Consider the following 54,517-nt stretch of genomic DNA (forward strand, 5'->3'; position numbering starts at 1 on the left):
ACGGCGCCAGCGATCACGCGCCGGCGTGGGTGGTGTTGAGGTGACGCGCCGGCATCCCGCCTCGTGACAATCAGCATGATGGCGGTCCCGACGTGGACCGGATGATGCCGCACACACCGCCGTCGTCCCGGCGCAGGCCGGGACCCATAACCACAGGATTGACTTGGTAAGGAAAGCTGTGGCCCCAGCGTCGTGCAACAATCACCTTCGGTGGCTATGGGTCCCGGCCTGCGCCGGGACGACATCGAGTTTGTTGCGCAAGCTGCGGGGGCTTGCGCGGTCGGGCAACTCAGAGGTATGGGGCGATCACACCTCACCGGAGCGCGCAGGTGGGCTTTCTCTTCGTCCTCATCGTCGGCCTGGTCGCCGGCACCATTTCCGGCATCGTCGGCACCGGCTCGTCGATCATGCTGATGCCGGTGCTGGTCTATCAGTACGGGTCGAAGCAGGCGGTGCCGATCATGGCCGTCGCCGCCGTGATGGCCAATCTGTCGCGCATCCTCGCCTGGTGGCGCGAGGTCGACTGGCGTGCATGCATCGCCTATTCGATCACGGGCATTCCGGCCGCCGCACTCGGCGCGCGCACCTTGCTCGCCCTGCCCTCGCATGCGGTCGATATCGCGATCGGCGTATTCCTGATCGCGATGGTGCCGGTGCGACACTGGCTGGCTCGGCACAGGCTGAAGGCCAATCTCTGGCATCTTGCAATCGGCGGCGCTCTCATCGGCTATCTCACCGGCATCGTGGCCTCGACCGGTCCGCTCAGCGTGCCGCTGTTCCTGTTCTACGGTCTCAGCAAGGGCGCGTTCCTCGCCACCGAAGCCGCAAGCTCGCTCGGGCTCTATGTCAGCAAGTCGGTGACGTTCGAGCGCTTCGGCGCGCTGACGCCGGACATCGCGCTGAAGGGCCTGATCGCCGGCGCCTCGCTGATGGCCGGCGCCTTCATCGCCAAGCGCTTCGTGCTGCAGCTGAAGCCGGAGTCATTCCGCCTGATCATGGACGGCATCATGCTGGCGGCGGGCACGGCGTTGCTGTGGTCTGCAATGACGCAGTAGAATTCCGACATCGACTGCGTCAGACCAGGCCTTGGGCAAACGGATTTCACCGTGACGAACACCGACATCCTCCCGATGACGACGTAATTCTACGGGGCTTTGCGCATCGGGTGGCGTGTACCCCGAAAGAGTTTTGTTGAGCGCTCACCTTCCGTTGTTATCCGGATTGCCACCATCCGGCCACTGCGTTTATGACAATCTCATTACTTGCACTTGATCGTTTGCGGAAAAGAACTTTGCTCCAGCAGGCATCACAGGGTTGATCGACGACCCGGATGCGAGTCCCGAGAGTTCAGGCGACACGAGTTCAGCGACACATGGCGTGCAGATCGGGCGCAGAGCCCGGCGCCTGATGTCGCCGATGTCGGCCTGACGAATTCGAGATCGCAAGTCGAAGCATTGGGAGTCGCGGGTTGTCAAAGCCCACGACAGGCGGGAAAGGCAGGCGCGCGATGCGCAAGATGATGATCACGACTGCAGCGATTGTGACGTTGGCGGTTGCCGGCTCGGCGTTCTGGCCGACGGCAAAGCCCGATGTCGCGCAGTTCGGCGACAGCGTTTACGAGACGATCTGGGTCTGGCGCATTCCGGCCTACGCCAACAATCCGTCCTGGCGGGTTCGCTGGAGCTGGAGCGATCCGTTGCGCGCGCAGGCGAGATGCTGCCGGGCTCTGCCGACGAGTTTGACGCCGCGCGAGAATCCGCCGCTGCTGCTGTCGAGGCGGGACCTCCACGTTTGACCGCGCGTGCAAGCGAGAGCGGTTCCCTTGCGCGAAAGCGCATTTGATTCAAATTCTCGCTGTAGTTGAACTTACTTTTTATCCTTAACCAGAAACCTGATCTTTGATTTACATCTGCAAGATGCGGTTTACCCTGTCTCCGCAAGCACAGCGGATTCAGGGACAACAACAAGATGCGCCAGCCAAGCCTCACCCTGTGGTTGACCGTGTTTCTGGCGGCACAAGGTTTGAGCGTCGCGGCAGACGATACAAGACCGGGACAACCGGGTGCCGTTGCCGCCGCTGACCGCGTCGCATGTTCCCTGCAGCCGAAAAGCGAGGAACCGTCCGATCCGTCGTCGACCTCGGCAATTCCCCACGCCGAAAAATTCGTCGCGCGGGAACATTTCAAGGAGGACATCGCCTCGAGCGCGCCGGTCAGGATTTCCTGGTTGGGCGCGACCTTCGCGCAGCGCTTCACGAACAAGGTCGAGGACGATAGCGCCGGCGCATCGTTGCAGACCTTCATCCTCAGCGCAGCCTCGAGCGACAAGGAGATCCTCGCCAAACTGGGTCAGAGCCACGAGAGCAGGCTGGCCGACGTCTGGTGCGCGTTGAGGCGACAGCCCAGCGGCAGCACCGGCCCGCTGGAAGTCAGCGCCAAGCCGAACGTGTTTTACGTCCGCGACAGCGCCGGAGAGCTTGGTGCCGTCGACGTGCTGTGGGGCGGCGTCGGCTGGGAAATCGGCGCAAGCCCGATCGGAGACAAGCCGCGCTGGCCGGGCGGAACGCGGGTGTTCTCGCGCTGAGCCGGCCCCGCCATCTGGCGCTTCGTCTTCTTCGATGGATCGTGCGCGGCGGCCGAACCGTGTTATGCATCGTGCTCGATAGCGCGACTCACCTGCTCCATGGCCAAATCCACCCTTTCCTTCGTCTGCCAGAACTGCGGCGCGGCGTATAATCGCTGGCAGGGCAAGTGCGATTCCTGCGGCGAGTGGAACACGCTGGCCGAGGAAGACACCACAGGCTCGGTGCCGGTCTCGATCCGCAGCAAGCGCAAGGGGCGGACGTTTGCGCTGGAATCGCTGTCCGGCAAGACCCAGGACGCGCCGCGGCTGTCCTCCGGGATGGCCGAGCTCGACCGCGTCACCGGCGGCGGCTTCGTCCGCGGCTCGGTGCTGCTGGTCGGCGGCGATCCCGGCATCGGAAAATCGACGCTGCTGACCCAGGCGACCAGCATGATGGCGCGCGCCGGCCACCGCGCGGTCTATATCTCCGGCGAAGAGGCGGTCGCCCAGGTGCGGCTGCGCGCCGAACGGCTCGGCCTCGCGGACGCGCCGGTGCAGCTGGCTTCGGAAACGTCGGTCGAGGACATCGTCGCCACGCTGTCGGAAGGCGCGGTGCCGCGCCTGATCGTGATCGACTCGATCCAGACCATGTGGACCGACACGGTGGAATCCGCGCCCGGCACGGTGACCCAGGTCCGCGCCTCGGCGCAGGCCCTCATTCGCTTTGCCAAGAAGACCGGTGCCGCGATCATCCTGGTCGGCCATGTGACAAAGGACGGCCAAATCGCCGGCCCCCGCGTGGTCGAGCACATGGTCGATGCGGTGCTGTCGTTCGAGGGCGAAGGCTCGCAGCAGTTCCGCATCCTGCGCTCGGTGAAGAACCGCTTTGGCGCGACCGACGAGATCGGCGTGTTCGAGATGACCGGCCTCGGCCTGCGCGAGGTCACCAATCCCTCCGAATTGTTCCTCTCCGAGCGCGAGCTCGGCAGCCCGGGCACGGCGGTGTTCGCCGGCATCGAGGGCACCCGTCCGGTGCTGGTCGAGTTGCAGGCGCTGGTGGCACCGACCTCGCTCGGCACGCCGCGCCGCGCCGTGGTCGGCTGGGACCCGAGCCGGCTGTCGATGGTGCTCGCGGTGCTCGAAGCGCATTGCGGCGTCAAATTGTCCGGACATGACGTCTATCTCAATGTCGCCGGCGGCCTGCGCATCCAGGAACCGGCCGCGGACCTTGCCGCAGCGGCCGCGCTGGTCTCCTCGCTGGTGAATGCGCCGCTGCCGACGGATGCGGTCTATTTCGGCGAGATTTCGCTGTCGGGCGCGATCCGCCCGGTGGCGCAGACCCCGGCCCGGCTCAAGGAGGCCCTCAAGCTCGGCTTCGCCCGCGCCATCCTGCCCGAATCGGCCCGCGGCGAGAGCGGTGGCGATTCAGGGCTCACCCTCAACAGCGTCGGCAATCTCACCACGCTGGTCGCAGAAATTGCGGCACGCGGAACGCCAAGAGGCGACCGGGGAACACCGCGAGGCGACCGCCGCGACCCGGGCGGCTCCGGAGACCCTGATGTGGCTGAGAAAAATGCCACACCGGCCCGATTCCGTCGCGAGACCAGCTAAAGCGGGCGTGACGTATCAGCCCCCCGCCGCTATACATCCGCCGCGCGGGACAGGTGGCGCTCTGGCCTTGCCGGATGCCCCCAATGCGCCTCAGTTAGGACGGCACCGACTTCGCCGATTCGCGAGAGCCCTTAGCAGCGTAAGCCCTTAACAACGTAAGCCCTTAACAGCGTACCGAAACGTACCAGCGGACCTGACCAGCCGATGCCCATAACGATACTTGATCTCGTCCTGCTCGGCGTGATGCTGATTTCGGGCCTGCTCGCGATGGTGCGTGGCTTCATGCGCGAGATCCTGTCGATCGCGGCCTGGGGCGCCGCAGCTTTGGTCACGCTGTATGCGTTTTCGAAGCTTCTGCCGACCGCCAAGACCTATTTCAACAACGACACGGTCGCCGCCGTGGTCGTGGTGGCCGGCGTGTTCATCGGCACGCTGATCGTGGTCTCGATCGTCACGGTGCGGATCTCGGACATGATCCTGGATTCCCGGATCGGCGCGCTCGACCGCACCCTCGGCTTCCTGTTCGGGCTCGCCCGCGGCCTCCTGATCGTGGTCGTGGCGTTCATGTTCTTCACCTGGCTGGTTCCGGACAAGCAGCGGCCCGATTGGGTGACCGGGGCGAAGTCCCGCGTGGTGCTGCAGGGAACCGGGGATTGGCTGATGTCGCTCTTGCCTGACGACCCCGAGAACACCATCTTAAAGAAGTTCAAGAAGAATAAGCCAGACGACGATTCTGCGGCCGATACCAATGATCAGGCGACGCCGGCGTCGGGCGATGGCTATAGCAAACCTGCGCGTGACAGCTTGAAGAAGCTGATCGAGAAACCCGCGGGCCGATAAACTATTTGGGCCCTTACGAGAGGCGATGAACGAGATGCAGACCCCTTCGGATCATACCGACCAAATGGATCTCGACCTCGGCCCGATCGAACTGCAAGACCCTCTCAGATACCACCCCGACCTCGACGGCGACACGCTCCGCGAGGAATGCGGCGTGTTCGGCATCTTCGGCCATCCCGAGGCCGCCGCGATCACCGCACTCGGCCTGCACGCCCTGCAACACCGCGGCCAGGAAGCCGCCGGCATCGTTTCCTTCGACGGCAGCCGCTTCCACAGTGAACGCCGCCTCGGCCTGGTCGGCGACGCCTTCTCCCGCCGCGAGGTGATCGAGCGCCTGCCCGGCAACGCCGCGGTCGGCCATGTCCGCTACTCCACCACCGGCGGCACCATCCTGCGCAACGTGCAGCCGCTGTTCGCCGAGCTCAGCGCCGGCGGATTTGCGGTCGGCCACAACGGCAACCTCACCAATGGCCTGACCCTGCGCCGCGAGCTGGTCAAGGGCGGCGCCATGATGCAGTCGACCACCGACACCGAGGTGATCCTGCATCTCGTGGCGCAGTCCAAGCGCACCCGCTTCATCGACCGCTTCATCGAGGCGCTGCGCACCATCGAGGGCGCCTATGCGCTGGTCGCGCTGACCAACAAGAAGCTGGTCGGCGCGCGCGACCCGCTCGGCATCCGCCCGCTGGTGCTCGGCGATCTCGACGGCTGTCCGATCCTGACCTCGGAGACCTGCGCGCTCGACATGATCGGCGCCAAATACGTCCGCGACATCGAGCCCGGCGAGATCATCGTGTTCGACGAGCGAGGGGCGCACAGCCACAAGCCGTTCCCGCCGAAGCCGGCCCGGCCCTGCATCTTCGAATACATCTATTTCGCGCGGCCGGATTCGATCGTCGGCGGCCGTTCGGTCTACGACGTGCGCAAGGCATTTGGCGCCCAGCTGGCGCGCGAGAGCCATCCCGAGGTCGACGTCGTGGTGCCGGTGCCCGATTCCGGCGTGCCCGCCGCGGTCGGCTACAGCCAGTATTCCGGCGTGCCGTTCGAGCTCGGCATCATCCGCAACCACTATGTCGGCCGCACGTTCATCCAGCCGACCCAGAGCGTGCGCGAGCTCGGCGTGCGCATGAAGCATTCGGCCAACCGCGCCGCAATCGAAGGCAAGCGCATCATCCTGATCGACGACAGTCTGGTCCGCGGCACCACCTCGAAGAAGATCGTGCGCATGATGCGCGACGCCGGCGCCCGCGAGGTACATTTCCGCCTCGCCTCGCCGCCGATCCTCTATCCCGACTATTACGGCATCGACCTGCCGGACCGCGGCGGCCTGCTCGCCGCGACCCATTCGCTCGAGGAGATGCGCGACATCATCGGCGCCGACTCGCTCGCCTTCCTGTCGATCGACGGCATGTACCGCGCGATGGGCCATGAGGGGCGCGACCCGGCAAATCCGAGATTCGCCGACCATTGCTTCACGGGCGCCTACCCGACACACCTCACCGACCAGAGCGAAACCGAGGCCCCGCCGCGCCAGCTCTCGCTGCTGGCGGAGGCGAGCTGAGGCGAAGCGTCATCCCGGGGCGATGCGCAGCATCGAACCCGGGATCTCGAAGTTGTCTTGCGTTCTTGCCTCAAATTTCGAGATTCCCCGATGCGCGATTGCGCATCTGAGGTCTGGTCCTTCGGACCATCCCGGAATGACCATGTCTTTTAGCCATGGCCGGGCTTGTCCCGGCCATTTCCGTCTGTAATACCCCGGGCAAACACGCGGACAGACAGACATGATAAAACCCCTCGCCTCCCGTATCGCCCTCGTGACCGGCGCCTCGCGCGGCATCGGCTATGCGACCGCGGTCGCACTGGCCAAGGCCGGCGCGCATGTCGTGGCGGTGGCGCGCACGCAAGGCGGGCTGGAAGAGCTCGACGACGAGATCCGCAAGGCCGGCGGCAGCGCCACCCTGGTGCCGCTCTCGCTCACCGATTACGACGGCATCGCGCGGCTCGGCCTTGCGCTGCATGAGCGCCACGGCAAGCTCGATATCCTGGTCGGCAATGCCGGCACCGCAGGGCCGTCGTCGCCGCTCGGCCATATCGAGCTGAAGCCATGGAACGACGTATTCGCGATCAACGTCACCGCCAACTTCCAGCTGATCCGCTGCATGGACCCGCTGCTGCGCCAGTCCGACGCCGGCCGCGCGGTGTTCGTGACGTCGGGCGTGGCCCACAAGGCCAACGCCTATCTCGGCCCCTATGCGGCCTCGAAGGCCGCGCTGGAGGCACTGGTGCGCTCCTGGGCCAACGAGACCGCCAACACAAAGCTCCGCGTCAACCTGTTCAGCCCCGGCCCGATCCGCACCCGGATGCGCGCGCAGGTGTTTCCCGGCGAAGACCCGATGACGCTGGATACGCCCGACATGGCCGCCGAATTCATCGTGCCGATGTGTTCGCCTGATTGGACCGAGACCGGCAAGCTCTACGACTACAAGGCGCGCACGTTGCGCAGTTTCCAGCCGCCGGCGTGAGCGCGGCTCTCTCTCCCGTAGCCCGGATGGAGCGAAGCGCAATCCGGGATAGTCTCTACGCGGAGAAACCGGCCCCGGATTTCGCTTCGCTCCATCCGGGCTACGCACCTCCTTGCGATTGACTCGCTCGCGTCCCCACGATTGACTGCGCTTCCCAGCGGGACGCCCGCCAAGAAAAATTTCGGGAGGCAACATGACGCCGACGTTCAATCGCGCGCGCTCCATTCTGTCCGGATTGTTTCTCTCCGCCTGCATCGCATCATCAGCCCTCTTCGCTACACCAACCCCCGCGAAAGCCGGCGACATCCCGACCTTCTCCGTGGATGCATCATGGCCGAAGCCGCTGCCGAACAACTGGATCCTCGGCCAGGTCGGCGGCATCACGGTGGATTGGCAGGGCCACATCTGGATGATCCACCGGCCGCGCTCGCTGACCGACGACGAAAAGGGCGCGAGCCTCAATCCGCCGCGCTCGAAATGCTGCGTCTCGGCGCCGCCGGTGCTCGAATTCGACGCTGACGGCAATCTGCTGCGGTCCTGGGGCGGTCCGGGTGACGGCTATGAGTGGGTTGGCCGCGAGCATGGCATCGAGGTCGACGAGCGCGGCTTCGTCTGGATCGGCGGCAACGCCGACAATGACAATGCGATCCTCAAGTTCACCCTCGACGGCAAGTTCGTCTCGCAGATCGGCTCGATCGCACCGAGCAAGGGCAGCAACGACACTACCCAGCTCGGCAAGCCCGCCGAGACCGCGATCGACAAGGAGGCCAACGAGATCTACGTCGCCGACGGTTACGGCAACCGGCGCGTCATCGTGTTCGATGCCACCACCGGCGCCTACAAGCGGCACTGGGGCGCCTATGGCAACAAGCCCGACGACGCCAAGCAGCCGCCCTACGATCCGAAGGCGCAGGTCGCGCAGCAGTTCGGCAATCCCGTGCACTGCGTGAAGATCGCCAATGACGGACTGGTCTATGTCTGCGACCGCATCAACAACCGCATCCAGGTGTTCAGGAAGGACGGCAGCTTCGTGAAGGAGTTCTTCTTCGAGAAGAGCACGCTCGGCAACGGCGCGGTGTGGGACATCGCGCTGTGGCCCGATCCCAAGCAGACCTACCTGCTCTCCGCCGACGGCGAGAACAACGAGATCCGCATCATCAGGCGTGACGACGGCGCGGTGGTCGGCAGCTTCGGCCGCAACGGCCGCAATGCCGGGCAGTTCCACTGGGTGCACGCGCTCGCGGTCGACGCCAGGGGCAACGTCTATACCGCCGAGGTCGACACCGGAAAGCGGATCCAGAAATTCAAGCTGACCTCCGACGCGCTCAGGTAAGGATTTCACCGGATGACGCTTCGACGCAGGCCCACCCGGCTTTAGGCGGATTGCCGCCTCCCCCGGGAAAGGGTAAGCGGGAACTTGAGCGACCGGCAAAAAGGCTCCGCAAGAGGGCTGTCCGGGCTTTAGACAGTGGAGGGAATTTCATGACAACGACGTTTGCGCGGCGCTGCGCCGCGCTTCTTGCTTGCGCCGCACTCGGCCTTTCAACTTCTGCGTTCGCGCAGGACAAGACCGTCAAGATCGGCGTGCTGAACGATATGTCGAGCCTCTATGCCGACATCGGCGGCCCGAACTCGGTGGTCGCGATCAAGATGGCTGTGGAGGATTCCGGCCTGCTCAAGAAGGGCTGGAAGATCGACGTCCTGAGTGGCGACCACCAGAACAAGCCCGACGTCGGCGTCAACATCGCTCGGCAATGGGTCGACAACGAGAAGGTCGATGCGATCGCCGATACGCCGAACTCCGGCGTGGCGCTTGCGGTCAACAATCTCGTCAAGGAAAAGAACATCGTCCTGCTGAATTCGGGCGCGGCGACCGCCGACCTCACCGGCAAGGCCTGCACGCCGAACACGATTTCATATACCTACGACACCTACATGCTGGCCAACGGCACCGGCAAGGCACTGACGAAGGCCGGCGGCGACACCTGGTTCTTCCTGACGGCCGACTACGCATTCGGCCACGCGCTTGAGCGCGACACCACCGCGGTCGTCAACGCCAATGGCGGCAAGGTGCTCGGAAGCGTCAAGCATCCGATCAACACCGCCGATTTCTCGTCGTTCCTGCTGCAGGCACAATCGTCCAAGGCCAAGGTGGTCGGCCTCGCCAACGCCGGCGGCGACACCACCAACGCGATCAAGCAGGCGGCTGAATTCGGCATCGTTTCCGGCGGCCAAAAACTCGCGGCGCTGCTACTGTTCATCAACGACGTGCATTCGCTCGGGTTGAAGACCGCGCAAGGCCTGACGTTCACGGAATCCTTCTATTGGGACATGAACGACCAGACCCGCGCCTGGTCGAAGCGGTTCTCCGCTTTGGCCAGCAAGAACGCGATGCCGTCAATGACCCAGGCCGGCAACTACGCGATGGTGCTGCACTATCTCAAGGCGATGGAAGCGCTCGGCGGCAATCCGCATGACGGCGCCAAGGTCGTCGCCAAGATGAAGGAATTGCCGACCGACGATCCGCTGTTCGGCAAGGGCCCGCTGCGCGCCGACGGCCGGCGCCTGATTCCGGCCTATCTGTTCGAGGTGAAGAAGCCCGAAGAGTCCAAATATCCCTGGGACTATTACAAGCTGATCGCCACGATCGCACCGGAAGACGCCGCGAAGCCGCTTGAGGCCAGCGACTGTCCGCTGCTGAAGAAGTAACCGCGTAGCGGTCATTCCGGGGCGCGCAACGCGCGAACCTCAGATGCGCAATTGCGCATCGGGGAAATCTCGAGATTCCGGGGTCGATGCTGCGCATCGCCCCGGAATGACTTTTTGCACCTTCTTACTTCGCCGCTGACTTCGCCTTGACGGACGGCGGCAGCGACGCCCATTCCCTGTCGGCGCGCGGGCCGCCGACATCGCCGGTCAGGCCGACGAGCTGGCCCGGCTGCACGTCCAGCGTCTGCGTCCAGGTCTGGGTCTGGCACAGCAGCTTGAGCAGGCATCCCTTGAGCTTCAGCCGGTCGGACTTGTCGCGCCACAGCGAGACCGCATAGGACTTGCCGTCCTCGGCGTTGTAGATGTCGCCGTCGAACCTGCCCTCCGGCGTCAGCTTCAATCCGAGGATCAGCTGATGGCCGAGCAGCGCACGCGTCCGCTGGTCGGGGTCGGGATTGAAGCTGTCGCGAAGCGGCTGGCCGTGTGAATCGAGCGGATCCTTCATCCACACGATGAAGCCGCAGATGCGGTCACGCGCGGGGCCGCAGCGCTCGAGGCGGATGCGTGCCCGGCCGTCTTCGGTCAGCCAGGTGCCGCTGGGATCGACTGGGGCCATCGTCTCGGCGCGGCCGGTCGAGCTCATCAGCAAGGCAGCGACGAGGCTGCGCAGGAACATGCGAACCAGAAAGTTCATGGTAAAGGACCTTTCAGTGTCGGGATGGTTTGCGGACGCGCGCGGCGCGCCTCACTTCAATTGCGCCATGAACGTATCGGCACCCTTGTCGATGCCGGCGGTGGCCGCGGCGAGATCGCCGACGCTGGCCTTGATGTCGTAGGCGTTGGGATATTGCTTGCTGACATAGGCGCCGAGCAGCCGCGAGGTCGAGCTGTCGAACATCTCGACGGCATAGATGACGGAGCCCGTCATCGTGCCCTCGCCGTCGCGCGCGGCCTGCACGCCGTTGTAGACCGCGCCCGCCAGATCGAAACGCGACAGCGTGCCGAGCACCGGCGTGTTGGCGACCGCGCCGGTCAGCGTCAGCCGCAGGCGGAACGTGTTCGGCCCGCGCATGTTCACCAGCGTGAACCGGCCGCGCAGCTTGTCGGCGAAGCGGGTCTGCATGTAGGCGGCGAGCGTCTGCTTGTCCTTCTCGGACATGTCGCCGAACTGATGATCCGCGCCGCGATAGATCACGACCGGATCGATCATCACCTTGTTGTAGCTCCGCCAGTCGACCGGCGGCGCATAGCGATACGGCACACGCCCCGAAGAATCGGACGTGTCCGGCGTCATGTAGGCCGACGATGCCACATCCGAATAGGCCACCGGCGTGACGGCGGCACATCCTCCGGCGAGGACGCAAAGCGCCATCGCTCCCAGACCGCGCGCGGCGATCGAGCTCTCCATTCCAATCTCCTCATCCGACCTGGGCGGAAAAGCAGCTCGGCCGCAGCCGCGTCCGGGGCTGAAAGTACGGCTGCGGCCGTCACTGCCGGTCTGACTCGCGGTCGCGGCGCCGCCAGACCTTGCCTCAGTGCGATCAAAAACCGACCAGTTGGTTTGTAAAGTTGCAATCGCAGGAAACGCGTCGGAAAAATGCGGCGGTCGAAATGTCGTGTTAGCTGGCGAGGCCGCTTCGCGAATGGCGGCCGCGTGTTGTCACAAACCCGCGACATCTCGTGTGGTACGGCAGAAATCGCCGGGGGATTTCAGGGGCCCGGTGCCGATCCAACGCCGCCAAGCGATCCATATTCCGCTTGGGCGGCGTTGCGCTTTCGGCAGCGCCGGAAATTCAGCCGCGCTTGCGCGCCGATGCGGGCTTTGCCGCGCGCGCGCCGGCCGGAGGCGAAGATGCCGTACGTGCCGCCGTCGTCTTGGCTGGCTTTACTACCTGCGTCGCGTCCTGCTCCAGCGCGGTCCACTTGCTGTCGTCGAGCAAGCGCTCGAACAGGCGATCGCGCTCCGCCTCGGTCAGCGACAACATGCCGAACAACGAACTGAGCAGCAGCCCCCGCGCCGCCGCCCAGCGCAGCAGCGCGAGATCGGGATCGCTCGCCTCGGCCTTCATCAGCGCGACCTTCTTGATGTCGACATCGCGCGGCATCGCCATCAATTCGGGGTTCTCGTTCATCGCCGCCAGCAGTGCGAACGCCCCTGCCCGCGGCGTTGAGATCGCCTCCCGGAGCGTCGCGATCTGCGCCGACAGTTCGGGCTGGTCCGTGGTCCCGCGTACCTTTTCGATGTAGCGGTTCGAGAATTCCTCGAAATGCGCCATCTGCTGCTCGAGCAAGGCGCGCAGCACCGCTTCCTTGGTGCGGAACTGATGCATCACGCCGCCCTTGCTGAGACCGCTCTCGCGCGCGATCGCGTCCAGCGTCAGGCGCCCCGGACCGTCGCGCGTCACGATGGTGATCGCGGCGTCGAGTGCGGCGTTGCGGGAGCGTTCCGAGCGGGAAGGATTATCCATGGTGTACTCAGGAAGGAGTCGCTTGAGATCACAGTATCTCAGCGGCTTCGGTCAATCTCAAGCGCTGCATCTGATCCGCGAGGCAGCGCGAACGGCGTCCCCGGAATGGCGGTGTCGCCCTCGGAAGACGCGTCAATCTCGGGAATCGGTCTTCGACCTATCCGATCGCTCACGCGCACAAGCGAACCTTTTGCAGCAGGCCATGAAGGAAACCGTAGGCCATTCGGCCGACGACCCGTTCCCCTCGACCGCGTGCGCGTGCGACGGCCTGCGCGTCGGCATAACTCGCCGCGACGATCGTCCCGTGCCTGCCGCCATCGAGTTTCAGGTCGGTCAGGTAGACAAGGCCGCGCGACGTCAGCAGCGCCGCCTGCGCGGCGCTGAAGCGGGTCAATTCATCGCAGATATCAACGGCCTCGTCGGTCACCATGCTGCTCCTGGCAGCGCGCCCCGGAGCGAGGCGCGTCTTCATCCGGTATCAGCCTTATACAAACCAACCGGATGGTTTTTAAATGGACAATATGACGCAATCCGGCAGGTGCGGCCGGACGCGTGTCGGATCGGCGCGCTCGCATTCGTCCTCGAAGCATCAGCCAGCACTCGGAGCACGCGAGCGATGACACAGCAGAAACAGACGGCGGAAACCGAAATCAGGACGCTCATCGACGCCTGGACGGACGCCGTCCGCAGACGCGACTATCCCGGCATTTTCGCCCATCACGATCCGGACATCGTGATGTTCGACGTTCCGCCGCCATTGCAGTCACGCGGATTGGATGAATACCGGAAGACGTGGGATCTGTTCTTCAGGTATCACCGCCCCTCCTATGCCTTCGATATCGAGGAGATCGCGATCACGGCCGGCAGTGATGTGGCCTTCGCGGTCGCGGTGATGCGGTGCGGCCCGCCTGATGCCGCGTTCCAGTTCAGGCTGACGATCGGGCTGCGCAAGATCGACGGCGAGTGGCGGATCACCCACGAGCACCATTCGGTGCCGGCGACGGAATAGAGCGTCTCGTGGTGGATCCTAGGCTTGCTTCGCCGCCGTCGCGCGCCAGGCGATGGCGAGCGCGAGCAGCAGCAGCGCGCCGGCCAGATAGAACGGCGCGCCGGGCATCTTCACCGGCACGGTGTCGCCGATGAAATACGCGAAGGTCAGCGTGAACAGGAACGGGCCGATCAATTCCGACATGCTCTGCACGCTTGATGTCGCGCCCTGCAACTGTCCCTGCTGGTCGGCGGCGACGAGTTGCGTCGTCAGCGCCTGCGTCGCAGCGCCCGAGAGGCCCCACAGCGCCATCACGGGAATGCCGATCCAGAACAGCTGGCCGGTCGGCGCGGCGCCGAAGATCACGAAGCCCAGGGCGCCGCAGACGAGGCCGAGGAACAGCGCGTTGCGCTCGCCGAGGCGTTGCACGATCGGTCCGATCGCCGCGCCCTGCACGATCATGCCGCAGAGCCCGACCAGCGCCAGCGTCGCGCCGACGGTGCCGGTGTCCCAGCCATAGCGATAGGTGGCGTAGAGCACGAACACCGAGGGCAGCACGACATGCGCGAGCTGGCCGAAGAACGTCGCCAGCGACAGGCCGGCGAGCGTCCGGTTCGAGCGCAGGAACTGCAGCGCGCCGATCGGATTGGCGCTCTTCCATTTGAACGGCGCGCGCCGCTCCACGGGCAGCGATTCCGGCAGGATGAACAGGCCATAGAGCCCGTTGACGAAGCTCAAGCCCGCCGCCGCCCAGAACGGCAGCCGCGGATCGATCTCGCCGAGCAGGCCGCCCAGCGCCGGTCCGAGGATGAAGCCGGCGCCGAAGGCGACGCCAATCTTGCCGAACATCGCGGCGCGCTGCTCCGGCGCGGTGACGTCGGCGATATAGGCGAACACGGTCGAGATGCTCGACGAGGTGACGCCCGAGATCGCCCGCCCGATGAACAGCCAGATCAGGTTCGGCGCCAGCGCCATCAGCACATAGTCCGCGGCAAGGCCGAAATTCGACAGCAGCACCACCGGCCGGCGGCCGAAGCGATCGGACAGCGCGCCGAGGATCGGCGAGCAGACGAACTGCATCAAGGCCCAGATCGAGCCGAACACGCCGAAGATGCGCGCCGCATTTGCGGTGTCGTTGTTGACGAAGCCTTCGATCAGCTTGGGCAGGATCGGGATGATGATCCCGAGCGCGAGCATGTCGAGCAGCAACGTGATGAAGATGAAGATCACCGCGCCGCTGCGCGGTTGCGCTACAGCAACCGTGCCACCCTCCGACCTTTCGCTCACGACGGGCGTTTGCGCTTGTGGGCGAACGGATTGGCCTTCTCGCGCAGCGTGATCCGGATCGGCGTGCCCGGCAGATCGAAGGTCTCGCGCAGCGAGTTGATGAGGTAGCGCAGATAGGATCGCGGGATCGCGTCGGCGCGCGAGCAGAACAGCACGAAGCTCGGCGGGCGCGCCTTCACTTGCGTGATGTAGTTCAGCTTCAGCCTGCGGCCCGAAACCGCCGGCGGCGGGTTGGCCTGGATCGCCTGCTCGAACCAGCGATTGAGCGCCGAGGTCGGCAAGCGCCGGTTCCAGACCGCATAAGCCTCCTGGATCGCCGTCATCAGGCGGTCGATGCCTTCGCCCATCAAGCCGGAGACGGCGACGATCGGCGCGCCCTTGACCTGCGGCAGCCAGTGGTCGGCATCGGTGCGCAGCTGCGAGATCTGGTTCGGCTTGCGCTCGACCAGGTCCCATTTGTTGACCGCGAGCACGATGGCGCGGCCTTCGCGCTCGATCAGGTCGGCAATGCGCAGGTCCTGCTCCTCGAACTTGTTCTGCGCGTCCATCATCATCACGACGACTTCGGCAAAGCGCACCGCGCGCAACGCGTCGGCGACCGAGAGCTTCTCCAGTTTCTCCTCGATCCGCGAGCGGCGGCGCAGGCCGGCGGTGTCGAACACCCGGAACTGGCGGCCCTGCCAGGTGATCTCGACCGCGATGGAATCGCGCGTGGTGCCGGCCTCGGGGCTGGTCAGCAGCCGCTCCTCGCCGAGCAGATGGTTGATCAGCGTCGACTTGCCGGCATTCGGCCGGCCGACGATGGCGACGCGGATCGGGCGCTGCGCGGCCTCCTCCTCCGAGATGTCCTCATCGTCCTCAAGCTCGTCGTCTTCCTCCGGTGTCTCCGGCACCAGCGCGCTCAGCGCCTCGTGGAGGTCGCCCATGCCCTCGCCATGCTCGGCCGAGATCTGGACGGGATCGCCGAGCCCGAGCGCGTAGGATTCCATCGCGCCGATCTCGCCATGCTTGCCCTCGGCCTTGTTGGCGACCAGCACCACCGGCTTGTTGGCCTTTCGCGCGAAGTCGGCGAAGGCACGGTCGGTCGGCGTCAGGCCGACGCGGGCGTCGATCACGAACATCAGGGCATCGGCAAGCTCGATCGCGGTTTCGGTCTGCTCCTGCATCCGCGCCGTCAGCGAACCCTTGGCGCCTTCGTCGAGGCCCGCGGTGTCGATGATGGTGAAGTCGAGGTCGTAGAGCCTGGCCTGGCCCTCGCGACGGTCACGCGTCACGCCGGGCTCGTCGTCGACCAGTGCGAGCTTCTGGCCGACCAGCCGGTTGAACAGCGTCGACTTTCCGACATTGGGCCGGCCGATAATGGCGATGGTAAAAGACATGGATCACCAGGCGCCGCGTTGCGGCGCGCGTCAATGAATTGAAGCAGGAGCCTAAAGCGCGATGAGATCGGATTGAATCGTCATCGCGCCTTAGATTCTTGTTTTAGCATGATCTTTCCGGAAAACCGCTTCGCACTTTTCCGGATCATGCTAGCGGCTAAATCCGCCGCTCGGTAGCGGTGCGGGGAAGGCGCCGCCGGATTGTTGCGTGGTCTGGGTCTGCTGGGCCGGCGCTGCAGGCTGAGCCTGCTGATCGTCGGCGGGTGGCGCAGTGGTGCGGCGGCGGACGATCTTCTTCGGCTTCGGCTCCGGCGGCAGCGCGGCGGGCGCGCCCTCCTCGGCTGCGGCATCGGGAGCAGCCGCCTGATCCGCGGCCGGCGCTGCGCTGCCCTTGGCGTGCTTCTTGGCGCCCTTCGGCGGCTCCGGCGGCGGGGCCGGTTGGGCAGCGGCGGCTGCCGCGGCGTTCTGCTGATCGAGCTGTTCCTGCTGCGAGCCCTTGTACAATTCCTTCGGCACGCCCTGCTCCAGGCCGGGCACGCCTTCGGGGAAGACCGGCTTGCGGTCGCCCTGCAGCTTCTTCTTGGAATCGAGGAAGTCGAGCAGGTCGCTCGGATCGAAATTGGACATGCCGCCACCGCCGCACCCCGCCAGCACGCTGCAAAGCGCTGTCAGAACTGCGGCTGCGATCAGGCGTTGCGAGCGGCGCATGGTCGATCTCTCACTCAAACTCGGGTTTCGCGCCAAGTCAGCTTTTCGCGACCGGCGGCAACAAGGCCTGCAGCGCTTCGGCACGCGAGCGCAGGCTCGGCGGCGTCTCGCCGTCATTGGCTATCTGGTCGAGCCACTGCCGCGCGGCGGTGGCATCGTTGGCGCGCCAGGCCGACAGCGCCAGCAGCTCGCGGGCGGAGTGACGGAACGTCGAGTCCTTCGCCGTTGCCGTGGCCTCGAGCCGTTGCAGCATGTTCGGATAGGTGGTGGTCTCCATCGCGAGCTGCGCGGCGCGGATCCGCGCCAAATCCTGCTCGGGACCGCCGACGCTGCGGTCGGCTGCGATCTCGTCATAGAGCTTCGCGGCAGCCGGCTGGTCGCGAGTCGCGACCTCGGCGGCCAAGCGCAACCGCGCCAGGTTGCGGTAGCCGGACGGTGCCTTGGTGATGAGAGCGGCGAACGCAGCCTCGGCCTCGGCGTGCTTGCTCTGATCGGACAATTCGACGGCACGGTCGAACGCCGCACCGGCCTCGGCGGCCTTCTTGGCCTCAAGATACTGGTAGCCGCGCCAGCCACCGACGCCCGCAACGATCAGGATCGCCAGGGCGATGATAAAGAGCGAGTACTTGTCCCACAGCTTCTTGAGCTGATCGCGACGGACTTCCTCGTCGACTTCGTCAAATAATTCAGACACTTAAGGCTATCCCATCCCCTCGGGACCGCTGCTATCGGTGGGGCCCAGCCCTACCCGATCCCCACATCGCGGCGGCGTTACCCTAATGGTGTGGCGGAGGCAAGGCAAAGCGAGGCGGATCAAAGCGTTAACGGGGGACGTTTGCAGCGGGCCGCAACGGGCCCCCAGCCCGCGCTGCACGTGCCGACCCAAGAGCGAGCTTCGCTCGTCTCGACCCCCGCAAGCGGGAGAGGTCGACCGAATTCGCGGATGGTACGTCCACGCCTCGCTACGCGCCTACAGCGGACAGGCTCTCCCTGATCTGGCGCTTGATCACCTTGCCATTGGCGTTGCGCGGCAGCGGCTCTGCTGTCAGCGCCATGGTCTCCGGCACCTTGTAGTCCGAGAGCCGCTCGGCGCACCATGCGCGCAGGCTCTCCGCATTCACGTCCGTGCGGGTCACGATCACGGCGTGCACGCGCTCGCCGAGCACCGGGCACGGCTTGGCGATGATCGCGCTCTCGACCACGGCGGGATGGCCGGCCAGGACAGACTCGACCTCGGCCGAATAGATCTTCAGGCCGCCGCGGTTGATCATGTCCTTCTGGCGATCGAACACGCGGACGAAGTTTGCCGCGTCGATCGAGCCGAGATCGCCGGAATGCCAGAAGCCGGCGGTGAAACTCTCCACGGTCGCCTTCGGATTGTTCCAGTAGCCCTTGATGACCGAGGCGCTGCGGATCCAGAGCTCGCCGATCTCGCCGCGCGGCAGTTCGCGGCCGTCAGCGCCCATCACGATGATCTCGGCACCGGGGCACGGCAGGCCGACGCTGTCGATATGGGCGGCGGTCAGTTCGCCCGGCATCAGCGTCGAGGGCGACGTGGTCTCGGTCGCGCCGTAGCAATTCGCAAGCTTCAGCCCGGGAATCTTGGCGTCGAGTTTTTCGATGGTTGCGACCGGCATCGGCGCGCCGCCGAAGCCGCCGATCCGCCAGCTCGACAGATCGTAGCTGTCGAAATCCGGCTGCATCAGGCAGAGATTGTACATCGCCGGCACCATCACCGTGTAGCTGACGCGCTCGCGCGCCGCGACCTTCAGATATTCCGATGCCTTGAACTCCGGCATGATGATCAGCGCGCCGGCGCAGCGTGCCATGGTGGTGATGTTGGCGACCGCGCCGGTGACATGCGCGAGCGGCACCGCGGCGATCGAGCGATCGGCCTTGGTCAGCTTCAGGCACGACACGAACACCATCGAGGAGTGGATGATGTTGCAATGGGCGAGCATGGCGCCCTTCGGCCGGCCCGTGGTGCCCGAGGTGTAGAGGATCATCGCGGTGTCCTCTTCCCTCACCTCCGCCGGCGCCTGGGCCGCAGCGTTGTCGGCGAGACCAGCGAATTGCGACGCGCCGTCGTCGCTGACCGAAACCCGATGCTTGAGGCCGGGAACGCCGGCCGCATCAGGGATGCGGTCGGCAAGCGTGGCCTCATGGACCAGAAGCGTCGCACCGCAATCGTTCAGCACATAGGCGATCTCGGGCTTTTGCTGGCGCGTCGAGAGCAGCACCGTGACCAGCCCGGCATGCGCGGCGGCGAACATCGTCAGCACGAATTCGATGCGGTTGCCGAGCAGGATCGCGACGCGGTCGCCGGGCGCGAGGCCAAGTCTTGCAAAGCCCGCCGCGACCTTGGCCGATTTCTCCGCGACCTCGCGCCAGCTCAGGCGCGTCGCGCCGCAGACCAGCGCCTCGCCCTCGCCGTTCTGCGCAACGGCGTCCGCGATCATCCCCCACAGGCTGCCCGGCCGCTCCGGGAAAGCCGGCACGACGCGGTCGCCGAACCGCGGCTCAAGCCGCATCGGTGGAATTGCGTGCTGCGACCAGTCCATGCGCGCCCCGTCAGCTCTTCTTCATGCCGTAGACGTGCTCCGGCCCTGGGAAGGCGCGGCTCTTCACGTCGCGCGCATAGCCCGCGATCGCCTCCTCGATCATTGGACCGAGATTGCCGTAGCGGCGCACGAATTTCGGCGCCCGCGGCGACAGGCCGAGCATGTCCTCCAGCACCAGCACCTGGCCGTCGCAGGCCGCGCTGGCGCCGATGCCGATGGTCGGCACCGCGATCGATTGCGTGATCTTGCGCGCCAGCGGCTCGGCGACCGCCTCGACCACGATCGAGAACGCGCCGGCTTCCGCGATCGCCCTGGCGTCGTTTTCAATCGGTGCCCAGGTCTCCTCCTCGCGGCCCTGCGCGCGGAACGAGCCGAGCGTGTTGATCGACTGCGGCGTCAGACCGATATGGCCCATCACCGGAATGCCGCGCTCGGACAGGAACGCCACCGTCTCCGCCATCCGCGCGCCGCCCTCGAGCTTGACCGCGCCGCACAGTGTCTCCTTCATGATCCGCACCGCGGACTGAAACGCCTGCTCCTTCGAACCCTCATAGGAGCCGAACGGCATGTCGACGACCACGAGCGCAGCTTGCGAGCCGCGCATCACCGCGCGGCCCTGCAGGATCATCATGTCGAGCGTCACCGGCACGGTGGTCTCGAAGCCGTGCATGACGTTGCCGAGGGAATCGCCGACCAGGATGGCGTCGCAATGACGGTCGACCAGCGCCGCGGTGTGCGCATGATAGGACGTCAGCATCACGATCGGCTCGCCGTTCTTGCGGGCGCGCAGATCGGGCGCGGTCTTGCGCTTGATGGCGGATTGAACAGACATAGTCAGGCTCCCATAACAGGCACGCCGATCACGACCGGGTGGAACGCAAACGCCAGCGCCAGATAGACGATGACACCGACCGCGATCGCGATCAGGTCGTTGGTTGGGCCGCCCACCGGAATCGGCGGCGCGCCGGCATCCGCACGGCGCTTCAGCGAGATGCGGTCATAGACCGCCCAGCCGAGAAACGAGCCGAACAGGATGATCGAGCCGAGGTCGCCATTGGCGAGCAGATGCGCGAACGCCCACAGCTTCACGCCGGCGAGCATCGGATGCTTCAGCGTGGTGTAGATGCGGCCGCGGATATAGGAGGCGACGACGAGGATGACGGCGGGCAGCATCAGCGCCACCGCGATGTGCTTGAACGCGGTCGGCGGCGTCCAGACGTCGATCCATCCGGTCGCGCGATAATGCGCAAAGCCCCAGATGATCAGCACGAGCCCGGCCGCGGAGGCGAGCGAATAGGCGATCTTGTAGCCGCCCTCGCCCATCGCCTTGATCAGGCCGGCGCGCATCTCGCGCAGGCTGGACAGCACATGGACGCCGAGGAACAGCACGAGACCCAGGATCATGACGAGCAGTCCCACGATGTTCCTCCTCTGATCGATCAATGCCTTCGCGTATCACCTTCGCCGGGCGGGTGGCAATGCGTCAGCTTCACGGCTTGTTGGCCGATTTGGCCAGCTCCCGGTTGTCGACATAGCGGATCATGATCGGCCGGCCGGCCAGCGCGCCGCCCAATCCGCCGGTGAATTTCAGGGGCAGGCAGGCATCCAGCGAGGCGTTGATCGCATTGAGGTAGGTGGTGCGGGTGTCGGCCGGGATGCCCCGCGTCGAAAACGTCAGGCGCGGCGCGCCGATCATCTCGCCCGATCGTTTGAAGCTGAAACGCACCGACATCTGCATGCCCGCGCGCGCGTCGTCCGGCGGTGGCGGCGCCCAGCAGGCGCGCAGCGCGGCGAACAGATCGCCGATGGTATTGAGATCATGATCCGGCTTGCGGTACTTCTCGGCCTGATCCTGCGGTGGCACGGTCAGGATCGTGAGCTGGAGATTTTCGCCGTACGGATAATCCATCTCGGGCAGGCATGGCCCGTGGTTGAACACGCTGCAATAGGACGGGATGCAAGGCCCTTCGTCGAGCACGCTGCAAGGCGTGTGTGCGAAGGGCGCCGGGTTGGTTTGTTGCCGCTGCTGCGCAGAGGCCGCGCTCGCGAGCGCAAAGGCCGGCACGGCAAAAGCGAGGCAGATGGCGACGCGTCGGAGCATGCAGGCGGACCCGGATTGCACTCCGGAGAAAATGGGTCCGCGGCCGGACCGCATCAAGCGGGGCGGCGTTCAATTCCTCGCGCTTGTCATACTAAAACCTAGGTTCGGCCGGTTCGTGTCCCCTTGATACCGGCGAGGATGAGATCGATGCCGGCGAGATAGTCGACACGGTCGTCGTGGTCCCGCATCGCGTCGGCCACGCTGCGTGCAAACGGGTAGTCGCTTGCGTCGAGCGCGGACCAGTCGGTCGCCACCGCATCCAGGAAGCTCGATCGGTCCAGGCCATGCGTCCGCGCGAACTGCGCGTTCGCTGCGTTCTGGCCACCGACGCCAAGGATGTAGTTCAGCAGGACCGAGACGATCGTCCACTGCGTGTCGGCAGCCACGCCAAGCGCGCGAACCTGCTGGCCGATGCATTCCAGAACGCGCACGGTCGGCAACTGCCCGGCAGCACGGATCAGCGCTGTCCCGACCCACGCATGCGCCTCCATTGCGTCGAACATGCCGAGCGCAAGGGCGCGAATGGTGGCCTTCGGCGATCCGCTGACCACGTGCTCATCGACCATGCGCGCGACAATGGCATCGCAGGCGGCGACCAGCAGATCACTCTTGTTGGCGATATGCCAGTAGATCGCGCCGGGACCGGTCGCGAGCCGTTCGGACAGGGCGCGGAACGTCAGACCGTCCTCGCCGCTTTCGTCCAGGAGTTCGATCGAAGCCTCGATGATGCGATCCCGCGAGAGCGAGTCCTCGCGTCGCTGGCTGCTGCGCGCCTTCTTGACCATGCCGCACCTTGACACGTCTGGAACGGCATTCCAAGTATTGGAACGACGTTCCATAACTCTCAGCCCGGAAGGACTCCGTATGAAATCTCCCGTCACGATCGTCGGTGCCGGCCTCGGCGGCCTGACGCTTGCCCGCGTCCTCCACGTCCACGGGATCGCAGCGATCGTCTACGAAGCGGAAGCCTCCGCAGAGGCACGAACGCAGGGCGGCATGCTCGATATCCATGAGCACAACGGCCAACGCGCGCTGAAGGCCGCGGGCCTGTTTGAGGAGTTCCGCGAGTTGATCCACCCGGGCGGCCAGGAAACCCGCGCGCTCGATACCCAAGGCAATGTCCTGCTGCATCATCCGGACGACGGCACCGGCGGGCGGCCCGAGGTGCCGCGGGGCGAGCTGCGCCGGATCCTGCTCAATTCGTTGCCCGAAGGCACGGTGCGGTGGGGACACAAGGTCATAGCGGCCTCTCCGCTCGGCGGCGGGCGGCATGTATTGAGCTTTGCCGACGGCACGACGGTGACGACCGACCTTCTGGTCGGGGCCGACGGTGCCTGGTCGCGCGTGCGATCGCTTCTCTCCGCAGACAAGCCGACCTATGTCGGCACTTCGTTCATCGAGACATATCTGTTCGACGCCGATGTCCGTCACCGAGCGAGCGCGGAAGCGGTTGGCGGCGGCGCCATGTTCGCGCTGGCGCCGGGAAAGGGCATCGCCGCGCATCGTGAGCCGAACGGCGTGCTGCACACCTATGTGGCGCTGACCAAGCGTGAGGAATGGTTTGCCAACCTCGACTTCTCCAACCCTGCGAGCGCCCTCGCCCGCGTCGCCGAGGAATTCGATGGCTGGGCCCGGGCGCTGACCGCGCTGATCACCGATGGCGAGACGGCGCCGGTGCTGCGCCTCATCCATGCGCTTCCGGTCGCACATCAATGGGACCGCGTGCCCGGCGTCACGCTGCTCGGCGATGCCGCGCATCTGATGGTTCCATCGGGCGAAGGCGCCAATCTCGCAATGTACGACGGTGCCGAACTCGGCGCTGCGATCGCTGCCAACCCAGGTGACGTCGAGGCCGCGCTCGCCGCCTATGAAGAGGACCTGTTTCCCCGCAGCGCGTCCGAAGCGGCTGATGCGGAGGAGCTCCTCGAGTTGTGCTACGGCGCTAACGCGCCGCAGAGCCTGATCGACTTTTTCGGCAGTCACCTCCCCGCTGAGAACCGTAGCGAGTAACGGAGAAGCCGCGGCGTACCGGGTCCCCCGCCTTCCCGGGGGACGACACCGGAGCGAGCGCCACTACGACTTCTTCTTCACGTCCTTGACGTTGGAGAAGGTGATGCCCTCGGCGCGCTCGCGGGTGTAGCCAAGATAGAACTCGTTCTTGGCCATGAACACGGGATCGCCGTCGACGTCGTCGGCGATGCCGGAGTTGTTGGCGGAGATGAAGGCGTCAAGCTGCTTGCGGTCGTCGGACGAGATCCAGCGCGCCAGCGAGAACTCGGAGATCTCGAACTCGACCGGCAGCGAATATTCCGCATCGAGCCGCGCCTTCAGCACATCGAGCTGCAGCGGGCCGACCACGCCGACCAGCGCGGGCGCGCCGTCGCGCGGGCGGAACACCTGCACGACGCCCTCCTCCGACATCTGCTGCAAGGCTTCCTTCAGCTTCTTCGCCTTCATCGCGTCGGTCAGCCGGACGCGGCGGACGATTTCCGGCGCGAAGCTCGGCACGCCGACGAAGGTCAGATCCTCGCCCTCAGTGAGGGTGTCGCCGATCCTGAGCGTGCCGTGGTTGGGAATGCCGACGACGTCACCGGCAAAGGCCTCGTCGGCGACCGAGCGGTCCTGCGCGAAAAAGAACTGAGGGCTCGACAGGCTCATGTTTTTGCCGGTGCGTACCAGCTTGGCCTTCATGCCGCGGCTGAGCTTGCCCGAGCACAGCCGGGCGAAGGCGATGCGGTCACGGTGGTTCGGATCCATGTTGGCCTGGATCTTGAACACGAATGCGCTCATGCGCGGCTCCGATGCCTCGACCTTGCGCAAATCCGAGTCCTGCGCGCGCGGCGCCGGCGCGAACTTGCCGAGGCCTTCGAGCAAATCGCCGACGCCGAAATTGCGCAGCGCGCTGCCGAAATAGACCGGCGTCAGGTGGCCCTCGCGGAACGCCGCGAGCTCGAACGGCTTGCAGGCTTCCGAGGCCAGCGCGAGCTCGTCCTTGACCTCGGCGACGTCGAGATTGGGATTGCGCTTGCCCAGATCGGCGATGTCGATCTGCTCGGTGGCGCCGGTCTTGGCGCCGCCGCCCTCGAGCAGCCGCACGCCGCCATTGATGACGTCATAGGTGCCGAGGAAGTCGCGGCCACGGCCGACCGGCCAGGTCATCGGCGTCGTGTCGAGCGCCAGCGTCTTCTCGATTTCGTCCAGAAGCTCGAACGTGTCGCGGCTCTCGCGGTCCATCTTGTTAATGAAGGTGATGATCGGGATGTCACGCAGCCGGCACACCTCGAACAGCTTTCGCGTGCGCGCCTCGATGCCTTTCGCGGCGTCGATCACCATGACGGCGGAGTCGACCGCGGTCAGCGTGCGATAGGTATCTTCCGAAAAGTCCTCGTGGCCCGGCGTGTCCAAGAGGTTGAACACGAGGTCGTTGAACTCGAAGGTCATCACCGAGGTGACGACCGAGATGCCGCGCTCGCGCTCGATCTTCATCCAGTCCGAGCGCGTGTTGCGCCGCTCGCCCTTGGCCTTGACCTGGCCCGCAAGGTTGATGGCGCCGCCGAACAGCAGCAGCTTTTCCGTCAGCGTGGTCTTGCCGGCATCCGGGTGCGAGATGATCGCAAAGGTGCGCCGTCGCGCCACTTCCTCAGAAAGCGGCGAGCGGGACGGCGATTCGGCTGAAACTGAAATGTCGGACATGGCGGGGCATTTGGCAGGGAAAACGGGCGCAATCAAGGGCGTTTTGTCGCAATGCGGAACGGCCGCACCATCCCCAAATAGGGCACCGGAAGGACGACCTTCTCCTCACCATACCATTCGCGGGGACGACCCTGCCTTATCTGGAGGGTTCGTGATGGCTTGGACCATTCTGTTCACCGCTGGCCTGCTCGAGATCGGCTGGGCGATCGGGCTGAAATATACCGAAGGTTTCTCGCGGCTGGTGCCGTCGGTGCTGACGCTGGCGGCGATGGCCGGCAGCGTGATCCTGCTCGGCCTCGCGCTGAAGACGCTGCCGATTGGAACCGCCTATGCGGTCTGGACCGGGATCGGCGCGGTCGGCACCGCGGCGCTCGGCATCATCCTGCTCGGTGAACCCGCGACCGCGATGCGGCTTGCCAGCATCGGACTGATCGTTGCCGGCATCGTCGGGCTGAAGCTGGTCGGCTGATTGCTCCTTCGAGACGCGTTTTCTTGACGCGAACCGGCTTCCACTTCGCTCGAAAACGCTACTTCAGAATCTGCACCGCCCAATAGCTCGCGGCTGCGACCGCGGCCGACGCCGGGATCGTGATCACCCAGGCGTAGACGATCGAGCTCGCCACATTCCAGCGCACGGCGGAAAGCCGCCGTGCGGCGCCGACGCCGACGATGGCGCCCGTGATGGTGTGCGTGGTCGATACGGGAACCCCGAGATAGGTCGCCATGAACAGCGTCACGGCGCCGCCGGTTTCGGCGCAGAAACCCTGCATCGGCGTCAGCTTGGTGATCCGCAGCCCCATGGTGCGGACGATCCGCCAGCCGCCCATCAGGGTACCCAGCGCCATCGCGCCCTGGCAGGCCAGCACCACCCAGAACGGAATTTCGAAGGTGTCGCCGAGATGGCCCTGCGAATAGAGCAGCACGGCGATGATGCCCATGGTCTTTTGCGCGTCGTTGCCGCCATGGCCGAGCGAATAGAGCGACGCCGAGGCGAATTGCAGGATGCGGAATGCGCGATCGACCGCGAACGGCGTCGAGCGCACCGAGAGCCAGGACACGATCGCGACCAGCACCAGCGCCAGCAGGAAGCCGACCAGCGGCGACAGCACGATCGCGAGCAAGGTCTTGGAGAGCCCGCTCCACACCGCCGCCGAAATGCCCGCCTTCGCCATGCCGGCGCCGACCAGGCCGCCGATCAGCGCGTGCGAGCTCGACGACGGAATGCCCAGCGCCCAGGTGATCACGTTCCAGACGATCGCGCCGACCAATGCTGCGAAGATCACGGTCGCATCCACCACCGACGGCTCGATGATCCCGGTGCCGATCGTGTTGGCAACGTGCAGGCCGAACACCAGGAACGCGACGAAGTTGAAGAACGCCGCCCAGAACACCGCATACTGCGGCCGCAGCACGCGGGTCGAGACGATGGTCGCGATCGAGTTCGCGGCATCGTGCAGGCCGTTCAGGAAATCGAACAGCAGCGCGACCGCGATCAGGATGGTCAGAATTGGAAGACCCAGCGTGGCGTCCATGTGATGCCCCGCTCTATTGTGCTTTGTTGAGCATGATCGCCGCGCAAACGCTTCGCGTTTGTCGCAGGGAAAACCGCATCACACTTTTCCGGATCATGCTCAGACTTGCTCGATCACGATCGAGTTGATCTCGTTGGCGACGTCGTCGAAACGATCGGCAACTTTCTCGAGATGGTCGTAGATCTCCGCGCCGACGATGTAGTCCATCGTGTTGGCGTCGCGGTGCTTCAGGAACAGCTCCTTGAGCCCGATATCCTGGAGATCGTCGACCCGGCCCTCGAGCTTGGTCAGTTCCTCGGTGATCTGGGTCAGCATCGAGACGTTGTGGCCGATCGACTGCAACAGGGGCAGCGCGCGGCCGACCAGATTGGCGCATTCGACGATCAGGCCGCCCATCTCGCGCATCGGCGGCTCGAACTCGCGCACCTCGAACAGCATGACCGCCTTTGCGGTCGCCTGCATCTGGTCGACCGCGTCGTCCATCGAGGTGATCAGGTTCTTGATATCGCCACGATCGAACGGGGTGATGAAGGTGCGGCGAACCGCGGTCAGGACCTCGCGGGTGACGCTATCGGCGTCGTTCTCGAACTGATTGACGCGCTGGCAAAAGACCGGAGTCTCCTCCCCGCCCTTCAGCATGTCCTGCAACGCCAATGCGCATTGCACGGAGGTCTGGGCGTGTCGGGCGAACAGGTCGAAAAACCGCTCTTCCTTGGGCAGGAAGGCGCGAAACCAGCGCAGCATGTCTCAGTTCCATCATTCCGGGACAGCCCTTTTAGCGACTGTCACAGAACTGTCATAGAGCATCTGGCGGGGAAAAAACCTGAAACGACCGCCCACACGGGCGGTCGTCCACCACTAAAGTCGGCCGAAAATCGCCGAGACCTACCCTACAGCGACCGCCGCAACAAATGGGCCAGCTCACCGACCAGGCCGCGCCGGAACAGCAGCACGCAGGCCACGAAGATCACCCCCTGGATCACCGTCACCCACTGGCCGAAACCGGCGAGATATTGCTGCATGGCGATGATCACGAAGGCGCCGACCACCGGGCCGAAGATGGTGCCGAGACCGCCGACCAGCGTCATCAGCACGATTTCACCGGACATCGACCAGTGCACGTCGGTGAGCGAGGCATTCTGCGCCACGAACACCTTCAGCGAGCCGGCAAAGCCCGCCAGCGTGCCCGACAGGATGAAGGCGAGCAGCTTGTACTGGTCGGTCTTGTAGCCGAGCGAGATCGCCCGCGGCTCGTTCTCGCGGATCGACTTCAGCACCTCGCCGAACGGCGAGTTGATGGTGCGGTAGATCAGCAGGAAGCCGGCGAGGAAGCCGACCAGCACGACATAGTAAAGCACCAGCGGCTTCGAGAGATCGAAGATGCCGAGCAGGTGGCCTTGCGGAATGCCCTGGATGCCGTCTTCACCATGGGTGAACGGCGCCTGCAAATAGAGGAAGTAAAGCAGCTGCGACAGCGCCAGCGTGATCATCGAGAAATAGATGCCCTGCCGCTTGATCGAGATGTAGCCGGTGACCAGGCCGAGCAAGGCCGCGGCCGCGGTGCCGACCAGGATGCCGAGCTCCGGCGTCAGCCCCCACACCTTCAGCGCGTGGGCCGAGACGTAGCCGGCGGTGCCGAGGAACATCGCGTGGCCGAACGACAGCAGGCCGCCATAGCCGATCAGGAGGTTGAAGGCGCAGGCGAGCAGCGCGAAGCACAGCGCCTGCATGACGAAGAACGGATAGATCCCCGTCCACGGCACGATCGCCAGCAGCAGCGCCATCGCGGCGAATACGATCATCTCGTCGCGCATCGCGCGCGGCGTGATCGGAAGTGTATCGTCGGTCAATGCTGACATATCAAGCCGCCCGTCCCGTCAGTCCCGTTGGCTTCACCAGCAACACCACCACCATCAGGACAAACACCACGGTGTTGGAGGCCTCGGGATAAAAATACTTGGTCAGTCCCTCGATCACGCCGAGCGCGAAGCCGGTGATGATCGAGCCCATGATCGAGCCCATGCCGCCGATCACGACCACCGCGAACACCACGATGATGAGATCGGCGCCCATCAGCGGGCGGACCTGGTTGATCGGCGCCGACAGCACGCCGGCGAGTGCGGCAAGACCCACGCCGAGCCCGTAGGTCAGCGTGATCATGCGCGGAACGTTGATGCCGAACGCGCGCACCAGCGTCGGGTTCTCGGTCGCGGCGCGCAGGTAGGCGCCGAGCTGCGTCTTCTCGATCAGGAACCAGGTGGCAAGGCACACCACGAGCGAGAAGATGACGACCCAGCCGCGATAGATCGGCAGGAACATGAAGCCGAGATTGACGCCGCCCTTGAGCTGATCCGGGATCGAGTAAGGCAGGCCCGAGGAGCCGAAATAGTTCTGGAACACGCCCTGCACGATCAGCGCGATGCCGAAGGTCAGCAGCAGTCCGTAGAGATGATCGAGGCCGGTCAGCCATTGCAGCATGGTCCGCTCGAGGATCATGCCGAAGATGCCGACCACGACGGGTGCGATGATCAGCGCCCACCAGTAATTGATGCCGCCCAGGTTGAGCAGGAAATACGCCACGAAGGCGCCCATCATGTAGAGCGCGCCATGCGCGAAATTGATGATGTTGAGCATGCCGAAGATGACGGCGAGCCCCAGACTGAGCAGCGCGTAGAACGAGCCGTTGATCAGTCCCACCAGAAGCTGTGCGTAGAGAGCCTGCATCGAATGAGCTTTCGCTAGATAGATGAAGCCCGCCGGCCACGCGCATGGCCGGCGGGCATGATCGTCACTTCTTCAGAAGCGCGCAGGCGCTCTTGTCGAGCGGCGTGAAGGCCTGGTTGCCCGGCACGGTGCCGACCAGCTTGTAGAAGTCCCACGGTCCCTTGGACTCCGAGGGCTTCTTCACTTCGAACAGATAGGCGTCGTGGGTGACGCGGCCGTTGGCCTCGACCTCGCCCTTGCCGAACAGCGGATCGTCGGTCGGGATCGTCTTCATCTTCGCGACCACCTTGGCGCCGTCATGCGGATTGCCGCCGAGCGCTTCCAGCGCCTTGAAGTAATGCATGAGACCCGCATAGACGCCGGCCTGCACCATGGTCGGGGGCGCGCTGTTCTTCATCCGCTCCGAGAAGCGCTTGGAGAAGGCACGGGTCTTGTCGTTGAGGTCCCAGTAGAACGTCTCAGTGAAGTTGAGGCCCTGCGCGGTCTCGAGCCCGATCGCCTTGACGTCGGTGAGGAACAGCAGCAGCGCCGCGAGCTTCTGGCCACCCTTGACGATGCCGAACTCGGCCGCCTGCTTGATCGAGTTGGTGGTGTCGCCGCCGGCATTGGCGAGACCAATGATCTTGGCCTTGGAGGCCTGCGCCTGCAGCAGGAAGGAGGAGAAGTCGGCGGTGTTGAGCGGATGCTTGACGCCGCCGACCACCTTGCCGCCATTGGCGGTGACGACGGACGTGGTGTCGCGCTCGAGCGCGGCGCCGAACGCGTAATCCGCGGTGAGGAAGAACCAGGTGTCCCCGCCCGCCTTCACCAGCGCCTGGCCGGTGGCATGGGCGAGCATGTAGGTGTCGTAGGTCCAGTGCACGGTATTCGGCGAGCACTGCGCGTTGGTGAGATCCGAAGTGGCGGCGCCCGAATTGATGTAGACGCCGTTCTTTTCCTTCACGACGTTGTTGACCGCGAGCGCGACGCCGGAATTCGGCACGTCGACGATGGTGTCGACCTTGTCGACGTCGAACCACTGGCGGGCGATGGTGGTGCCGATATCGGGCTTGTTCTGGTGATCGCCGGAGATCAGGTCGATGGTCCAGCCCTTGGCCTTGAGGCCGGAGTCCTCGATCGCCATCTGCGCCGCCAGCGTCGAGCCGGGGCCGGCGAGATCCGCGTAGAGGCCGGACTGATCCGACAGCGCGCCGATCTTGACCGTCTTGTCGAGCTTCTCCTGGGCGGAGGCGACGCTTGCGGCGGACAGCACCATCGCGGTGCCGAGCAAGAGCGCCGAAATCTTGTTCTTCATGTCGTATTCCCTCGTCCTAAATTTTCTGGTTCTGGCGATATCAGACGCCGAGATAGGTATGGAGCTTGTCCATGTTGGCCGACAGCTCGGAATTCGCGAAGCCGTCGATCACCTTGCCGTGCTCGACAATGTAGTAGCGGTCCGCAACGGTCGAGGCGAAACGGAAATTCTGCTCGACCAACAGGATGGTGAATCCCTGCGACTTCAGGCGCGCAATGGTGTGCCCGATCTGCTGGATGATGACCGGCGCCAACCCTTCGGTCGGCTCGTCCAGCATCAGGAAGCGCGCGCCGGTGCGCAGGATGCGCGCGATCGCCAGCATCTGCTGCTCGCCGCCCGAGAGCTTGGTGCCCTGGCTGGTGAGGCGCTCCTTCAGGTTGGGAAACAGCGTGAAGATCTGGTCGAGCGGCAGGCCGCCCGGCCGCACCACCGGCGGCAGCAGCAGGTTCTCGCGCACGTCGAGGCTGGCGAAAATGCCGCGCTCCTCGGGACAGAATGCGATGCCGAGCCGCGCGATTTTGTCCGAGGTAGCGCGGATGATTTCCTGATTGTCGAAGCGGATCGAGCCGGAGCGCTTGCCGATCACGCCCATCACCGACTTCAACGTCGTGGTCTTGCCGGCGCCGTTGCGGCCGAGCAGCGTCACCACCTCGCCGGCCTTCACGTTGAAATTGATGCCGTGAAGGATGTGGGATTCGCCGTACCAGGCCTGCAGATCCTTGACCGTCAGCACGTCGGCGCCGGCCGCAGCGACGGGCTTCTCCGCCAGTTTTGCCTCAGCCATGACCCGCTCCCAGATAGGCTTCCTTCACGCGCTCGTCCTTGGAGAGGTCGGCGTAGTTGCCCTCCGCAAGCACCTGCCCGCGCGTCAGCACGGTGATGATGTCGGAGAGGTTGGCCACCACCGAGAGGTTATGTTCGACCATCAGGATGGTGTATTTCGCGGAGATCCGCTTGATCAGCGCCGCGATCTTGTCGATGTCCTCGTGGCCCATGCCGGCCATCGGCTCGTCGAGCAGCATCATCTCGGGGTCGAGCGCGAGCGTCGTTGCAATTTCAAGTGCGCGCTTGCGGCCGTACGGCATCTCGACCGCCGGCGTGTTGGCGAATTCGCTCAAGCCGACGTCGTTCAGGAGCTCGTGGGCGCGCGGATTGAAGCGGTCGAGCACGCTTTTCGAGCGCCAGAAATCGAACGACGAACCGTGCTGCCGTTGCAGCGCCACGCGAACGTTCTCGAGCGCGGTCAGATGCGGAAATACCGCCGAAATCTGAAACGAACGGACCAGCCCGAGCCGCGCAACGTCGGCCGGCGGCATCGCGGTGATGTCGTGGCCCTTGTAGCGAATCTGGCCTGCCGACGGCTTCAGGAATTTGGTCAGCAGATTGAAACAGGTCGTCTTGCCGGCGCCGTTCGGCCCGATCAATGCATGGATACTGCCCCGACGCACTTTCAACGCGACGTCGCGAACGGCGAAGAAACCCGCGAATTCCTTGGTCAATCCGCTGGTTTCGAGGATGAACTCATCGGCCAAATAGATTCCCCCATACGCCATCGCTGCGAAGCCCCTCGCCCGCGTGGCCAGCTTTTTTCGTGTCCGACAGGCGTCCGATACGTCTTGGAAACCGTCCGGGGCCCGTCGCCTCCGGGCCGGAATATGCCGTCATCTGCGGCGGTTACGCAAGGTGGAAAGCTGTGCACTGCGGCATCCGCGTGACCGGTTCCGGTTGATCCTTAGTCGAATGGCATTTCGGTGCGCTTTGCGCCTCGGGAAAGCGGTCGTTAACGGTGTTTTGCTCCGGACTCCCACTTTCATAGAATATTTGCGCCTCTCGCCGAAGCTCCGGCCATTGCATGATGAACGGCTAGAGCCTTGCATTTCGAGCGCGCCAATCCTTCAGTCGTCAAATCGATCCCGCAACGTGATTTCCTCGGCACGTGGCTGCGACTTTATGCCCGCAGCCAAACCATCCCGCAGATCGATGAACTTGTCCCTGGCCGCATCCCGTCCGGGGATGTGCCTGAGTTCGGCTAGCCGATGCAATTCCGAAGCGCCGATCCATCGGTGGTCAAATCGATCACGCAGCGGGTGCTGCTGAACGCCTGGCTGCGCGCGCTGCGTATGCCGGACGCGCTTCCCCTGCTGTGCGACTTCCACACCGAGGGCACCGCCGACGAGCGCGCCGACATGATGAGCTTTGACGTCGAGGGCAGCGGCGACGCCGCCCGCTTCCTGATCACGCAGGAAGGCGCGCGGCTGACGACCGCCTATGGCAACGAGCACGTCGATCCGCGGCTGCGCACCAACCGCTATCTTGACGATGCGATCGGACCCGAGCGCTACGCGGGGGTCATCCTGTCCTATCGTGCTTGCCTCGCGCGCAAGCGTCCGACCTATACGGTTGCGGAGGTCACGGACGCCGACGGCAAGGACGTGTCCTATGAGCGGCTGCTGCTGCCGTTCGGACGCGGCGACAGCGTCGAGCACATCATCGGCTCCTACAAGGCGATCAGCATCGACGGCGGCTTCCGGCTGCACAATCTGATGGGCGTGGCGGCGAAGTCGGCCCCGGTGGTCACGGAGCGGGCCGTGATCGACCGCAGGTTCGTGCCCACAGATGGTCCGGCGAGCCATGAATCAGTCGAGCTGATCTAGACTCGTCACTTCTCGCGAAGCGCTCACCCCATCACTGGAAGCGCCTCACCCCTTCTTGCGCACCTTCGCCGGCACTTCCTTGGCATAGATATCCGGCTTGAACCCGACGACGCGCTTGCCCCCGAGATCGAGCACCGGCCGCTTGATCATCGAGGGCTGCTCGGCCATCAGCGCCAGCGCCTTGCGCTCGTTCAACCCTTCCTTGTCGGCATCGGGCAGCTTCTTGAAGGTCGTGCCGGCGCGGTTGAGCAGCGTCTCCCAGCCGACCTCGTCGCTCCACTGCTTGAGCTTGTCCTTGGCGATCCCGGCGGTCTTGTAGTCGTGGAAGTCGTAGGCGACGCCGTGATCGTCGAGCCAGGCCCGCGCCTTCTTCATGGTGTCGCAGTTCTTGATGCCGTAGATGGTGATGGTCAAAGCCGTTCCCCGCATGCGATTGCGGCGGGGAAATTAGCCTCACGGCAATCCCGGCGCCAGATCGGAGCCGTCAGGTCTCCACACCGATGTTTGCCGGCGTTCAATGCGCGTAATGGGTAAAGGCGAAATCGTGATCGCTGGCGTGCGCCTCGTGGCAGGCGAAACAGGTCTCGTGCTGGGCGGCATCGACCGGCTTGCCGTCGATGAAACGGCCAAACCCCCAACCGCCGGTCGATGCATACTTCGCGGAGTCCTTGACCATGACCTGCACCGTGGTCGCGGGCCCCGTGATGAAGGCGCCGTCGAGGCCCGCAACCGGCTTGCGCTTCCAGGCCAGCTTGACCAGCACGGTGCCGTCGGGGAAACGCGCGGCGCCGTCCTGATAGGCCTTCACGGCGGTCGCGTTGCCGAGCACGCTACGAAGCTCGTCGAGCCCGGTCTCCTCGCCGACCGCGATCAGCTTCCAGTCGCGATAGCCGCCCGGAATTTTCACGCCGAAGATCGGCGATGACAGTGCCGCATCGTCGGCGTGCCCAACGGCGAACGGCAATGACGCGCTGATGCAGGCTGCCGCGATCGCGGCAGCTGCCCATTTCACAACCTGTCTCATGATCCGCGATCCGCTCCGTCTCAGACCTTGCTGACGTCGATGATGGCCTGGACGAAGGCCTGCGGCGCTTCCTGCGGCAGATTGTGGCCGATACCGCCGGTCAGGAGCCGATGCTCATAGTGGCCGGAGAATTTCTTGGCATAGGCCGCGGGCTCGGGATGCGGCGCGCCGTTGGCATCGCCCTCCATCGTGATGGTCGGGATCGCGATGACAGGCGCCTGGGCGAGCGTCTTCTCGAACGCGTCGTACTTCGCCTCGCCCTCGGCGAGACCAAGCCGCCAGCGGTAATTGTGGATCACGATATCGACGTGATCAGGATTCTCGAAGGCCGCCGCGCTGCGGTCGTAGGTGGCGTCGTCGAACTTCCACTGCGGCGACGCCAGCTGCCAGATCAGCTTGTTGAAATCGTGCCGGTTCTTGGCATAGCCCTCGCGGCCGCGCTCGGTCGCGAAATAGAACTGGTACCACCATTGCAGCTCGGCCTTCGGCGGCAGCGGCATCTTGCCGGCCGCCTGGCTGCCGATCAAATAGCCGCTCACCGACACCATGGCCTTGCAGCGCTCGGGCCAGAGCACCGCCATGATGTTGGCGGTGCGCGCGCCCCAATCATAGCCGCCGAGCACGGCCTTCTCGATCTTCAACGCGTCCATCAGCGCGATGATGTCGGCTGAGACCGCGACCGGCTGGCCGCTGCGCATGGTGTCGCTGGAGAGGAAGCGCGTCGTGCCATAGCCGCGCAGATGCGGCACGATCACGCGGTAGCCGGCCTCGGCCAGCGCCGGCGCGACGTCGGCATAGCTGTGGATGTCGTAGGGCCAGCCGTGCAACAGGATCACCGCGGGACCGGACGCAGGACCCATCTCGACATAACCTGTATCAAGCACGCCGGCATTGATCTGCTTGACGGGACCGATCGAGGTGTGGGCGCCAGCCTTTATCGCAGGCAGCGCCGGTTTGGACTGGGCCTGAGCCGAACCGATGAAGCCGAGCCTGGAGGCGGCAAGGATCCCGCCGGCGATGCCAAGGAAGCGGCGGCGCTGCTGATTGATGGACTGCGACATGGCGATCTCCTTAAGTTTGGTGTCGGAATTGAATATTGCAGAGACCGCCCCCGTCCGCTTTCAGAGGACGTGGATTTGTCCTTCAGACCGTCGTGATTTTGGCTCCACGCCGCCTGTGCTAGGTTCCGCCACGCATTCAGCTGCCGGCCACCGGACCTTCCAATTTGACCTACTACTTCAATGACTTCACCCTCGATTCCGAACGCCGGGAACTGCGCCGTGGCGATGCTCTGGTGGCCGTCGAGCCGCAGGTCTTCGACCTCCTCGAATTCCTGATCCGCGCCCGCGATCGGGTGGTCAGCCGCGACGAGGTGCTGGCCGCCGTCTGGCACGGCCGGATCGTCTCGGAAGCGACGCTGAGCAGCCGGGTCAATGCGGCGCGGACGGCGATCGGCGACAATGGCGAGGAGCAGCGGCTGATCCGCACTCTGCCCCGCAAGGGTCTCCGCTTTGTCGGCGATGTCAGGGAGGACACCGCGCACGATCGTCCGGTTGCAGACAATGCCAGCCCGCCGCGGCCGAGCGAGGGCCCGTCGATCGCGGTGCTGCCCTTCACCAATATGAGCGGCGATCCCGAACAGGATTATTTCGCCGACGGCATCGCCGAGGATATTACCACCGCGCTCGCACGTTGCAGCCGGCTTACGGTGATCGCGCGCAACTCCGCCTTCACCTACAAGGGCAAGGCGGTCGACATCCGCCAGGTCGGGCGCGATCTCGGCGTCGGCTATGTGCTCGAAGGCAGCGTCCGCCGCGGCGGCGATCGGTTGCGGATCACCGGGCAGCTGATCGACGCCGTCTCCGGCGCGCATCTGTGGGCCGACCGCTTCGACGGCGCGGCCGCCGACGTGTTCGACCTGCAGGACCGCATCACCGAGAACGTGGTCGGCGCGATTGAGCCGACCCTGCTCGTCGCGGAAGCCGAGCGGCTGCGGGCAGCGCCGCCCGACAGGCTCGACGCCTACGACCTGCTGCTGCGCGCCTACAGCCTGCGTTACAAGTTCACGCCCGAGAGCATGGAAGCGGCACTCGATTGCCTCGACCAGGCGCTGGCGCTCGACCCCGCCTACGCGCCCGCGCTGGCGGCCTCCGCCTATTGTCATGCGATGCGCCATGTCCAGGGCTGGGTGAAGCCGAACGATGCCTACCACGAACGCGCGATCGCGCAGGCCTGGCGCGCGGTCGAGCTGGCGCCCGGTGACCCGCAGGTGTTGTGGATGGCGGCGTTCGCGATCTGGAACATGGCCGACGAGATCGAGCCCGCGCGCGACCTGTTCGAGCGTTCGCTTGCGATCAATCCGAACTCGGCGATGGCGCTCGTGCTCGGCGGCTGGATCGAGGCGATGCGCGGCAATCAGAAAGCCGGCCGCGCCATGATCGAGCGCGCGCAACGGCTGAACCCGCGCGACCCGCGCGGCTGGTTCGCCGCCGCGGCGCTGGCGATCTGCGCAGTGCTCGACCGGAATTTTGCCGAAGCAGTGATGTGGGCCGACAAGGCGCTGGCGCAGAACCGCCGCTTCGCGGTGGCGCTGCGCGTCTTGATCGTGGCGCTGGTGAAGACCGGCGACAACGCGCGCGCGGCCCAGATCGCGCGCGAATTGCTCAAGGTCGACCCGGAGTTCACGATCTCCGGCTTCCTGTCGCGGATCCCCTTCCCGGTGGAAGCGATGTCCGCGATCTACCGTGAGACGCTGAAGGCAGCCGGCGTCCCGGATTGACGCCGCTCTGCCGGCGCGACGTCATTCACCCGCTGGTTAAGCCAAAATACCTCCATCGACCACCAAGGCATGGCCGACCACAAAGCTTGCCGCCGAGCCGCATAACCATAGAACAGCGGCAGCGATTTCTTCAGGTTCGCCGAGGCGTCCGATTGGTTCGGCTGCTACGAACGCCTTGACGATCTCTGGATCGTTGTTCTTTGTTACCCGCTTCGCCATCGGCGTATTGCCGATAATGCCCGGGCATACTGCGTTGATACGAATGCCCTTCCCGGCATAATCGAGTGCGGAGGCGCGGGTGAGACCTATCACCCCGAATTTGCTGGCGGAATAGGCGGCGCGCCCTTTGGAGCCCCTCATCCCGCCGATCGACGAGCAGTTGACGATTGCGCCGCTTCCTTGTGCGGTCATGTGGCGAAGCTCCGCCTTCATGCAGTTCCACACACCGCGCAGATTGACATCGATGATGTTGTCAAACTCGGCATCTTCCGTTTCAACCAATGGCGCAGCATCGCAGTTTATGCCCGCATTGTTGAAAGCTGCATCGAGCTTCCCGTAAGTCTCGATCGCCTGCTCGATCATTGCGTTCACCTGGCCCCGATCCGTTACATCGCAGCCGATGGCAAGGACGTCATGACCCGCGGATCGCAGTTCAGCAGCGGCAGTTTCGAGCAACGATGTATTGCTGTCTGCAACGACCACGGACGCGCCTGCAACGCCAAACGCCCTAGCTGTCGCCAGACCAATGCCACCAGCGGCGCCGGTAACAAGCGCAACCTTTCCTTCGAAGCTCTCTACCATTGCTGACCTTTCAAAATGCTGGATCTCGTCGAATAGGCGGCGCTGCTCAGAGTGACGGAATTGGCTTACTCAGCTTGCTCAGTGTCATCACCCGCGCATGCGGGTGATCCGGTATTCCTGAGACGCCGATTGTTGAGCCGAGAGGCTGCCGCGTACTGGATCGCCCGGTCCCTGCTTTCGCAGGGACGACGGTGAGGATGAGTCGCAATTCAAGATGTCACACCCGCGGTGTCATCGCCCGGCCCGGCGACGACAACGGTGGGTGAGGACAAAGCTTCGCATCCTCTCAGAGTCCGTCCGCAGTGTGCCTTCGGGAGCGACGCGAGGACGTCCGCGTCACATCGGCGGAGGCGTCGATCATTTCGTCTTTGCGCTGAGCCCTCAACTCACCTTCGATACTGCTCATCGGAAACCTTCTCCATCCAATCCACGTTCTTGCCATTCACTGATTCCTGGATGGCGATATGCGTCATTGCGGTGGTAGTCGAAGCGCCGTGCCAGTGCTTCAGCCCGGGCGGAAACCACACGACGTCGCCTGGACGGACCTCCTCGACGGGCCCGCCCTCGCGCTGCACCCAGCCGAGCCCCGCCGTGATGATCAGCGTTTGCCCGAGCGGATGCGTGTGCCAGGCGGTCCGGGCGCCGGGCTCGAACGTGACTTGGCCGGCGCCGACGCGTGCGGGATCCGGAGCTTGGAACAGAGGGTCGATGCGGACCGATCCGGTGAACCAGTCCGCAGACCCCTGGGCGGCGGGACGTGAGCCGTTTCGTTTGATGTCGATATCCATATCCGAACTCCTTCGCTGCACGTTCGAGGTTTCCGCGGTGGCGCTCGTCGCGGCGAATGCAGCAAACGCTGCGGTGGCGACGACGACTTGTCGACGTGAATACGTCATTGCGAGCGGGGCCTTTTCTCGATGACTTCCTTGACCACCGCTGCGGCCGAGAACGCGTTGGGCCAACCCGCATAGAAAGCGAGATGGCCGACGACCTCTCCGGCCTCCTCCCTTGTCAACCCGTTGTCCATCGCCCGGTTCAAATGATAGGTGACCTGGGCGACCTGGCCGGTCGCGACCAAGGCGCTGACGGTGACCAGGCTCCTGTCCCGCGGCGCGAGTCCCGGCCTCAGCCAGAGGTCTCGGAACAGCACATCGGTCGTGTACTGCACGAGGCTGGGCGTGATCTGTCCGAATTGCTGCCCGACGCGCGTGGCCCGCTGCGACTCCGCCGCCTCGTCCAGCGGAAGTTGTGGTCCGGAAGCCGACGGCAGTTGATCGGCTCCGATATTGCGGCTCTTGAACACGTCCTTTGTTGCCGGAACGGCGTCAATGGCGTTGGCCCAGCCGGTATAGAATGCAAGATGCGTGATGATCTCCGATATCTCAGCGGGCTTCACGCCGCTGTCGAGCGCGACATTGAGATAGTACGGCAGTTCGACCGTCTGATCGCGCGCGATCAGAGCGGCGACGGTAACGATGCTCCTGTCGCGCGCCGACAGTCCCGGGCGCTTCCAGAGATCGCCGAGCACGACGCCTTTGGCATATTTTTCGAGGACGGGCGCGACAGCGCGAATGTCTTCTGACGTAGGCATGACCTTGGCTCCTTCCATCCTGGTCGCCGCCGTCTGGGCAGAGGCCTGTGCCACCAGGCAAAGCGCAATGGCGACCGTCGCGAGGGCTCTCATCAGAAACTCCTTCTTGTTGAACGTGACCCCGCCCGGCTGAATCCGCGCAAAATGCCTAAGATCGGCATACCTCGCGGTATGGTCCTCAGTGCGCGGTGAAGCCGCCGTCGACCGGCAGCCCGACGCCGATGACAAAACTCGCGGCCGGACTGCATAGCCACAATACGGCTGCCGCGACCTCCTCGGCCCGGCCAAGGCGGCCGATTGGCTGCAGCTTCATGATTTCGGCCATCGCGTCGGCCTGGCCTTTGAGCATGTCGGCGACCATCGGCGTGTCGATTGTGCCGGGGCAGACCGCGTTGATGCGGATGCCGCGCGGGGCATATTCGACACCCGCGCTCTTGGTCATTCCGAGCACGGCATGTTTGGTGCCGTGATAGGCTGCCCGTTGCGGAAGGCCGACGAGACCGCCCAAAGAAGAGCAATTGACGATCGCACCGCTCCCCTGATCGCGCATCACGCGCAGCTCATGCTTCATGCAGGCCCAGACGCCCCGCTGGTTTACCGCGGTGACGCGCTCGAAATGCTCGATCGGCTCCTCGGCGGCGTCCGATGGCGGCACTTGGATGCCGGCGTTGTTGAACGCCATGTCGAGCCGTCCGTAATCTGCGACCGCGCGATCGACCATCGCCGCCACCTGCGCCTCTTCGGCGACGTCGCATGCCAAGCCGATTGCGGTGCCGCCGTCTCGGACGATCCTCTCCGCCTCCTTCGCGGCGAGATCGCCGTCAAGGTCGGCCAGCACGACGGAGGCGCCGCTCTCGGCGAACATCCGCGCCGTTGCCAGTCCCATGCCCTTGGCGGCACCGGTGACCAGGGCCACCTGTCCTTTGAAGTCATAGACGGGGTTCATTCAGCTCCTCATTTCATCTTGCAGGATCATTCGATCCGTTCGGTTGTCATGCCGGTTTCAGTGCCTCCGCCTCGAATGCTCCTCGGCCAGACACCGGGCACGCCCGCTCTCGTGACGAGTGCCATCGAATGGCGCTCCCTGCCGCCGCGCGTCGCGCCGACCAGGCTGAACCTAGATCTTTCGAACGTTAAAGATTAGGTGATAGAATCTGATTGGAATCATTATTGGAGGTTATGAATGAACCGCGAGAACGCAGGCGACCTCCTCGCATTTCTGGCGGTCGCGAGGGAACGCAGCTTCACCGGCGCGGGAGCCAAGCTCGGCATTTCGCAATCCGCTCTCAGCCAGACCGTCCGCGGCCTGGAGGAACGGCTCGGGGTGAGGCTGCTCAACCGCACCACGCGAAGCGTTGCGCCGACTCCGGCGGGAGAGCGCCTGCTCCGAAGCATCGGGCCGAAATTTGAGGAAATGGACGCCGAGCTGTCGGCCCTTGGCGAGTTGCGGGAGAAACCGGCCGGCAACATCCGGATCACGGCGACCGAACACGCCGCCGAAGCGATCCTGCTGCCCGCCCTGGCGAAGATCCTGCCGAATTACCCGGACATCAGTGTCGAAGTCATTGTCGACTACGGCCTGGCGAACATCGTCGCGGAGCGATACGACGCCGGCATCCGACCTGGCGAACTCGTCGCCAAGGACATGATTGCCGTTCGAGTCGGACCGGATTTGCGGTCGGCGGTCGTGGGCGCTCCGTCATATTTTGCCAGCCGAAAGAGGCCGCGCACGCCCCAGGATCTGACCAGCCACAACTGCCTGAACCTGCGCCTGCCGACCCATGGCGGGCTCTACGCTTGGGAATTCGAGAAGGACGGCCGTGCGCTCAACGTGCGGGTCGACGGCCAGCTCGTCTTCAACGGCGCAGGACCGCTCTTGCAAGCGGCGTTGAACGGCTTTGGCCTCGCATACCTGATGGAGCGTAACGTGCAGCCCTACATCTCCGACGGACGGCTCGTTCGGGTACTGTCGGATTGGTGTCCTCCATTTTCCGGATACCACCTGTACTACCCTAGCCGTCGTCAACCTTCACCGGCATTCTCGCTGCTGGTTGAAGCTCTTCGGTATCGAGGGAAGTAGGCGGCACTTCTGCTTCTGGCCCTTCGGCGATCTCGTAAGATGACCACTTTCCGCCGCTGTGGGGTTAAGCGGACATCAGGCGCCAGCCGCTTATGAGTACACGGCGCGGGCAGTAGACCTGTAAGCGCGGAGCCACATCCGGATTGAAGCGAGCACTACAATCCCGGTGATCTCGCCGCCCAAGCCTTGGTGGCCTGGCAGCTTTCCATCGCTCGGACGTAGGCAGGGCGTGCGGTCGTGCGGGCGAGATAGTCCCGCTCGGTAGGACCGGGGACGTAGTTGCCGGTTCGCATGCCGAGCAGGAGGGCGTAGCTCACCGAGATATCGGCAGCAGTGAATCGGTCGCCGGCGAGATAGGGGCAATCCGCGAGACGGCGGATAACCAACCCCAGCCGGCTCTCGAAGGTCTCGAATGCCCAGCAGGTAACCCGGGCATCTCGCTCGGCTTCGGGCGCCAGTTGGCGACCGACAATGACGGCGTTCATCGGCCCGGCGAGCCCGGCCTCGCCCAGATGGAGAAATTGCAGATAGGAAGCGAAGGCGGGATCGTCAGAGGCGACGGCAAGCGAACCTGAGCCGTGGCGGGCGAGCAGGTACTCAAGAATCGCGATCGATTCGACCATGATCGTCTCGCCGTCCTGCAGTACGGGAATGAAGCCGGCAGGGTTGATGGCGAGGAAATCGCGATCATTCTCGACTGCGAACAGATCGACCGGGCGCAGCCGATAAGCCAATCCCAACTCCTCGAGCAGCCAGACAACACGGAAGCCACGACCTTCGCCATAGACGGTGAGCATAGTTGAGCGTTCCTGAATTGGGCTGGATGGACGAACTCGCAGAGGTGAGCCCGTCCCGCAGCGGACTATCGATGGAGCATCATGCACGCAAGGCTGCGGCCGCGAACGAGACGCGTTCCCTCTCCCGCCTGCGACGCGTCAGTTGCAGAAGCCCGCAAATGCCATATGCGACCGCCTTGGGAAGAGCGGACGCCTGCGCAATTTCGGAATATTAGAAGAATATCCCTGAGTTGCCCGACGTGTCAAGCTGCTTGGTCGAACACCGGCCGCCGCCGGTGCTTTGCATGGGGTTGTTTTCGATATTTTGGCAGCGCCCCCTGCGACGGCCCCATCACTTCATAGTGCTCTAGCCTGAGCCGCCCGGCTCCAGCGCTTCGCCGAGCTCGAGCGGATGCGCCATCGTCTCGTGCAGCGCCTGCTTGTCGAGCTCGCCTTCCGACAGACTGATCACGACGCAGGCGACGCCGTTGCCGATCAGGTTGGTGAGCGCGCGGCACTCGCTCATGAACTTGTCGATGCCGACCAGGATCGCGATCGACTGGATCGGAATGTCGGGCACGATCGACAGCGTCGCGGCGAGCGTGATGAACCCGGCGCCGGTGACGCCGGAAGCGCCCTTCGAGGTGATCATGGCGATGCCCAAAATGCCGAGCTCCTGCCAGATCGTCAGATGCGTGTTGGTGGCCTGCGCCAGGAACAGCGTCGCCAGCGTCATGTAGATGTTGGTGCCGTCGAGATTGAAGCTGTAGCCGGTCGGCACCACGAGGCCGACCACCGAGCGCGAGGCGCCGAGATGCTCCATCTTCTGGATCATCTGCGGCAGCACCGTCTCGGACGACGACGTGCCGAGCACGATCAGGAGCTCGTCCTTGATATAGGCGATGAAGCGGATGATCGAGAAGCCGGCGAGCCGTGCGATGGCGCCCAGCACGATCAGCACGAACAGGATGCTGGTGAGATAGAAGGTCGCGATCAGCGCCGCCAGATTCAACAGCGAGCCGAGGCCGTAGGCGCCGACCGTGAAGGCCATCGCGCCGAATGCGCCGAGCGGCGCGACGCGGACGATGATCCGGATGATGCCGAAGAACATCTTGGCGGCCGTGTCGATCGCGGACGCAATCGGCTCGCCGACCTTGCCCATGAGAGCGATGGCGAAGCCCGAGAGAATCGAGATCAGCAGCACCTGCAACAGGTCGCCGCGCGCGACCGCGCCGAGATAGCTGTCCGGAATGATCGCCATCAGATGAGCGACGATGCCCTGCTCTTTGGCCTGCGTGACGTAGTTGGAGACCGATTTCGGATCGATCGTGGAAGGATCGATATTGAAGCCGTGGCCAGGCTGCAGCAGCTCGCCGACCAGAAGACCGACCGCAAGCGCCACCGTCGACACCGCCTCGAAATAGATCAGGGTCTTCAACCCGACCCGGCCGACGCGCTTGAGGTCGCCCATCGAGGAGATGCCGTGCACCACGGTGCAGAAGATGACGGGCGCGATCATCATCTTGATCAGCGCGATGAAGCCGTCGCCCAGCGGCTTCAATTCCTTGCCGAGATTCGGATAGAAATATCCGATCAGGACACCTGCCACGATCGCGATCAGCACCTGGACGTAGAGGATCTTGTACCAGGGCTGATGACGGGGATGGGCAACGGGCTTGATCGCGGCTGTGGTCATGAGGTGCCCCGGCTGGGATGAACTCAACTGGTGATGCCATCTTGGCGGAGCCGCGCGCAAGCGACAATGCCCATTCGCACCATCGCGAGCGCACACGAATCTGTCATAGACTGCGGCCGGCTCGCATCGGGAGGCTGGGAATGGAATTCACGGCATTGTTTCTCGCCATCACCATCGCCATGCTGGTGGCCTGGCGTGGCCCGCGTCCCGTCGCGATCGGCCTGTTCGCGGTGATCCTGATCGCCTGCGTCGCGACCTTGCTGCACCACGCCACCGACCGTCTCACCTTGTCGTTCTGAGGCCGGCCATGAACGACACGCAGGCCGTTACCCTCAATGCCGTCGCGCTCTATGGGCTGGCGCTGGTACTGGCCGCCGCCTTTGCCGCGCAGCTGCTGCTCCACGAATTGCCCTGCCCGCTCTGTCTGTTGCAGCGCATCCTGTTCGCCCTGCTGGCGATCGGGCCGATCCTCAATATCCGCTTCGGGCCACGGCCAAGTCATTATGCGTTGTCGCTGCTGACGGCCGTCCTCGGCGCGACAGTCTCGACCCGGCAGGTGCTGCTGCACATCCTCCCCGGCGATGCCGGTTACGGTTCGGCGCTGCTCGGCGATCATTATTATACCTGGGCGCTAATCGGATTTGTCGCCGCGATCGTGCTGCTCGCGGCGATACTGCTGTTCGACCGCCAGTTCGAGCACCGCGGGGCGCCGGGCAGCTCGCCCGGCAGGTTCGCGCAAGGTGCGGTGTGGCTGGTGGTCGGGCTGACGGCACTGAATGTGCTCTCCACCCTGCTCGAGTGCGGCTTTGCCGCCTGCGCCGACAATCCCATCGTCTATGAGCTGCTGAAGTAGGTTGCTTAGGGACGCTTCGGAATATTCAATCCGCGCTCCACCGCCGGCCGCTTGAGACCGCGCTCCAGCCAGGCCGCGACCTGCGTGAACTGGTCGAATTCGACGAGCTCGCGCGCGCCGTAGAAGCCGATCAGATTGCGCACCCAGCCGAGCATCGAGATGTCGGCGATGCTGTATTCATCGTCCATGAACCACTGCCGTCCGGCGAGATGCGTCTCCATCACGCCGAGCAGGCGCTTCGACTCGGCGACGTAGCGCTGCAGCGGCCGCTTGTCCTCGTAATCCTTACCGGCGAATTTGTGGAAGAAGCCGACCTGGCCGAACATCGGTCCGATGCCGCCCATCTGGAAATGCACCCACTGGATCGCCTGATAGCGGCGCGCCGCGTCCTCCGGCAGCAGCTTGCCGGTCTTGTCGGCGAGATATTGCAGGATGGCGCCGGATTCGAACAATGGCAGCGGCTTGCCGCCCGGACCGTTGGGATCGAGGATCGCCGGGATCTTGCCGTTCGGGTTCAGCGACAGGAACTCCGGCGTCTTCTGGTCATCCTTGTTGAAGTCGACGAGATGGACCTCGTAGGGCAGCCCGATCTCCTCGAGCATGATCGAGACCTTCACGCCGTTCGGCGTCGGCAGCGAATAGAGCTGCAGGCGGTCCGGATGATGGGCGGGCCAGCGCTTTGTGATGGAAAAGGCAGACAAGTCGGTCATGTCGACATTCTTTGCAGGGTTGTTGCTTTGCACGGTTGTTGTTGGATGGCTAATGTACGGAGCTCAGTGAAAGCCGCAAGGTCTGCAACCGGCCATGAACGATCAACAGACAGGCGCAATGCTCGGCCTCTCCGATGACGAACTCGCAACGCACCCGACCGTGTTCGCGGCCGATGCGCTCGCCGGTCAGGTAGTCGTGGTGTCCGGCGGCGCCGGCGGCATCGGCCGCGCCATCGCGTGGCTGTTCGCCCGGCTCGGCGCGCATGTCGTGGTCGCCGGCCGCAATGCCGACAGGCTCGACGCACTGGTCGATCATCTCGGCCATCGCGGGCTCAAGGCGTCGGCGCATGTCGCCGACATCAAGGATCCCGACGCGGTCAACGCGATGTTCGAGGCGCTGTGGATCGAGCACGGCCGCGTCGATCATCTCGTCAACAGCGCCGGCGGCCAGTTCCCGCAACCCGCGATCGACGTCTCGATCAAGGGCTGGAATGCGGTCATCAACACCAACCTCAACGGCACCTGGTACATGATGCAGGCCGCGGCGCAGCGCTGGCGCGACCGCAAGCATCCCGGCAGCATCGTCAACATCGTCGTGGTCACGACGCACGGCCTCTACGGCATTGCGCACTCGATCGCGGCACGCTCCGGTGTGATCGGCCTGTCGCGCGCGCTCGCGGTCGAATGGGCGCCGCTGAACATCCGCATCAACTGCGTCGCGCCCGGCGCGATCGAGACCGAGGGTTGGAACGTTTACAGCGAAGCGGCGCGCGCCGCCTACCCGCGCTCCAATCCGATGATGCGCCCGGGCACGCCATGGGACATTGCGGAGGCGGCCGTCTACCTCGCCGCGCCCTCCGGCAAGTTCATCACCGGCGAGACGCTGACCGTCGACGGCGGCGGCCAGCATTGGGGCGAGACCTGGACGACCGGCAAGCCCGACTATTTCAGAGGCGGCGAATAGCGCACGCATGCCGGTCGCCTGACGCGCTTGCGTCACTTGCCGTCGTCGAAGCTGACGATGACGGCGGCGTTCGCGATCAGGATCGGGTCGTTGCCGAGATCAGACGGAATCTCGAGCCCGCCCGCGATCGCCTTCACGGTCTTGGTGCCATAGGGCAATTCCTTCGCGACCGCTGCGGTATCGACATCTTCGGGATTCGGCACGGCGATGGTGACGTCGACGAACATGTCGTTGGCGGTCTTGCCGAGCATGCGGAAGAAGCCGAGGCTGGAATGACGGATGGCGTCTGAGACGGCCCGCTTGGCGGCCTTGGTGGCGTCGCGGCCGTGGACGTCGACGCCCATGCCCATTTCGGTGATACAGCGCACGCGTGTCATGAAGGTTCCTGTTGTCGTTGGCGTGAGAGACCCTCACTCCTTCGGCCCCTGCGCGCGCGGCGTCAAGCCGGGTCCCTCGCCTCGCTTACGCTGTCGTGATCGCCGCGCGCCAGCATCCACGCCGCGAGACCGGCAAGGATCGCCGCAGCCACCACCATGATGCAGGCCGCGCCCCAGCCCCATGCCGAGACCACGGCGCCGACCGCGATCGGACCGGTGACCTGGCCGAAATTGCTGCCCGTCATCAGCAGGCCCATCATGACAGGCACCATCGCCGCCGATCGCGCCGCGGCGGGTGCGGTTGCAAGCAACGTCGCCGGGATCAGGCCGCCGATGGCGGAGAACAAAAGGCACAGCCAGAATGCGCCCCAGCCGCCGAGCACCGGCAGGAAGATTCCGAGCGCGGACGCGCCCATCACGAATGCCGCCACGGCGATCAGCAGGTTGCGGCTGACGCCGCGCGCAAGCAGATGACCGGCGGCGAGATTGCCGACGATGTTGCCGGCCGCGGCCAACGCACTGAGCCCGCCGGCGCCTTGGCTGGACACGCCGAGCCGCTCGGTCAGCAGGATCGGCAGGAAGCTGAACAACGCAAAGAACATCAGGCTGTAGAGCGCAAACAGCACCATCAGAAGCGCCGGAGTGCGGCGCTGTGCCAGCGCGTTGGCTTCCTTGCATCAGGCCGCTCCGCGCCGGGCCGGTCCGCGATGCCACTTCAGGCACAATGACGCCGGCGAGCACGAACAGCAGGGCGACAAAGGCAGCACTGGCCCACCAGATCGTGCGCCAGCCATCGAAGATCGGGCCGGCGACCAGCGCCAGCGCGATCCCGAACGGCATCACGCAGCTCCACACCGCCATGGTGACGTCACGTGCGCTGACATCGACGACACGATCGAAGCAATGCAGGGGCCGCGACCATCACCAGCAGGAAGCCGAGCCCTTCCAGCAGGCGCGATGCCAACAGCACCGCTAGCTGTGGCGCGAGCGCGCCCGAGGCTGCCCCCAGCGTGACGGCCGCGAGCCCGCACAGCAGCACCTTGCGCGCACCAACCGCGGCAATCACCACGCCCGCCGGCACGCTGCCGACAAGGCCCAGGACCGCAAAGATGCCGGCAATCGTTCCGACCGTGGCAAGGTCGATGCCGAGGCTCTGTTGCAGCATCGAGGCGGCAATCGGAACCTTGCCGACCTGCAGCGCCGCGCCGATCCCGCAACCGATCACGATGGCGACCGTGGCCCATCGCTTCGCCTCGCTCTGCTGCATCACGGCCGTCTCGATCGTCATGCGTCCACTCAGCCCTGGTCAGAGCACAGAGATAGCGTTTCCCGACCATCGACAGGAGTGATATGTTTTGCATCCGATTGATCGATTTCATAGATCATGCTCGACAACCTGACGCTCGATCAGATCCGCACCTTTGTCGCCATCGCCGAGAGCGGCAGCTTTCGCGCCGCCGCGGCCAAACTGGCGCGGGTGCAATCCGCGGTCAGCCATGCCATCGCCAACCTCGAGGCCGAGCTCGGCCTCACGCTGTTCGACCGCTCCGGCCATCGCCCGGCGCTGACGGCCGAAGGCAAGGCGCTGCTGGGCAACGCGCGCGACCTGCTGCTCCGTGTCGACGCGATGCGGGCTCGGGCGCGCGGCCTGGGCGACGGGGTGGAATCGGAACTCTCGCTCGTCGTCGATACGCTGTTTCCGATCGCCGCCGTCGGCGCGGCGCTGACGGAAATGCGGGCGGCCTATCCGTCCGTCAGCGTGCGGCTCGCGGTCGAACCGATGGGCGGCCCGATCGCTGGCTTGACCGAACGGCGCAGCGCGCTCGCCGTCACGGTCGGTGAGGATTTTCGCGATCCGCGCCTCGCGCTCGATGCGATCTGCGCGGTGCAGATCGTCGCCGTCGCCTCCGCAAGCCATCCGCTCGCGCGCCGCGGCCGCAAGAGCGTGGCGGATCTCGCCGATCATCTGCAGATCGTGCTGTCGGATCCGACTCCACTGTCGGAGGGCCGCAGCTTCGGCGTGCTCTCGCCGCAGATTTGCAGGGTGAGCAATCAGGACACCAAGCACGCCATGATCCTGGCCGGACTCGGCTGGGGCCGGCTGCCGCTCTGGCAGGTGGCGCGCGACCTGAAGGAGCGCCGCCTTGTGCGGGTCGAAACCGGCGCGCTCGGCCGCAACGCCGCGCTTGCGATGGAGGCCTATCTCGCCCACCGGCTCGATGAACCGCTGGGACCTGCGGCACGTGCATTTGCCGATGCATTGACGCGGATCGCTGCGGGCATGCATGCGCCGAAGATCAGGGCGAAGACGGCGAAGAAACACTGAGCCCCAGCGATCGCTCGCCCGGCCCCGTGGCGGCCGACCGCAAGCGCCTCAGTCCTCGATCTCGCCGCTGCGGATCGCGAGTCGGATGGCCTGCGCTGTCGTGGCGACGCCGAGCCGAAGCCGCGCACGCCGCAAATGGTTCTCGACCGTGCGTTCCGACAGGCCGAGCGATGCCGCGATGTCGGCCTGGCGTCGTCCCGCGGAGGTCCAGCGCAACACCTCGCGCTCCCGCGGCGACAGGCTCGACGCACCGTTCGGCTCGTGCGCTTCCATCAGTCCGCGGGCGGCGCGGAAGGCCGCCGCGCCGATCATCGTCAGCGCCGCACGCGTTCGCGGCGACGCATCGATCCGCGTCCCGGCGAAGCTCATCGCGCCTTCAAGGCCGGTGCGCCCGAACACCGGAACCTGCAGCCCATGGAAACCGGGCCCGCGCGGCGTGCGCACCACGCGGTACTTCTCGCCGCGCGCCGACAGCACCTTGGTCCAGAAAAACGCCTCGTCCACATTGAGGAAATTGCGCGTCACCGGACAATGTCGGACATAGGTTTCGGCATCGACCGTCACGCCTGTGCCGAACCAGTCGCCTTCGACCCAGTAGATCCTGTCAACCAGGTCCTCACGTGCCGGCGATGCCGAGAACATCACGAACCGGTCGTAACCTAGCGGCACGCTCGCAGACCGCACCGCCGCCTGGATCGCGGGCAAGCTCTCGCTCCCCTCGATCGCAACCACGGCTTCGATGTAGCGGTCCATGCGGTGCCATCGTGTCTTGCGGAAGGCCGGAGGCGCGCGGCCCAGCGTGTTGAGGATTTTCCCTCAAGCGAGGTCGGCCTGCAAGGCGCGCGACATCGGCCCGCCGCCGGCAGCGCGGCGAGATCGCGCCGCCCGGAGGTTGAGCCGCCGACCGCTCAGCGCCCGCCAAACGTATCAAGCAGAGCCTTTGCCGCCGCCTTGCCGACATTGTTGGCGGCGAAGGGGCTGTCACCGGTGATCAGCTTGCGATCCTGATGGGTCTTGCCGGTGATGTCCTTGTTCAGAATCTCGACGCCAAGCGCCTGCAACTGTTCGCCGAAAGCCCAGGTCAGCGCGCCCGGCATGTAGCCGATATCGGGCGTCGTCCGATCGATGGCGTCGGGAAATGCGCAGATCTTGTAGTCCTTGAAGGGATAGTCGCCCTTGGCTTCGCCGACCGCAGACGCCAGCAGCGCCGCCGGGCCATGGCAAAGCGAGATGATGTGCTTGTCGTTGTCGAGCGCCCATTTCAGGGTGGCCTTCACGTCGGTGCTTTCGGGCAAGCCGATCAGCGCACCATGGCCGCCGGGAATGAACACCGCGATATAGTCGGAATCCTTGCCGAGCTTTTTTTCGATCACGTCGGAGAGCTTCAGCGGCTGCTTCAGCCTGCCGAGATATTTCTGGTAGATGCTCTTGACCGCGTCGTCCTCCTTCGGAAACGCCCAGAGCTCGAATTTGACCGGATTGCCCGACAAGGTCGCGATGTCGAATTCGAAGCCCGCCTTGTCGAGGTGATACATCGGCAACAAGGTCTCGACGGGATGGTTGCCGGTCGAGAACATCGTTCCGTTCTGCAACAGCAGATAGCGCTCGTCCGCGGCAATCATCAGAATTTTCCAGCGGCCACCCCTGTAGGCGTTGGGATAGTCCGCGCCGGAGAGATCCGACCTGGCCGAGGTGAATTGCCCAAGCGAGTAAGGCGACGGAAAGAAAGCGTTGTTCTCCGCCGGATCGGCTACGGGACGCTTGTCCTGGGATTGCTCGGACATCGAGATATCCTCTCTCATCGTGTTGCGATCCGGCAAAGGTAAGCACGAGATCGGCGATGAGGAATGGGGGATTTCCCTCAACCCAGTTTACCGAGCATCCCTATCCCTGTTTCTGCAACACCGTGATGTGCAGGCGGCGGCGGATCTCCATGCCCTGGCGGCGATAAAGCGCGATCGCCGAGACGTTGCTGGTGAAGACGTGCAGGAATGGAATTTCGCCGCGCGCCACGATCTGGCGGGCAACCGCCGACAGCAGTGCCTGCGCGTAGCCGCGGCCGCGGTGCTCCGGATGCACGCAGACGGCGGTCATCTCGGTGTAGTTCCCCGGCTTCATCCGTTCGCCGGTCATCGCGACCAGTTCGCCGCCAACGCGGATGCCGAAAAAGCTGCCGAGCTCATGCGTCCGCGGACTGAACGGTCCGGGCTTTGTCAGCTCGGTCAGCGTCATCATCGCAGGAACATCGGCAGCGCCGAGCGTGACGATCTCGACGCCGGGCACCGAATGGTCAGCGGGCGTGCCGATCATCTGCTCGCCGGTCTCGGCCAGCAGCACCTTGAACTCCGGCGGCACCGGGACAGGATCGGGCGTGAACAGCACCGCGATCTCAGATCCCGACAACAGCGCACCGAGCGCGGCAAAGCTTTTTGGCGACATGTCGACCATGTCGGCGAAGGGTGCGATCGCGAGAGGAAAGCGGCGCGCGTCAGCGCCGCCCTCCGCCAGATCGCGTTGTCTCGTGGTCAGGGCGCTCCAGATTGGGCAATCGAGCGGATGAATCGGCGGGGCTTCGGACATGCGGCGCTTCGCTCCTGATTTTCCTCGAACAGAGCAAGAAGCGCCGGCAAAATCCAGCATGGCGTGTTGTGGTTGCGGCTCACAATCACGCCAGCAGGCGAATCCTCGCTACGCCACCTTCAGGCAGAGCTCGGTGCCGCCCTTGAGCGGCAGCGTGATCGACACGAAGCCATTGTTGGGATCGCGCACGAACTCCAGGAAATCCGCCTCGGCATTGTCGTTCATGACGTAGCCGCCGACGCGAAGCTGCGGCGCGACGATCTCGATCACCTGGCGCGCCAGCGTCGGCCCCTTGTCGCCCGGCCAGCCGTCGATCAGGATGAAGTCGACGGGACCGCCGAGATCGCGCACCGTCTTGCGCGCATCGCCCTCGCGGATGTCGGCGTAATCGGCAAGGCCGGCCTCTGCGAGATTGCGCTTCGCCGCTGCGACCTTGGCCGGCACGATCTCCGACCCGATCACGGTGCCGCCGCCATTGTCGCGCATCGCGGCGGCGAAATAGAGCGTCGACATTCCGACCGAGGTCGCGAACTCGGCGACGCGCCTGGCGCGCAGGCCGCGGCACAACAGATAGATGAGCTCGCCCTGCTCCGGGTGGATCGAGAATCCCTGCTCGGCATAGTCGTGCGGGTCGCGGCTTCCGCTCTGCATCGGGTTGCCGCGCACGGGCGCCCGGCGGGTGGCCTGCAGGCGCTCGATGACGGCGGTGACGCAGGCATCGCGGATCGCGCTGTGCGGTTCGGCGTTGTACATGAAGGGGCTCCTTTGCGACTGCGTCATTGCTGCAGGATCTCAGCGGCCGCGCGGTCGAGGATCTTTGCGATCCGCCGCGCCTCGGCGGCATCGCAGCCGCGCTTCTGGCGCAGCGCGCTCTTCAGCGCGTGACGGGCGCGATGCACCTCGTCGGACGCTTCGCCGTCGAGATCGCTCACGCCGGCGAAGGCTTCGCGCACCTCCTCCATGCGGCGGCCGATCCGCGACAGCGCTTCGAGAATGGTATCCGCGGTCGTGCGGTTCTCGCCGAGATACGCTTTGCCCTGCTCGGTGATGCTGTAGAGCTTGCGCGCCGCGTCCTGGGTGACGCTGGCATGGCCGATCTCCTCGAGGAATGTCAGCGCCGGATAGATCACGCCCGGGCTCGGGCTGTAGAAGCCGTCCGACCGCTCCTCGATCCTCTTGATCAACTCGTAGCCGTGCGCCGGCTGCTCGCCGAGCAGCGCCAGGATGACCAGTTGCAGATCCTGCGACGAAAGCCGCCGCGATCCCGGAAAATCACCGCCGCCGCCCCGCCCGAAGAAGCCATGGCCGCCGCGGCCAAAGCGATGGCCGCCTCGGCCGTGCCGGCCCATGGCGAAGAACCCAAACCGGAAGCCGTCATCGTCCCGGTCGCGAAACATCGATCGTCTCATTTGTGCATTCCTTACTGAAAACATATCTTACGATATATCTACAGATGGAAGGACGACAACCCACATTTTCGTGAAATTTCCGAAATGGACGGCGACCAGTGCTAACCGAGGGCTGGCCGGGCTCTCAGTCCGGGGCTTGCCGACCTTCATGCGGCTGGCCTATGGCTTTGAACGCCTTCCAGCCCTGCGACTCATGCGCCCCAAGACCTTCGAAGCCCATTGCCTGCGCCTGCCCGCCGCCACCAAAGTGGTGCAATGGGAAGGCACGTCGGTGTTCAAGGTCGGCGGCAAGATGTTCGCGCTGGCCGGCGGCTACATCGAGAGCACCGGTGGCTTCATGTTCAAGACCTCGAACATGGCCTATCAGCTGCTGATCGAGCAGGGCCTGGCGCGGCCGGCACCGTATCTGGCGCGCGCCAAATGGGTGCAGTTGATGGCGAACGACTCCCTGCCCGACGCTGAGCTCAAGGCCTATCTCGACCAGGCGCATGCGCTCATCGTCGAAAAGTTGACGCGGAAGTCGCGCAAGGCGCTCGGGCTCGACTGATCGGCCAAGCTGCGACGCTATTCAGCCACCCAGCGGCTTGTCGGAATCGCCCGACAGCAATTTCGGAAACAGCTCCTTGAAGGCGAACTTGTCGTCGCCCTTGGCGCGGTCGAAGCGCAGCACGACGTCGAACCGGCTGCCCTCCCATTTGGTCGGCGGGGTGCCCTTGCTGACCGGGATCAGCGGAAGGATATCGGAGATGATCGCCTTGTGCTCCCAGCACAGCAGCACGACGCCCTTCAGCGCCAGCACCGCAGGCACCAGCCTCGGCTCATCGCCCTTGCCAAAGCTTTCATTCGGGGTCAGGCCGCGCCGTGCGGCAAGCGCCGAGATCGTCTCGGCCGGACGGCTCGACGGCGGCTGATTGGCCG

Annotated in this window: 62 protein-coding genes (2 of these 62 running past the window's edge); 22 read left to right on the top strand and 40 right to left on the bottom strand. The window is 64.9% G+C overall.

What is annotated here, in order from left to right:
- The 10 genes from I6F38_RS03650 to I6F38_RS03695 form a co-directional block, all read left to right on the top strand.
- Window positions 1–44, top strand: partial view of an exodeoxyribonuclease III gene (locus I6F38_RS03650; protein ID WP_225159090.1) — the end only. The gene continues 727 nt to the left of window position 1, outside the view; the window shows 44 of its 771 coding nt (coding positions 728–771); the start codon falls outside the window, past its left edge; the stop codon is at window positions 42–44.
- Between the two features lie 285 nt (window positions 45–329).
- Complete coding sequence (locus I6F38_RS03655) at window positions 330–1,055, top strand: sulfite exporter TauE/SafE family protein (protein ID WP_225159091.1); 726 nt, start codon at window positions 330–332, stop codon at window positions 1,053–1,055.
- 452 nt (window positions 1,056–1,507) lie between these two features.
- Window positions 1,508–1,795 (top strand): hypothetical protein, encoded by a 288-nt coding sequence (locus tag I6F38_RS03660; protein ID WP_225159092.1) that lies wholly within the window; start codon window positions 1,508–1,510, stop codon window positions 1,793–1,795.
- Between the two features lie 173 nt (window positions 1,796–1,968).
- Window positions 1,969–2,583: a hypothetical protein gene (locus I6F38_RS03665; RefSeq protein WP_028344785.1), complete on the top strand. Its 615-nt coding sequence runs from the start codon at window positions 1,969–1,971 to the stop codon at window positions 2,581–2,583.
- A 99-nt stretch (window positions 2,584–2,682) separates the two neighbouring features.
- Window positions 2,683–4,173, top strand: coding sequence for a DNA repair protein RadA (gene radA, locus I6F38_RS03670; RefSeq protein ID WP_225159093.1), 1,491 nt, complete (start codon window positions 2,683–2,685; stop codon window positions 4,171–4,173).
- Between the two features lie 204 nt (window positions 4,174–4,377).
- Window positions 4,378–5,013, top strand: coding sequence for a CvpA family protein (locus I6F38_RS03675; RefSeq protein WP_026192677.1), 636 nt, complete (start codon window positions 4,378–4,380; stop codon window positions 5,011–5,013).
- 34 nt (window positions 5,014–5,047) lie between these two features.
- Entirely contained in the window at window positions 5,048–6,574 is a 1,527-nt protein-coding gene (gene purF / locus I6F38_RS03680) for an amidophosphoribosyltransferase (RefSeq protein WP_225159201.1), read from the top strand.
- A 220-nt stretch (window positions 6,575–6,794) separates the two neighbouring features.
- Window positions 6,795–7,535, top strand: coding sequence for an SDR family NAD(P)-dependent oxidoreductase (locus tag I6F38_RS03685; RefSeq protein ID WP_225159094.1), 741 nt, complete (start codon window positions 6,795–6,797; stop codon window positions 7,533–7,535).
- 193 nt (window positions 7,536–7,728) lie between these two features.
- Window positions 7,729–8,868 carry a hypothetical protein gene (locus I6F38_RS03690; protein ID WP_225159095.1) on the top strand — a complete coding sequence of 380 codons (1,140 nt, stop codon included), beginning with the start codon at window positions 7,729–7,731 and terminating at the stop codon, window positions 8,866–8,868.
- Window positions 8,869–9,017: 149 nt separating this feature from the next.
- Window positions 9,018–10,244, top strand: a complete 1,227-nt coding sequence (locus I6F38_RS03695; RefSeq protein ID WP_028335143.1) for an ABC transporter substrate-binding protein — start codon at window positions 9,018–9,020, stop codon at window positions 10,242–10,244.
- A gap of 124 nt (window positions 10,245–10,368) precedes the next feature.
- Here I6F38_RS03695 and I6F38_RS03700 read toward each other — a convergent pair whose 3' ends face one another.
- The 4 genes from I6F38_RS03700 to I6F38_RS03715 all read right to left on the bottom strand — a co-directional run bounded on the left by I6F38_RS03700 (window position 10,369) and on the right by I6F38_RS03715 (window position 13,142).
- Entirely contained in the window at window positions 10,369–10,938 is a 570-nt protein-coding gene (locus I6F38_RS03700; RefSeq protein ID WP_225159096.1) for a DUF2147 domain-containing protein, read from the bottom strand.
- 51 nt (window positions 10,939–10,989) lie between these two features.
- On the bottom strand, window positions 10,990–11,652 hold the full coding sequence (locus tag I6F38_RS03705; protein WP_225159097.1) for a DUF3313 domain-containing protein: 663 nt from the start codon (window positions 11,650–11,652) through the stop codon (window positions 10,990–10,992).
- 385 nt (window positions 11,653–12,037) lie between these two features.
- Window positions 12,038–12,712, bottom strand: a complete 675-nt coding sequence (locus I6F38_RS03710) for a TetR/AcrR family transcriptional regulator (protein WP_225159098.1) — start codon at window positions 12,710–12,712, stop codon at window positions 12,038–12,040.
- Window positions 12,713–12,881: 169 nt separating this feature from the next.
- A complete protein-coding gene (locus I6F38_RS03715) occupies window positions 12,882–13,142 on the bottom strand; it encodes a hypothetical protein (protein WP_225159099.1) in 261 nt (86 codons plus the stop codon).
- Between the two features lie 186 nt (window positions 13,143–13,328).
- Here I6F38_RS03715 and I6F38_RS03720 point away from each other — a divergent pair, with 186 nt between their 5' ends.
- On the top strand, window positions 13,329–13,721 hold the full coding sequence (locus I6F38_RS03720; protein WP_225159100.1) for a nuclear transport factor 2 family protein: 393 nt from the start codon (window positions 13,329–13,331) through the stop codon (window positions 13,719–13,721).
- A gap of 18 nt (window positions 13,722–13,739) precedes the next feature.
- Here the strand turns inward: I6F38_RS03720 and I6F38_RS03725 are convergent, their stop codons facing one another.
- From I6F38_RS03725 to I6F38_RS03765, 9 genes are all read right to left on the bottom strand, one after another.
- Window positions 13,740–14,987 carry a TCR/Tet family MFS transporter gene (locus I6F38_RS03725; protein ID WP_225159101.1) on the bottom strand — a complete coding sequence of 416 codons (1,248 nt, stop codon included), beginning with the start codon at window positions 14,985–14,987 and terminating at the stop codon, window positions 13,740–13,742.
- Window positions 14,984–16,366: a ribosome biogenesis GTPase Der gene (gene der / locus I6F38_RS03730; protein WP_018271263.1), complete on the bottom strand. Its 1,383-nt coding sequence runs from the start codon at window positions 16,364–16,366 to the stop codon at window positions 14,984–14,986. Before der ends, I6F38_RS03725 begins: the two co-directional genes overlap by 4 nt.
- 150 nt (window positions 16,367–16,516) lie before the next feature.
- Complete coding sequence (locus tag I6F38_RS03735; protein WP_225159102.1) at window positions 16,517–17,074, bottom strand: hypothetical protein; 558 nt, start codon at window positions 17,072–17,074, stop codon at window positions 16,517–16,519.
- 37 nt (window positions 17,075–17,111) lie between these two features.
- Window positions 17,112–17,768 carry a tetratricopeptide repeat protein gene (locus I6F38_RS03740; protein WP_092088291.1) on the bottom strand — a complete coding sequence of 219 codons (657 nt, stop codon included), beginning with the start codon at window positions 17,766–17,768 and terminating at the stop codon, window positions 17,112–17,114.
- A 268-nt stretch (window positions 17,769–18,036) separates the two neighbouring features.
- Window positions 18,037–19,635, bottom strand: a complete 1,599-nt coding sequence (locus I6F38_RS03745) for a class I adenylate-forming enzyme family protein (protein WP_225159103.1) — start codon at window positions 19,633–19,635, stop codon at window positions 18,037–18,039.
- A gap of 10 nt (window positions 19,636–19,645) precedes the next feature.
- Entirely contained in the window at window positions 19,646–20,467 is an 822-nt protein-coding gene (gene panB / locus I6F38_RS03750) for a 3-methyl-2-oxobutanoate hydroxymethyltransferase (RefSeq protein WP_016839889.1), read from the bottom strand.
- Between the two features lie 2 nt (window positions 20,468–20,469).
- Entirely contained in the window at window positions 20,470–21,054 is a 585-nt protein-coding gene (locus I6F38_RS03755; protein ID WP_225159104.1) for an NnrU family protein, read from the bottom strand.
- Window positions 21,055–21,124: 70 nt separating this feature from the next.
- Complete coding sequence (locus I6F38_RS03760) at window positions 21,125–21,736, bottom strand: hypothetical protein (protein ID WP_225159105.1); 612 nt, start codon at window positions 21,734–21,736, stop codon at window positions 21,125–21,127.
- Window positions 21,737–21,834: 98 nt separating this feature from the next.
- Window positions 21,835–22,521: a TetR/AcrR family transcriptional regulator gene (locus I6F38_RS03765; RefSeq protein ID WP_225159106.1), complete on the bottom strand. Its 687-nt coding sequence runs from the start codon at window positions 22,519–22,521 to the stop codon at window positions 21,835–21,837.
- 79 nt (window positions 22,522–22,600) lie between these two features.
- On the opposite strand from I6F38_RS03765, the gene I6F38_RS03770 reads away from it, so the two are divergent.
- Window positions 22,601–23,746: an NAD(P)/FAD-dependent oxidoreductase gene (locus tag I6F38_RS03770; RefSeq protein ID WP_092088298.1), complete on the top strand. Its 1,146-nt coding sequence runs from the start codon at window positions 22,601–22,603 to the stop codon at window positions 23,744–23,746.
- Between the two features lie 63 nt (window positions 23,747–23,809).
- On the opposite strand, the gene I6F38_RS03775 is transcribed toward I6F38_RS03770, so the two are convergent.
- A complete protein-coding gene (locus tag I6F38_RS03775) occupies window positions 23,810–25,429 on the bottom strand; it encodes a peptide chain release factor 3 (protein WP_225159107.1) in 1,620 nt (539 codons plus the stop codon).
- 154 nt (window positions 25,430–25,583) lie between these two features.
- On the opposite strand from I6F38_RS03775, the gene sugE reads away from it, so the two are divergent.
- Window positions 25,584–25,898 carry a quaternary ammonium compound efflux SMR transporter SugE gene (sugE, locus tag I6F38_RS03780; protein WP_016839884.1) on the top strand — a complete coding sequence of 105 codons (315 nt, stop codon included), beginning with the start codon at window positions 25,584–25,586 and terminating at the stop codon, window positions 25,896–25,898.
- Window positions 25,899–25,956: 58 nt separating this feature from the next.
- Here the strand turns inward: sugE and I6F38_RS03785 are convergent, their stop codons facing one another.
- The 7 genes from I6F38_RS03785 to I6F38_RS03815 all read right to left on the bottom strand — a co-directional run bounded on the left by I6F38_RS03785 (window position 25,957) and on the right by I6F38_RS03815 (window position 32,511).
- Window positions 25,957–26,961 carry an inorganic phosphate transporter gene (locus I6F38_RS03785; RefSeq protein WP_092088304.1) on the bottom strand — a complete coding sequence of 335 codons (1,005 nt, stop codon included), beginning with the start codon at window positions 26,959–26,961 and terminating at the stop codon, window positions 25,957–25,959.
- Between the two features lie 99 nt (window positions 26,962–27,060).
- Window positions 27,061–27,705 (bottom strand): DUF47 domain-containing protein, encoded by a 645-nt coding sequence (locus I6F38_RS03790; RefSeq protein WP_092088306.1) that lies wholly within the window; start codon window positions 27,703–27,705, stop codon window positions 27,061–27,063.
- Window positions 27,706–27,851: 146 nt separating this feature from the next.
- Complete coding sequence (locus I6F38_RS03795) at window positions 27,852–28,820, bottom strand: branched-chain amino acid ABC transporter permease (protein ID WP_057019845.1); 969 nt, start codon at window positions 28,818–28,820, stop codon at window positions 27,852–27,854.
- 1 nt (window position 28,821) lies between these two features.
- Window positions 28,822–29,685 carry a branched-chain amino acid ABC transporter permease gene (locus tag I6F38_RS03800; RefSeq protein WP_016839880.1) on the bottom strand — a complete coding sequence of 288 codons (864 nt, stop codon included), beginning with the start codon at window positions 29,683–29,685 and terminating at the stop codon, window positions 28,822–28,824.
- 64 nt (window positions 29,686–29,749) lie between these two features.
- Window positions 29,750–30,979 carry an ABC transporter substrate-binding protein gene (locus tag I6F38_RS03805; protein WP_057019844.1) on the bottom strand — a complete coding sequence of 410 codons (1,230 nt, stop codon included), beginning with the start codon at window positions 30,977–30,979 and terminating at the stop codon, window positions 29,750–29,752.
- Window positions 30,980–31,019: 40 nt separating this feature from the next.
- Window positions 31,020–31,763, bottom strand: a complete 744-nt coding sequence (locus I6F38_RS03810; protein ID WP_016839878.1) for an ABC transporter ATP-binding protein — start codon at window positions 31,761–31,763, stop codon at window positions 31,020–31,022.
- Window positions 31,756–32,511 carry an ABC transporter ATP-binding protein gene (locus I6F38_RS03815; RefSeq protein ID WP_016839877.1) on the bottom strand — a complete coding sequence of 252 codons (756 nt, stop codon included), beginning with the start codon at window positions 32,509–32,511 and terminating at the stop codon, window positions 31,756–31,758. The genes I6F38_RS03810 and I6F38_RS03815 overlap by 8 nt, the downstream gene beginning before the upstream one ends.
- 339 nt (window positions 32,512–32,850) lie before the next feature.
- Between I6F38_RS03815 and I6F38_RS03820 the strand changes: the two genes are divergently transcribed.
- Both I6F38_RS03820 and I6F38_RS03825 read left to right on the top strand, forming a co-directional pair.
- Window positions 32,851–33,012 carry a hypothetical protein gene (locus tag I6F38_RS03820; protein WP_225159108.1) on the top strand — a complete coding sequence of 54 codons (162 nt, stop codon included), beginning with the start codon at window positions 32,851–32,853 and terminating at the stop codon, window positions 33,010–33,012.
- Window positions 33,013–33,015: 3 nt separating this feature from the next.
- Entirely contained in the window at window positions 33,016–33,633 is a 618-nt protein-coding gene (locus I6F38_RS03825; RefSeq protein ID WP_225159109.1) for a hypothetical protein, read from the top strand.
- 45 nt (window positions 33,634–33,678) lie between these two features.
- On the opposite strand, the gene I6F38_RS03830 is transcribed toward I6F38_RS03825, so the two are convergent.
- The 3 genes from I6F38_RS03830 to I6F38_RS03840 form a co-directional block, all read right to left on the bottom strand.
- A complete protein-coding gene (locus I6F38_RS03830) occupies window positions 33,679–34,047 on the bottom strand; it encodes an ArsC family reductase (protein WP_141713431.1) in 369 nt (122 codons plus the stop codon).
- Window positions 34,048–34,147: 100 nt separating this feature from the next.
- Window positions 34,148–34,657, bottom strand: coding sequence for a cytochrome P460 family protein (locus tag I6F38_RS03835; RefSeq protein WP_225159110.1), 510 nt, complete (start codon window positions 34,655–34,657; stop codon window positions 34,148–34,150).
- Window positions 34,658–34,677: 20 nt separating this feature from the next.
- Entirely contained in the window at window positions 34,678–35,718 is a 1,041-nt protein-coding gene (locus I6F38_RS03840; protein WP_225159111.1) for an alpha/beta hydrolase, read from the bottom strand.
- A 164-nt stretch (window positions 35,719–35,882) separates the two neighbouring features.
- Between I6F38_RS03840 and I6F38_RS03845 the strand changes: the two genes are divergently transcribed.
- Window positions 35,883–37,436, top strand: a complete 1,554-nt coding sequence (locus I6F38_RS03845) for a winged helix-turn-helix domain-containing tetratricopeptide repeat protein (protein WP_225159112.1) — start codon at window positions 35,883–35,885, stop codon at window positions 37,434–37,436.
- Window positions 37,437–37,472: 36 nt separating this feature from the next.
- Here the strand turns inward: I6F38_RS03845 and I6F38_RS03850 are convergent, their stop codons facing one another.
- The 4 genes from I6F38_RS03850 to I6F38_RS03865 form a co-directional block, all read right to left on the bottom strand.
- Window positions 37,473–38,237 carry a glucose 1-dehydrogenase gene (locus I6F38_RS03850; RefSeq protein ID WP_225159113.1) on the bottom strand — a complete coding sequence of 255 codons (765 nt, stop codon included), beginning with the start codon at window positions 38,235–38,237 and terminating at the stop codon, window positions 37,473–37,475.
- Window positions 38,238–38,623: 386 nt separating this feature from the next.
- Window positions 38,624–39,019: a cupin domain-containing protein gene (locus I6F38_RS03855; protein WP_225159202.1), complete on the bottom strand. Its 396-nt coding sequence runs from the start codon at window positions 39,017–39,019 to the stop codon at window positions 38,624–38,626.
- 110 nt (window positions 39,020–39,129) lie between these two features.
- On the bottom strand, window positions 39,130–39,924 hold the full coding sequence (locus I6F38_RS03860) for a carboxymuconolactone decarboxylase family protein (RefSeq protein WP_346657087.1): 795 nt from the start codon (window positions 39,922–39,924) through the stop codon (window positions 39,130–39,132).
- A gap of 82 nt (window positions 39,925–40,006) precedes the next feature.
- Window positions 40,007–40,774, bottom strand: coding sequence for an SDR family oxidoreductase (locus I6F38_RS03865; RefSeq protein WP_225159114.1), 768 nt, complete (start codon window positions 40,772–40,774; stop codon window positions 40,007–40,009).
- A 237-nt stretch (window positions 40,775–41,011) separates the two neighbouring features.
- Here I6F38_RS03865 and I6F38_RS03870 point away from each other — a divergent pair, with 237 nt between their 5' ends.
- Window positions 41,012–41,908, top strand: a complete 897-nt coding sequence (locus I6F38_RS03870; protein WP_225159115.1) for a LysR family transcriptional regulator — start codon at window positions 41,012–41,014, stop codon at window positions 41,906–41,908.
- 155 nt (window positions 41,909–42,063) lie between these two features.
- Here the strand turns inward: I6F38_RS03870 and I6F38_RS03875 are convergent, their stop codons facing one another.
- Together I6F38_RS03875 and I6F38_RS03880 are read right to left on the bottom strand one after the other, a co-directional pair.
- Window positions 42,064–42,705 carry a glutathione S-transferase family protein gene (locus I6F38_RS03875; RefSeq protein WP_225159116.1) on the bottom strand — a complete coding sequence of 214 codons (642 nt, stop codon included), beginning with the start codon at window positions 42,703–42,705 and terminating at the stop codon, window positions 42,064–42,066.
- Between the two features lie 346 nt (window positions 42,706–43,051).
- Complete coding sequence (locus I6F38_RS03880; RefSeq protein WP_076831866.1) at window positions 43,052–44,380, bottom strand: dicarboxylate/amino acid:cation symporter; 1,329 nt, start codon at window positions 44,378–44,380, stop codon at window positions 43,052–43,054.
- Window positions 44,381–44,520: 140 nt separating this feature from the next.
- Between I6F38_RS03880 and I6F38_RS03885 the strand changes: the two genes are divergently transcribed.
- A complete protein-coding gene (locus I6F38_RS03885; RefSeq protein WP_016842788.1) occupies window positions 44,521–44,679 on the top strand; it encodes a DUF5993 family protein in 159 nt (52 codons plus the stop codon).
- Between the two features lie 8 nt (window positions 44,680–44,687).
- A complete protein-coding gene (locus tag I6F38_RS03890) occupies window positions 44,688–45,233 on the top strand; it encodes a disulfide bond formation protein B (RefSeq protein WP_225159117.1) in 546 nt (181 codons plus the stop codon).
- A gap of 5 nt (window positions 45,234–45,238) precedes the next feature.
- On the opposite strand, the gene I6F38_RS03895 is transcribed toward I6F38_RS03890, so the two are convergent.
- Window positions 45,239–45,943, bottom strand: a complete 705-nt coding sequence (locus I6F38_RS03895; RefSeq protein WP_225159118.1) for a glutathione S-transferase N-terminal domain-containing protein — start codon at window positions 45,941–45,943, stop codon at window positions 45,239–45,241.
- Window positions 45,944–46,037: 94 nt separating this feature from the next.
- Between I6F38_RS03895 and I6F38_RS03900 the strand changes: the two genes are divergently transcribed.
- The gene (locus I6F38_RS03900) at window positions 46,038–46,907 is read left to right on the top strand and encodes an SDR family oxidoreductase (protein ID WP_225159119.1); all 870 of its coding nucleotides are present in this window, start codon (window positions 46,038–46,040) and stop codon (window positions 46,905–46,907) included.
- Window positions 46,908–46,939: 32 nt separating this feature from the next.
- Here the strand turns inward: I6F38_RS03900 and I6F38_RS03905 are convergent, their stop codons facing one another.
- The 3 genes from I6F38_RS03905 to I6F38_RS03915 all read right to left on the bottom strand — a co-directional run bounded on the left by I6F38_RS03905 (window position 46,940) and on the right by I6F38_RS03915 (window position 48,572).
- Entirely contained in the window at window positions 46,940–47,284 is a 345-nt protein-coding gene (locus I6F38_RS03905; protein WP_026192671.1) for a Lin0512 family protein, read from the bottom strand.
- A gap of 62 nt (window positions 47,285–47,346) precedes the next feature.
- Window positions 47,347–47,913: an MFS transporter gene (locus tag I6F38_RS03910; RefSeq protein WP_225159120.1), complete on the bottom strand. Its 567-nt coding sequence runs from the start codon at window positions 47,911–47,913 to the stop codon at window positions 47,347–47,349.
- 239 nt (window positions 47,914–48,152) lie between these two features.
- Window positions 48,153–48,572 carry an MFS transporter gene (locus I6F38_RS03915; protein ID WP_225159121.1) on the bottom strand — a complete coding sequence of 140 codons (420 nt, stop codon included), beginning with the start codon at window positions 48,570–48,572 and terminating at the stop codon, window positions 48,153–48,155.
- A gap of 96 nt (window positions 48,573–48,668) precedes the next feature.
- Between I6F38_RS03915 and I6F38_RS03920 the strand changes: the two genes are divergently transcribed.
- Entirely contained in the window at window positions 48,669–49,610 is a 942-nt protein-coding gene (locus I6F38_RS03920; protein ID WP_225159122.1) for a LysR family transcriptional regulator, read from the top strand.
- A 48-nt stretch (window positions 49,611–49,658) separates the two neighbouring features.
- Here I6F38_RS03920 and I6F38_RS03925 read toward each other — a convergent pair whose 3' ends face one another.
- The 5 genes from I6F38_RS03925 to I6F38_RS03945 form a co-directional block, all read right to left on the bottom strand.
- On the bottom strand, window positions 49,659–50,363 hold the full coding sequence (locus tag I6F38_RS03925) for a PA1136 family autoinducer-binding transcriptional regulator (protein ID WP_225159123.1): 705 nt from the start codon (window positions 50,361–50,363) through the stop codon (window positions 49,659–49,661).
- A 155-nt stretch (window positions 50,364–50,518) separates the two neighbouring features.
- Window positions 50,519–51,394: a glyoxalase III HchA gene (gene hchA / locus I6F38_RS03930; RefSeq protein WP_225159124.1), complete on the bottom strand. Its 876-nt coding sequence runs from the start codon at window positions 51,392–51,394 to the stop codon at window positions 50,519–50,521.
- Between the two features lie 100 nt (window positions 51,395–51,494).
- The gene (locus tag I6F38_RS03935; RefSeq protein WP_225159125.1) at window positions 51,495–52,190 is read right to left on the bottom strand and encodes a GNAT family N-acetyltransferase; all 696 of its coding nucleotides are present in this window, start codon (window positions 52,188–52,190) and stop codon (window positions 51,495–51,497) included.
- Window positions 52,191–52,298: 108 nt separating this feature from the next.
- Window positions 52,299–52,943 (bottom strand): class I SAM-dependent methyltransferase, encoded by a 645-nt coding sequence (locus tag I6F38_RS03940; protein WP_225159126.1) that lies wholly within the window; start codon window positions 52,941–52,943, stop codon window positions 52,299–52,301.
- A 23-nt stretch (window positions 52,944–52,966) separates the two neighbouring features.
- Complete coding sequence (locus I6F38_RS03945; protein ID WP_225159127.1) at window positions 52,967–53,599, bottom strand: PadR family transcriptional regulator; 633 nt, start codon at window positions 53,597–53,599, stop codon at window positions 52,967–52,969.
- A 193-nt stretch (window positions 53,600–53,792) separates the two neighbouring features.
- On the opposite strand from I6F38_RS03945, the gene I6F38_RS03950 reads away from it, so the two are divergent.
- On the top strand, window positions 53,793–54,146 hold the full coding sequence (locus I6F38_RS03950) for an MmcQ/YjbR family DNA-binding protein (protein ID WP_018271231.1): 354 nt from the start codon (window positions 53,793–53,795) through the stop codon (window positions 54,144–54,146).
- Between the two features lie 21 nt (window positions 54,147–54,167).
- Here I6F38_RS03950 and I6F38_RS03955 read toward each other — a convergent pair whose 3' ends face one another.
- Window positions 54,168–54,517 carry the 3' portion of a hypothetical protein gene (locus I6F38_RS03955; protein WP_018271230.1) on the bottom strand. 217 nt of this gene lie beyond the right edge of the window, so only the last 350 of its 567 coding nucleotides appear in the window; the start codon falls outside the window, past its right edge; the stop codon is at window positions 54,168–54,170.

Source organism: Bradyrhizobium sp. BRP56, from assembly GCF_020194035.1.
GTDB classification, from domain to species: Bacteria; Pseudomonadota; Alphaproteobacteria; order Rhizobiales; family Xanthobacteraceae; genus Bradyrhizobium; species Bradyrhizobium australafricanum.

Excerpts from the sequence above, each read along its gene's own strand:
- I6F38_RS03720 (WP_225159100.1), top strand. The coding sequence starts at position 13,329 with ATGACACAGCAGAAACAGACGGCGGAAACCGAAATCAGGACGCTCATC.
- I6F38_RS03790 (WP_092088306.1), bottom strand. The coding sequence starts at position 27,705 with ATGCTGCGCTGGTTTCGCGCCTTCCTGCCCAAGGAAGAGCGGTTTTTC.
- I6F38_RS03870 (WP_225159115.1), top strand. The coding sequence starts at position 41,012 with ATGAACCGCGAGAACGCAGGCGACCTCCTCGCATTTCTGGCGGTCGCG.
- I6F38_RS03810 (WP_016839878.1), bottom strand. The coding sequence starts at position 31,763 with ATGGCTGAGGCAAAACTGGCGGAGAAGCCCGTCGCTGCGGCCGGCGCC.
- I6F38_RS03890 (WP_225159117.1), top strand. The coding sequence starts at position 44,688 with ATGAACGACACGCAGGCCGTTACCCTCAATGCCGTCGCGCTCTATGGG.
- panB (WP_016839889.1), bottom strand. The coding sequence starts at position 20,467 with ATGTCTGTTCAATCCGCCATCAAGCGCAAGACCGCGCCCGATCTGCGC.
- I6F38_RS03785 (WP_092088304.1), bottom strand. The coding sequence starts at position 26,961 with ATGGACGCCACGCTGGGTCTTCCAATTCTGACCATCCTGATCGCGGTC.
- I6F38_RS03800 (WP_016839880.1), bottom strand. The coding sequence starts at position 29,685 with ATGCAGGCTCTCTACGCACAGCTTCTGGTGGGACTGATCAACGGCTCG.
- I6F38_RS03915 (WP_225159121.1), bottom strand. The coding sequence starts at position 48,572 with ATGACGATCGAGACGGCCGTGATGCAGCAGAGCGAGGCGAAGCGATGG.
- I6F38_RS03840 (WP_225159111.1), bottom strand. The coding sequence starts at position 35,718 with ATGTCGCAGTCCATCAATCAGCAGCGCCGCCGCTTCCTTGGCATCGCC.
- I6F38_RS03710 (WP_225159098.1), bottom strand. The coding sequence starts at position 12,712 with ATGGATAATCCTTCCCGCTCGGAACGCTCCCGCAACGCCGCACTCGAC.
- I6F38_RS03675 (WP_026192677.1), top strand. The coding sequence starts at position 4,378 with ATGCCCATAACGATACTTGATCTCGTCCTGCTCGGCGTGATGCTGATT.
- I6F38_RS03665 (WP_028344785.1), top strand. The coding sequence starts at position 1,969 with ATGCGCCAGCCAAGCCTCACCCTGTGGTTGACCGTGTTTCTGGCGGCA.
- I6F38_RS03945 (WP_225159127.1), bottom strand. The coding sequence starts at position 53,599 with ATGAGACGATCGATGTTTCGCGACCGGGACGATGACGGCTTCCGGTTT.
- I6F38_RS03690 (WP_225159095.1), top strand. The coding sequence starts at position 7,729 with ATGACGCCGACGTTCAATCGCGCGCGCTCCATTCTGTCCGGATTGTTT.
- I6F38_RS03950 (WP_018271231.1), top strand. The coding sequence starts at position 53,793 with ATGCGCCCCAAGACCTTCGAAGCCCATTGCCTGCGCCTGCCCGCCGCC.
- I6F38_RS03705 (WP_225159097.1), bottom strand. The coding sequence starts at position 11,652 with ATGGAGAGCTCGATCGCCGCGCGCGGTCTGGGAGCGATGGCGCTTTGC.
- sugE (WP_016839884.1), top strand. The coding sequence starts at position 25,584 with ATGGCTTGGACCATTCTGTTCACCGCTGGCCTGCTCGAGATCGGCTGG.
- I6F38_RS03825 (WP_225159109.1), top strand. The coding sequence starts at position 33,016 with ATGCAATTCCGAAGCGCCGATCCATCGGTGGTCAAATCGATCACGCAG.
- I6F38_RS03875 (WP_225159116.1), bottom strand. The coding sequence starts at position 42,705 with ATGCTCACCGTCTATGGCGAAGGTCGTGGCTTCCGTGTTGTCTGGCTG.
- I6F38_RS03770 (WP_092088298.1), top strand. The coding sequence starts at position 22,601 with ATGAAATCTCCCGTCACGATCGTCGGTGCCGGCCTCGGCGGCCTGACG.
- I6F38_RS03775 (WP_225159107.1), bottom strand. The coding sequence starts at position 25,429 with ATGTCCGACATTTCAGTTTCAGCCGAATCGCCGTCCCGCTCGCCGCTT.
- I6F38_RS03685 (WP_225159094.1), top strand. The coding sequence starts at position 6,795 with ATGATAAAACCCCTCGCCTCCCGTATCGCCCTCGTGACCGGCGCCTCG.
- purF (WP_225159201.1), top strand. The coding sequence starts at position 5,048 with ATGCAGACCCCTTCGGATCATACCGACCAAATGGATCTCGACCTCGGC.
- I6F38_RS03835 (WP_225159110.1), bottom strand. The coding sequence starts at position 34,657 with ATGAGACAGGTTGTGAAATGGGCAGCTGCCGCGATCGCGGCAGCCTGC.
- I6F38_RS03760 (WP_225159105.1), bottom strand. The coding sequence starts at position 21,736 with ATGCTCCGACGCGTCGCCATCTGCCTCGCTTTTGCCGTGCCGGCCTTT.
- I6F38_RS03660 (WP_225159092.1), top strand. The coding sequence starts at position 1,508 with ATGCGCAAGATGATGATCACGACTGCAGCGATTGTGACGTTGGCGGTT.
- hchA (WP_225159124.1), bottom strand. The coding sequence starts at position 51,394 with ATGTCCGAGCAATCCCAGGACAAGCGTCCCGTAGCCGATCCGGCGGAG.
- I6F38_RS03715 (WP_225159099.1), bottom strand. The coding sequence starts at position 13,142 with ATGGTGACCGACGAGGCCGTTGATATCTGCGATGAATTGACCCGCTTC.
- I6F38_RS03920 (WP_225159122.1), top strand. The coding sequence starts at position 48,669 with ATGCTCGACAACCTGACGCTCGATCAGATCCGCACCTTTGTCGCCATC.
- der (WP_018271263.1), bottom strand. The coding sequence starts at position 16,366 with ATGTCTTTTACCATCGCCATTATCGGCCGGCCCAATGTCGGAAAGTCG.
- I6F38_RS03880 (WP_076831866.1), bottom strand. The coding sequence starts at position 44,380 with ATGACCACAGCCGCGATCAAGCCCGTTGCCCATCCCCGTCATCAGCCC.
- I6F38_RS03795 (WP_057019845.1), bottom strand. The coding sequence starts at position 28,820 with ATGTCAGCATTGACCGACGATACACTTCCGATCACGCCGCGCGCGATG.
- I6F38_RS03850 (WP_225159113.1), bottom strand. The coding sequence starts at position 38,237 with ATGGTAGAGAGCTTCGAAGGAAAGGTTGCGCTTGTTACCGGCGCCGCT.
- I6F38_RS03895 (WP_225159118.1), bottom strand. The coding sequence starts at position 45,943 with ATGACCGACTTGTCTGCCTTTTCCATCACAAAGCGCTGGCCCGCCCAT.
- I6F38_RS03700 (WP_225159096.1), bottom strand. The coding sequence starts at position 10,938 with ATGAACTTTCTGGTTCGCATGTTCCTGCGCAGCCTCGTCGCTGCCTTG.
- I6F38_RS03695 (WP_028335143.1), top strand. The coding sequence starts at position 9,018 with ATGACAACGACGTTTGCGCGGCGCTGCGCCGCGCTTCTTGCTTGCGCC.
- I6F38_RS03905 (WP_026192671.1), bottom strand. The coding sequence starts at position 47,284 with ATGACACGCGTGCGCTGTATCACCGAAATGGGCATGGGCGTCGACGTC.
- I6F38_RS03940 (WP_225159126.1), bottom strand. The coding sequence starts at position 52,943 with ATGTACAACGCCGAACCGCACAGCGCGATCCGCGATGCCTGCGTCACC.
- I6F38_RS03765 (WP_225159106.1), bottom strand. The coding sequence starts at position 22,521 with ATGGTCAAGAAGGCGCGCAGCAGCCAGCGACGCGAGGACTCGCTCTCG.
- I6F38_RS03745 (WP_225159103.1), bottom strand. The coding sequence starts at position 19,635 with ATGGACTGGTCGCAGCACGCAATTCCACCGATGCGGCTTGAGCCGCGG.
- I6F38_RS03925 (WP_225159123.1), bottom strand. The coding sequence starts at position 50,363 with ATGGACCGCTACATCGAAGCCGTGGTTGCGATCGAGGGGAGCGAGAGC.
- I6F38_RS03865 (WP_225159114.1), bottom strand. The coding sequence starts at position 40,774 with ATGAACCCCGTCTATGACTTCAAAGGACAGGTGGCCCTGGTCACCGGT.
- I6F38_RS03805 (WP_057019844.1), bottom strand. The coding sequence starts at position 30,979 with ATGAAGAACAAGATTTCGGCGCTCTTGCTCGGCACCGCGATGGTGCTG.
- I6F38_RS03910 (WP_225159120.1), bottom strand. The coding sequence starts at position 47,913 with ATGGTGCTGTTTGCGCTCTACAGCCTGATGTTCTTTGCGTTGTTCAGC.
- I6F38_RS03935 (WP_225159125.1), bottom strand. The coding sequence starts at position 52,190 with ATGTCCGAAGCCCCGCCGATTCATCCGCTCGATTGCCCAATCTGGAGC.
- I6F38_RS03900 (WP_225159119.1), top strand. The coding sequence starts at position 46,038 with ATGAACGATCAACAGACAGGCGCAATGCTCGGCCTCTCCGATGACGAA.
- radA (WP_225159093.1), top strand. The coding sequence starts at position 2,683 with ATGGCCAAATCCACCCTTTCCTTCGTCTGCCAGAACTGCGGCGCGGCG.
- I6F38_RS03735 (WP_225159102.1), bottom strand. The coding sequence starts at position 17,074 with ATGCGCCGCTCGCAACGCCTGATCGCAGCCGCAGTTCTGACAGCGCTT.
- I6F38_RS03885 (WP_016842788.1), top strand. The coding sequence starts at position 44,521 with ATGGAATTCACGGCATTGTTTCTCGCCATCACCATCGCCATGCTGGTG.